Consider the following 56,186-nt stretch of genomic DNA (forward strand, 5'->3'; position numbering starts at 1 on the left):
TGCCTGTCGGTGCAGCGTGTCTTCGTCGCCGCGCGCATCGCCGCCCCGTTCCTCCGGCACGTGATCGCGGCCACCGGGAAGCTGCGGGTGGGCCGCAAGGCCGATCCCCGTACGGACATCGGCCCGCTCATCAGCGAACGCGAGGCGCGGCGCGTGGAGGAGTGGGTACGGGAGGCGCGCCAGCGCGGCGCCGTGGTGCACACCGGAGGCCGCCGGGACGGGGCTTTCCACTGGCCGACCGTGCTCACGGACGTCCCGGCGGACGCGAAGGTGATGACCGAGGAGATCTTCGGCCCGGTGCTGGTGGTCGAGCCGGTCGACACGGTGGACGAGGCCGTCGCCCGCGCCAACGACACCCGTTACGGCCTCCAGGCCGGTGTCTTCACCACCGCGCTGGACACCGCCCTGGACATCGCGGAACGGCTCCGGGTGGGCGCGGTGATGATCAACGACAGCAGCGACTTCCGGATCGACGCCATGCCCTTCGGCGGGCCCAAGCGGTCCGGCGTCGGCCGTGAGGGTGTGCGGTACGCCGTGGAGGCCATGACCGAGCCCAAGGTCGTCGCCGTACGCCGCGGCGCCTGAACGACCCTCCCGGGGGCTCAGTCGTGCGGCGGGGCCCCGGTGACCATGTGATCGGCGTGGTTGACGGCCTCGATGACCAGCCTGCGCAGATGGCCGTCGTGCAGTGAGTACACCGAGCGGCGCCCCTCCTTGCGCACCTGGACCAGCCCGGCGAGCCGCAGCTTGGCCAGATGCTGGCTCACCGCGGGGCGGGCAGCCCCGCTGGCCTCGGTGAGGGTGTTGACATCGGCCTCGCCCCGGGCGAGGGACCACACCAGGTGCAGCCGGGTCGGATCGGAGAGCAGCGAGAAGACATGGGCGGCGGTGGAGAACTGCGCCACGCCGCTGGGATGCGTATGCGACCTGGTCGGGGTCGCCTGCTCGTCATTCACTGGCATCCGCCGATTGATGCATGCGTGCGCTCATATGCACATAATGGTGCAGAGGCATGCGGTGTGTCCAATGTGGCACCCACCCGGAAGGGGGCCTCAGCTCGTCAGCTGCTGATGGTGCGAAGGAAGTGGTCGGCGTCCTCAGGTTCGCCCAGCCGCCCTACCTCCAGCCAGGAGCCGTCGGTGAAGCGGAGCTGGAAAGTGGCGAATCCGCGCGGCTGGCCCGCCTCGCCTTCGACACGGACCTGATCGAGGGGAAACTCCGCGACGGTCCGGAAGTCATCGGCCTTGGTGGGCGACAGCCGACGGCGAGGGGACGTGGCGATGCAGACACGCTCGTGGGCCAGCATGACCAGGCGTTTCGGGTTGGGGGAGTGCCCGTACCAGCGCAACAGCAACTGGCCCGCGGTCAGGTTCCAGTCGCCGTCGAAGATGCCGTTGGTCGGATCCTGTTGACGGTCGCGGGTGCGGTCGCGCGTACGGTCGCGGCGGGAGGCAGCGGGGCGGCCGAGTCCGTCACCCAGCTTGTCGATCAGCATCAGCGGGATGACGACGAAGAAGAACACCACGCCCCCGACGTACAGCAGCCAGTGATGGCCCGGCTTGAGCCGCTTCTTGCCCGCGGCGCGGTGCACGTCTTTCGGCGGTGTGGGGATGGGCTTGTGGATCTCGCACCAGACCACGGCCACGGGGTCCTCGCCCAGGATCTTCCGGGCCCGCCGATGTACCGCGCGCTTCGCCATGCCGAAGATCCTAGAACGAGCCTCGAACCGCCTGGCGGCGGCGTCGGCCAACCCTTGATAGACGTCAACGGTCGGGTTGCTGCACGATGACGCGGAGATTGTGCTCGGCATCGCTCTGTACTGACAGCCCCGCCGCCCCCTGGATACGGACCCGTCTTCGTCCGACTCGTCTCCGTCCGACGGGGTGGCCTCTGGAAGGGAGTGGCCCGTTGTCCTTCTCCGCCTTCCGCACCGTTCCGACCTCCGCCGATGTTGTGATCATCGGCGGCGGTGTGATGGGTGCGAGCACCGCGTTTCACCTCGCCGAGGCCGGGGTGCGGAATATCGTCGTCGTCGAGCGCGGCGACCTCTGCTGCGGCAGCTCGGGCAAGCCGATCGGAGGCGTACGCGCCCAGTTCTCCGATCCGCTCAATATCGAGCTCGGCAGCCGCAGCCTGCGTGCCTACCAGGAGTTTCCGCACCGCCCCGGCGCCGACATCGGGCTCGACACCGTCGGCTACCTCTTCCTGCTCGACAGCGAACAGCAGGTGAGCGACTTCGAGACCGGCGTCGAGCTCCAGAACAGCCTCGATGTGCCGAGCCGTATGATCAGCCCCTCCGAGGCCCGGCGCCTGTGTCCTTACATCCGTACCGACGGCCTCCTGGCCGCCGCGTACTCCCCGGCCGACGGGCACGCCCGCCCCGCACTGGTCGTCCAGGGGTACGCGCGGGCCGCGGGCCGGGCCGGTGTCGTCCTCGCCACCCACACCGCCGTCTCCGGTATCCGCACGGCGGGGGACCGCGTCACCGGGGTGCACACCAGCCACGGCAGCATCGCCTGCTCCACCGTCATCTGCACGGGGGGAGCCTGGTCGGCGCAGATCGGCGAGATGGCCGGGATCAGCCTCCCGATCCGGCCCGTGAGGCGGCAGTTGGCGTTCACCGCGCCACTCGCACCGCCCGCCCCGCGCATCCCGTTCACCATCGACTTCGCCTCGTCCGGCTACTTCCACAACAGCGACGACGGGCTGTTGTTCGGGCTGGCCGACCCCGACCAGGAAGACGGCTTCGACACCACCTGGACCCCGGAGTGGCTGGAGCTGTTCCGCACCGTCGCCCGCCGCCGCGCCCCGGCCCTGGCCGATATGGAGACCGTCGGCGGATGGGCCGGCCTGTACGAGAACACGCCGGACCACAACGCGCTGATCGGCCGCTCCGCCGAACTGCCCGATTTCCTCTACGCCGCCGGGTTCTCCGGCCACGGCTTCCTTCAGGCGCCCGCGATCGGCGAGGTCATGCGCGACCTGTACCTGGGGCGCGAGCCGTTCACCGACATCTCCCCGCTCAGCGCCGACCGGTTCCGTGACGGCGCCGATATCCGCCCCGAAGCGCACGTGGTGTGAACCCCGACCGAAAGGCCGAACCATGTCAACGATCACTCAGTGGCAGCTGCGGGCCGCATTCGCGGCGCGGCTGTCGGAGATGTACGGGCAGGAGGTTCCCGCCTACACCACGCTCGTGGACGTCTCGCGCGAGGTCAACGAGGACGTCCTGCGCGCGCGGGGAGCCGACGCCGAACGCCTGGGGTCCATCAGCCGGGTGACCGCCGAGCGGCACGGAGCCATCCGCGTCGGCACGCCGCGGGAACTGCGTCAGGTCGCCCGTATCTTCTCCGCCCTGGGCATGCATCCGGTCGGCTTCTACGATCTGCGGGAGGCCGCCGCCAGCGCCGTCCCCGTCATCTCCACCGCCTTCCGGCCGGTCGACGGCGAGGAACTGGCCCGTAACCCCTTCCGGGTGTTCACCTCCATGCTCACCCCGGCCGACCCCCGCTTCTTCGACGCCGATCTGCGCTCACGCCTGGAAGCCTTCCTCGCGGACCGCGAACTCTTCCCCGCCGAACTGCTCGCGCTGGCCGACCGCGCCACGGCGGAGCGGGAGCTGCCCGAGGCGGAGGCCGAGCGCTTTCTGCGACTCGCCGTGCACGCCTTCGAGCTGTCGCCCGAGCCGGTCGACCAGGCGTGGTACGAGACCCTGGGGCGGATCTCCGCCGTCGCCGCGGACATCGGCGGGGTCCGCAGCACCCACATCAACCACCTCACCCCGCGCGTCCTGGACATCGACGAGTTGTACCGGCGGATGACCGAGCGCGGCATCGAGATGATCGACACCATCCAGGGCCCGCCGAAGTGGCAGGGCCCCGACGTCCTGCTGCGGCAGACCTCCTTCCGGGCGCTGGCCGAACCCCGCGCGATGCGCACCCCGGACGGCAGCGTCGTCAGCGGCGCCCTACGAGTCCGCTTCGGTGAGGTCGAGGCCCGCGGCATCGCCCTCACCCGCAAGGGCCGCGCCCTCTACGACGAACTCCTGGGCCACATCGACGAGCAGGTGTCCCAGAAGCCGTCGGCAGCGCGCAGCGATATCGCGCGCGCCGTATGGGAGCGGCACCTGCCCGGCAGCGAACGGGAACTCGCCGCAGCGGGACTGGCCTACTTCACCTACCGGCTCGACCCGGACCGGCCACGCGACGGCAGCCGACCCCCCACCAGCGTCAGTGAACTGGTGCGGCAGGGCTGGGTGTGCGCCGAGCCCATCGTCTACGAGGACTTCCTGCCCCGCTCCGCCGCCGGCATCTTCCAGTCCAACCTCAGCGGCGAGGGCATCCGCAACAACGAGCACGAAGGCACCGCCTACGACGCCGCCTGGCTCTCCGGCGCGATCGGCCACGACGTGCTGGATCCGTTCGCCCTCTACGAGCAGCAGCGCAACCGCTCACTCGCACAGGTCGCCCGCGAGCTGGATCTCACGGGCGCCCTCGACTGACCCCCGACCCCTCACACCCCCAAGGACCATCATGACCAGCACAGCCCTGCCCACCACGGACGACCTGCGCGCCCGCGCCCGTACCAGCCTCCAGAACATCGGCGTCGACGTGCCCGAGGGCGCCGACTTCCACGCCCGCACCCCCATCACCGGCGAGAACCTTCTCGGGCTGACGGCCGCCACCGACGCCGACACCGAAGAGGCCGTCGCCGCCGCCCGTACGGCCTTCCTCACCTGGCGCACCACGCCCGCTCCGCGCCGCGGTGAACTTGTCCGCCGCCTCGGCGAGTTGCTGCGCGAGCACAAGAGCGACCTGGCCGACCTCGTCACCGTCGAGGCAGGCAAGATCCGCTCCGAGGCGCTTGGCGAGATCCAGGAAATGATCGACATCTGCGACTTCGCCGTCGGCCTGTCCCGCCAGCTCTACGGCCGTACGATCGCCTCCGAACGCCCCGGCCACCGCCTGGCCGAGACCTGGCATCCCCTCGGCGTGGTCGGTGTCATCTCCGCCTTCAACTTCCCCGCCGCCGTATGGTCCTGGAACACCGCCATCGCCCTCGTGTGCGGTGACACCGTGGTCTGGAAGCCCTCGGAACTCACCCCACTGATCTCCCTGGCCTGCGACCACCTGCTCGCCCGGGCCGCCGACGAGGTCGGCGCGCCCCGCGACGTACACCGCCTCGTGCTCGGCGACCGCGCCATCGGCGAGCAGCTGGTCGACGACCCGCGCGTGGCGCTCGTCAGCGCCACCGGCTCCACCCGTATGGGCCGCGAGGTCGGCCCCCGCGTCGCGGCCCGGTTCGGCCGCAGCCTGCTGGAACTCGGCGGCAACAACGCGGCGATCGTCGCCCCCTCCGCCGACCTGGACCTCACCCTCCAGGGCATCGTCTTCGCCGCGGTCGGCACCGCAGGCCAGCGCTGTACGACGCTGCGCCGCCTCATCGTTCACCGCGATATCGCCGGTACCCTCATCGAGCGGCTGACCGCCGCCTACCACAAGCTCCCCATCGGCAATCCGTTCGACGACACCACGCTCGTCGGCCCGCTCATCTCCACCGCGGCCCTCGACGCCATGCTGGGCGCCCTCACCCGCGTCCAGGCCCAGGGCGGCAAGATCCTCGTCGGCGGAAACCGGCGCCTGACCGAGGCCGCGCCCTCGGCGGCCTACACCGAGCCGGTCCTCGTCCGCGTCGCCGAACAGACCGATGTCGTGCGGGAGGAGACCTTCGCACCGATCCTGTACGTACTCACCTACGACACCCTCGACGAGGCGATCGCGCTGCACAACGACGTCCCCCAGGGCTTGTCGTCCAGCATCTTCACCCGCGACCAGCAGGAAGCCGAGATCTTCCTGTCCGCCGCCGGCTCCGACTGCGGCATCGCCAACGTCAACATCGGCACCTCAGGAGCCGAAATCGGCGGCGCCTTCGGCGGCGAAAAGGACACCGGCGGCGGCCGGGAGTCCGGGTCCGACGCCTGGAAGTCCTATATGCGCGCGGCCACCAACACCATCAACTACTCCAGTGAACTCGCCCTCGCCCAGGGCGTCAGCTTCCTCTGATCAGGCTGGGGCGGGATACCGATCGCCGGTATTCCGCCCCGCCCGGGACCGGGCACTTCAGCGCCGTGTGAGAACAGCCGTCCCCTTTTCATGGCCGATAAATTCGGAGGACCAATCCGGATACTCGCGGCACCAGCGCTCGACTATCTCCCGCTCGTCGGGACGACTCGCATCGTCCATGATTATCCTTGCCTCGTCGCTCACCTTCGCTTCCAGCAGGGGGAGTGCCGGGTACCTGGAAAGCGGATACATGAACCCCGGAGGCCCGTCGACCACCACCATGTCGCAGTTCTCGACATCGTCCAGCCGCTTCGGGTCGTACCAGTGCCGGCGCTCTCCCTTGATGTCCACCTCGACCAGTGGGGCGATACGCACCTGTGCATACGCGTCCAGCCCCTGCTGCCGCAACGTGGCGGCTGTCTCGGCGCCGAAGTTTTCGTCGTGGTCGATCGAGACGATCTTCCCGGGGATGTCGAAATGGCGAAGCGCGTTTGCCATCCAGACCGTTGTGGCGCCGCTTCCTATATCCAGGATGGAGACCGGACGCCGCTTCTGGATCTGCGAGATCAGGAACAGCAGGAGATCGGGCGAGGCCGTCCACTTTGTGGGTTGTGGCATCGCGTGCTTGACGGGAACGATCGCGTAGAGATTCGTCAGCGCCTCAACCTGCCTGAAACGGTTCGTCATAACCTCCCGAAGGTCGGTGATTTCCCTCAGGATGTCGTCCATCGACGTCATTGTTCAACTCTCGTTCATGGCCGTAATTGCGTGAATCTTATCTTCTGCCGCGCTGCGACGGGTTCGCAGCAGGATGACGGCCACCACGGCGGCGGCCACGAACGCGCCGGTCGCCATCGCGATGTAACCGTGGACCCCCGCGGCCGAGTTCACCGTTTCACCGTCGACGACCATGTTGGTGGACTTGAGCACGGCCGAACCCACGAACTTCAGAATCACCGCCCCGGTCGCGACCATGACCATCACCATGCTGGACACGACGCCCTGTCGCTCCGGGGGCGCGAGCGTCGCCGCCATGTTGAAGCCGGATGTCACCAGCGTTCCCGCGGTGAGGCTCAACAGAAAGGAGCACACGACCGCGAGAGGCAGCAGGGAGTCCCCGAGGAACATCCCGACGGTGCCCACCGCCCCGAGCGCCACGCCGCCGGCGAGGGTCACGGCCGGCCCGAAGCGTGTTCCCAGCGCCCCGGCCAGGGTGCCGCCGAGCACGATTCCGATCGCCGGTACGCCGTACAGCAGGCCCAGCGCTCCCGGGGCGGCGAGTCCGTACCCGAGGTGCTGATCCGCCGAGACCTTGGCGATGAGGCCGAAGAGCGTGAGCATGCTCTGGTACGCGCCGGTTCCGAAGACGACCACGAGGAGCGTGAGCACCAGTGGCCTGCCGAGGTTCCTGACGTCGATCACGGGCTCGGGAACCCGGCTCGCCACCAGGAACCACCTGGCCAGTGCCGCGGCACCGGCCACGAGCAGGGCGAGCGGCCCCACGGCGAACCAGCCGAAGTCCGACCCGAGACTGATATAGCTGAGCACCGCCGCCAGACCTCCGCCGAGCAGCAGGGCCCCTGCGATGTCGACCTTGCCCGGTGTCCTGAGCGTGGACGCGGGAAGGAGCCTGTGTACGAGAACGGCCGCGATGGCCGCGAACACCGCCGACGCGACGAACACACTCCGCCAGCCGAACTCCGCGGCCGTTATCTCGAAGAGAACGGGCATCCCGATGCTGAGAAGCGCGGAGCCCGAGGTCACGATGCCGGTGGCGATCATCGCCAGGTCGGGCGCGCATAGGTCCCGGATGAGGGCGACCGTGAGGAAGACGGCCCCCACGGCCGCTCCCTGCAGCAGGCGTCCGAGGATGAGCACCCAGAGGCTGGGCGCGACAAGGCACACCAGGGCGCCGGCCAAGGCGGTGAGCAACGTCATGACCAGCACTTTGCGCTTGCCGTGGATATCGGCGCTCTTTCCGAGCAGTGGCGCCCACATCGCTCCCGCGAGCAGCGAACTGGCGTCGATCCACGCCGACTGATCGGTGCCGAAGTGGTCGAGCATCTCGGGAAGGACGAGGAGCGGTGCCGTGACGACCGTGTCCACCATGGCGTTCACCAAAATCAGGATGGCCACCTGGCCGACGAGCCGCCTGTTCCAACTCGTGTGTTCGTGCATGAAGCGCTCTGCCTTCTCTCTGGACCCTTATGCGGTCGAGATCGTCTGAGCCTTCACAGTGATCCGCTGTTCTGGGACGGATCTGCACGAGTCTGGGTGTGGCATGCGAACCGGGAGTCACCTCCGGTGGAAAGCGGCAGGTCGCGGCAGTCGGTCAGCCGGTAGTTCACAGCAACTCACAGAGATGAGCGTGTCGGGACCGCGTCGAGTGAGGCGAGGTCACATAGTCGACTTCGCCAAGGGGCGTAAACAGCATGCTGCGACGACGCTCCGTTGCTACCCTCGGGCGCATGATCACGCTTTCGCCTCAGCATCGGATGATGCCCCCTCGACGGGGCTGCTGAGCACGGACGCGTACCGAATCCGAGGCCCCGGGACGGGGCCTCGGCTGTTGTGCGACCAGGCCTCGCTACCCGGTAGGAGGACCGATGACCGCACCACATCGCTACATCACCACGACCATTCCGTACGTCAACGCGCGCCCGCACCTGGGTTTCGCCCTGGAACTCGTCCAAGCGGACACGTTGGCCCGTCACCACCGCAGGCGAGGCGAGCAAGTCCGGCTGCTCAGCGGAACCGACGACAACTCTCTGAAGAACGTCCTGGCCGCTGAAGCGGCCGGCGTCGATGTGCAGTCGTTCGTCGACCGTAACGCCGACGCGTTCGCCGCACTGCGCGGTCCACTGGCGCTCTCCTTCGACGACTTCATCCGCACCAGCAGCGATCCGCGCCATCGCGTCGGAGTCGAACGGCTGTGGCGCCGGTGCGCCGCGTCGGGCGACCTCTATCGCAAGGAGTACGAGGGTCTGTACTGCGTGGGCTGCGAGCAGTTCTACACCCCTGACGAACTGGTCGATGGACGATGTGCCGAGCATGGCACCGAACCTCAGCTCGTCGCGGAGGAGAACTGGTTCTTCCGGCTGTCCCGCTACGCCGACCGCCTCCATCAGCTGATCTCCAGCGGCGACCTGCGCATCGAGCCCGTCGCCCGCCGCAACGAGGTCCTGGCCCTCATCGACGGCGGTCTGCACGACTTCTCCGTCTCCCGCTCCCACAGCCGCGCCCGGGGCTGGGGCATCCCCGTGCCCGAAGACCCGAGCCAGGTCGTCTATGTGTGGTGGGACGCCCTGGGCAACTACGTCACCAGCCTTGGATACGGCACCGATGACGCTGCCTACGACCAGTGGTGGGCCACCAGCGAGCGCCGCGTCCACCTGGTCGGCAAGGGGGTGGTGCGCTTCCACGCCGTGTTCTGGCCGGCCATGCTGCTGTCGGCCGGACTTCCGCTGCCCACCGACATCCTGGTCCACGACTACCTCACCGTAGACGGCCGCAAGATCAGCAAGTCCGCCGGAACCACCGTCGACCCGGCCGCACTGGCCGCGACCTATGGCACCGACGCGGTGCGCTGGTGGCTTCTGCGCGATGTGCCCCGGGTCGGGGACGCCGACTTCACTCCCGACCGTCTGACCGCCCGCGCGGACGCGGATTTCGCCGGGGGACTGGGCAACCTCGTCCATCGCATCGTGACCATGGTCCACCGCTTTCGCGGCGGAACCGTCCCCGTCTCCGCCCCCTCCAGCGGGTTGGCACTGGCGGACATCTGCCGGAAGGTGCCCGGTCTCGTCGACGCCGCCTTGGCCGACTTCGACTTCCGGCGCGCCACTCGCGCTGTCTGGAACATCGTGGAGGAAGTCAACCGATGTATCGATGCCACCCGGCCATGGGAACTGGCTCGGGCGGAGCGGCAGGGCGACGGTGAAGCTGCGAAGCGGCTCGACACCGTCCTCGTCACACTGGTCACCGCATGTCGCGTACTGGCCGATGAACTACGCCCCTTCATCCCCGATGCCGCCACGCGGATCACCGGACAGCTGACACCGGTCGAGGGGCGTCTGCCCGCCGCACAGCCGCTGTTCTCCCGCCTTCAGGAGGACACGCGGCCGGTGTGACGTCCGGTGTTCCATTGGCCGGGTCGGCTGCTCCGCGTGATCAGCGGCTCTCACTTCGAGCCGTAGAACAGCCGCAGGAACTCCTCCATCGCCGCGTCGACACCGGCGCGGTCACCGGTGGCGAGCAGATCGAGCAGCAGACCGCGGACGGTGGCGAGCCCCAGCCTGGCGCGGTTCCGGGCCACGTCAGGGTCCGCCCCCGCGCCGGTCTCGGCTGCCACAAGCGGTTCCAGCCAGTCCGTCACGAGCCCTTCGAGGACCGGGGCCGCCTCCGGGCGGCCCCGCAGGGCGTGCCCGCAGACCTCGAAGAAGAGCCGTTCCTGACCGGCCAGCCGAGGGTCGGTCAGCTGCCGCCACAGCCGCCGCGCGACATCGGCGGGCGAGAGACCGGGCTCCAGGCGCAGCTGGGACAGCAGATCGCGCTGGCGCCGCTCCGACGTCCGGACGATCTCGATGAGCAGCTGTTCCTTGGAGCCGAAGTAGTGGATCAGCATGCGGTGACTGACGCCGATCGCGGCGCCCAGGCGGCGCAGGCTCAGATCCGTGATGCCGTGCGCCGCGACGTGGTCGACCGCCGCCTCCACCAGTTGTGTACGCCGGTCCCGGTTCTGGTCCCCGTCCGTGCCCTGCCCGGCCTCGCCCTCGGAATGCGCGTCGTTCGTATTCACCACGTCGCGAGTGTACCAATCGGTACATGGGGCCTGTACCGTCTGGTACATGATCCCCGTCACCGTGTCGATCGACGTACCGCAGACGCCCGAGCAGGTCTACGACTTCCTCGATGTCATGGCTCATCACGAGCGATTCACCAACCACTACCTGACCGACTACCGCTACAGCGGCCCCGATCGCGGCATCGGATCATGCGCCACGGTCACCGCGGCGCTGGGCGGTACGAAGACCGATGTCACCATCGAGGTCGTCGAGGCCGAAGCGCCGCGGCGCATCGTCGAACGCAACGTCAGCGCGGCCGGCCGACGCGTGGCCCACGGCACCTACACCGTCGAACCGCTGCCAACCGGCGGCAGCCGCATCTCGTTCACGTACGCCTGGGAACGCGCCCCTCTCGCCGACCGGCTACTGTCCCCGGTCGTACGGCCCACGATGCGGCGCGCCAACCGCACGGTCATGCAACGCCTGGCCGACGAGTTGGCTCGCCATGTGTCCACTGCCGGCTCCTGACGGCCGTGCATGCCGCCGCGGATGTCGCTCCTCTCCGGTGGGGTGCCCCCTCCGCCACCGGCGCGTCGGCCGCGGTTGCTTCGGCGGCCTCGGCGCCGGGTGAGCCGGCGGAGGGTTCAGCTGGTGGCTGGGCGGCCGGGGTGGCTCAGACCGTGGAGCGCCCGAGTTCGGTGTCCCGCTGCTGCGTGTCCGCGATGACGGGCCGGCCCTCGATCAGCCGCTTGATACCGAAGGTGGCGACGGTGGCCACGGCCATCGCGGCGACCAGGAACCACAGACCGGTGACAGGGGACGAGGTGTGGTCCACGATCACACCGATCCCCATGGGACCGAATCCGCCGCCCAGGTTGCCCACGGCGTTGATCATGGCGATGCCCGAGGCGGCCTGAACGCCCGTGAGGAACCGGGACGGCAGCGACCAGAGCACCGGCTGTCCGGCGAAGATGCCCACCGCGGCCACGCTGATGAGCGCCATCTGCAGCACGTGGTTGTCCACCAGCGCGGTGGCGGCCAGGCCCAGGGCGCCCACGGCCGTGGTGGCGGCGATCCACGGGTAGCGGGAGCCGCTGCGGTCGGCGAGCTTCGGCACGACGTACAGGCCGAGGGCGACGAAGACATAGGGGATGGCGGTGATGAACCCGGTGGCCGTGGAGGACAGGCCACCGAAGCCGTCGACGATGGTCGGCAGCCAGAAGCTGAGGCCGTAGGCGCCGAGAGGGAAGCACAGGAAGTACAGCGCCATCCACACGACGCGCTTGTCGCGCAGTGCGCTCAGCGGGTTCTCGTGGGCCGCGCCCAGCGCGTCCGTCTCTCGGCCGAGTTCATCGGCGATCCAGCCCTTCTCGTCGGCGGTCAGCCAGCGCACCTCGTCCGGTCCGTCCGGGAGGATACGGAGAGTGACGACGGCGAGCAGTATGGCGGGCAACCCGGTGGCAACGAAGATCCACTGCCAGCCTTCCAGGCCGAGGGTGCCGTCCAGGTCGCCGAGCGCGCCCATGAGCGGATTGCCGATGATGAAGGCGAGCGGGGACGCCATCATGAACCAGCCGGTCATCCGCGCCCGGTAGCGGTACGGGTACCACTTGGTCAGGTAGTAGAGGACGCCGGGGTAGAACCCCGCCTCGGCCACGCCGAGCAGAAAACGGGCGGCGTAGAACTGCCAGGCGGTGGAGACCAGGGCCGTGAGGATGGTGACCAGGCCCCAGCTGACCATGATCCTGGTGAACCAGCGGCGCGCTCCGAACCGCTCGAGAAGGATGTTGCTGGGCACTTCGAAGATCGCGTACGCGACGAAGAACGCGACTTGGCCGAGGGTGAACGCGGCGCTGGACAGCCCCAGTTCGTCTTGGAGTGTCAGCTTGGCGAACCCGACGTTCGACCGGTCGACATAGGCGACCAAATAGAGCAGCACCAGGAACGGCATCAGCCGCCAGGTGACCGTTTTCATCACTTTCGCTTCCATGCGGCTCTCTCTCCCAGGAGTTTCGACGTTGATCCTCTGGACGGTCACGGAAGGTATCGTGATTTGATAGCACCATTGAAGAGGTGGATGGGACACAGCTTGGTCACGGCCACCTCAGCGCACCGAAAGGACATCGCGCATGGCCGCGCTCAACCCCTCGCCCACCGCCACCGCCACCGCCGACAGCGCCACCCCCCTCCGCAGCCGCGCCTGGTTCGGCGACGGAGGGAAGAACGGCTTCATCTCACGGCACCATCTGCGCGCCATGGGCCGCGGCGGTCATAACTTCGACGGCCGCCCCGTGATCGGCATCTGCAACACCTACTCCGAACTGACGCCGTGCAACGGCCACTTGCAGATCCTCGCCGACGCCGTGAAGCGCGGTGTGCTGCAGGCGGGCGGCTTCCCGCTGGAGTTTCCCGCGATGTCGCTGGGCGAGCCGTTCCTCCGCCCGAGCTCGATGCTCTACCGCAACCTCGCCGCCATGGAGATCGAGGAGCAGATCCGGGCCAATCCGCTGGACGCCGTCGTCCTCCTGACCGGCTGCGACAAGACCACCCCCGCCGCGCTGATGGGCGCCGCCAGCGCCGGGGTGCCGGCGATCGTCTTCACCGGTGGCCCGATGCTCAACGGGCGCTTTCGCGGCCGTAACGTCGGCTCGGGTACGGACATCTGGCGGATGACCGAGGAGCTGCGGGCGGGCACGATCACCCAGCAGGAGTTCACCGAGTTCGAGTCCTCGCTGAACCGCTCGGCGGGCCACTGCATGACCATGGGCACCGCTTCGACGATGGCCTGTCTCGCCGAGGCGCTGGGCATGATGCTGCCGGGCGCCTCCGGTCTGCCCGCCGTGGACGCCCGCCGCGGCACGCTCGCCGAGGCCACCGGCGCCCGCGCCGTCGAACTCGCGGGCAGCGCACTCACCCCAGGCCGGATCATGACCCGCGAGGCGTTCGAGAACGCCATTCGGGTCAATGCGGCGATCGGCGGCTCCACCAACGCCGTCGTACACCTCCTCGCCGTGGCCGGCCGGCTCGGCGTACCGCTCGCGCTCGACGACTTCGACCGGCTCGGCGCCGAACTGCCCCTGCTGGTGGACCTGATGCCGTCCGGCCGCTTCCTGATGGAGGAGTTCGCATACGCCGGCGGGCTGCCCGCGCTCATCAACGATCTGCGGGACCGGCTGCACCACGACACCGTCACCGTGACCGGCCGGAGCCTCGTCGACAACTGCGCGGGCGCCGAGGTGTACGACCGTGAGGTGATCCGCCCGCTCGACAATCCGGTGCAGCCCGCCGGCACCGGCACCGCCGTGATCCGCGGCAACCTCGCGCCCGACGGCGCGGTCGTCAAGCAGTCCGCCGCCGACCCAGCACTGCTCCGGCACACCGGCCCCGCCCTGGTCTTCGACTCCGTGGAGGAGTATCTGGCCGTCGCTGAGGACGACGACCTCGATGTCACCGCCGACACCGTCCTCGTCGTCCGCAACCTCGGCCCGCGCGGCTACCCCGGGATGCCGGAGGTGGGCAACTTGCCGCTGCCCAAGAAGCTCCTCGACGCCGGGGTCCGGGACATGGTGCGGATATCCGACGCGCGCATGTCCGGTACGGCCTTCGGCGCCTGTGTGCTGCACGTCGCCCCGGAGGCGGCGGTCGGCGGGCCGCTGGCGCTGATACGTACGGGGGACCGGGTCCGGCTCGACGTACCGGGGCGGCGCCTGGACATGCTGGTCGAGGACGCCGAATTGGACGAGCGGCGGGCCGAGTGGCAACCACCGAAGCCGCCCGCCGACCGCGGCTGGACGTACCTCTACACCCGGCATGTCACCCAGGCCGACACCGGCGCCGATCTCGACTTCCTGGTCGGCTCCACCGATTCCGCCCCGCCGCGGCAGGCGTTCTGATGAGCGCCGCACCCGGGCGGCCGGTGGCGCCCGAGGTCGTGACATGCGGCGAGGCGATGCTTCTGATGGTGGCGGAGCCCGGGGTGCCGCTGGAGCGGGCGACGGTGTTCCGGCGCTCCGTGGCGGGCGCGGAGTCCAACGTGGCGACCGGGCTCGCCAGGCTCGGACACCACGCGCGCTGGCTCGGCCGCGTCGGCGACGACCCGTCCGGCCGGTCCGTGCTGGCTCAGCTGCGCGCGGACGCCATCGACACGTCGTACGCCGTCGTGGATCCCTCCGCGCCCACCGGGCTGCTGCTGCGGGACAGCCATCCGGCGCGGGCGATCGATGTGCAGTACCACCGGGCCGGCTCGGCGGCGTCCCGGCTCACCGCCGACGAGCTGACCGCCGAGATGGTGGAGGGCGCCCGGCTGGTGCACATCACGGGGATCACCCCCATGCTCTCGGACACCGCCCACACGGCGACGCTGCGGCTGCTCGAGCTGGCCCGCGCGGCCGGCGCGACGGTTTCCTTCGACCCGAACGTACGGCTGAAACTGGGCACCCCCGAGCGCTGGCGCACGGTCGTGGGGCCGCTGCTGGAACAGGCGGACGTAACTCTGGCCGGCGAGGACGAGCTGGAGCTGCTGGGCACGACGGCCCACGGGCTGCTCACCGCGGGTGTCACCACGGCCGTGGTGAAGCACCGCGACAAGTCGGCCACCTGCAGTACGGCGGACGGCACATGGCGACAGGACGCATTCCGGGTACCGGCCGCCGACCCGGTGGGGGCAGGCGACGCGTTCGCCGCCGGGTTTCTCTCCGGGGTCCTGAGTGGCGCACCGTACGACCGTTGTCTGGCGGCGGCGGCCGCGGTCGCCGCGCTCGTGGTGCAGTGCACCACCGACACCGACGGCCTTCCCGATCGCCGGGGCCTGGACCGCGCGCTGTCGTCGTTCACGGGCGCCGCGGAGACCGTCCACCGCTGATGCCCGGCATTCACCCAACACACCGCACCACGCACCGCACCAGGAGCACTCATGTATCGATGGGACATCGTCCGGGCCGTCACCGCTCAGCGGGTGTTCGGGATCGTCCGGGCGGCCGGGCCGCGGGAGGCCCTGGCCGCGGCCGTGGCCGTGCTCGACGCCGGGCTGAACGCCGTGGAGGTGGCGCTGACCACGCCGCGCGCGCTGAGCGCCGTCGCGGAGTTGACCGCGGAACGGCCGGATGCCCTGATCGGCGCCGGCACGGTCATCGACGCCCCCGCCGCGCGGGCCGCGGTGGAGGCGGGCGCCCGGTTCCTGGTGTCGCCGAGCCTGCACCCGGAGGTGATCCGCACCGGACACCGCTACGGCGTGCCGGTCTTCCCCGGCGTCGCCACCCCGACCGAAATGGTCCGCGCCCTGGAGGAGGGCGCGGACGCGCTCAAGCTCTTCCCGGCCTCCGGCGCATCGCCGAGCTGGCTGCGCGACGTACGGGCCGCGCTACCCCAGGCCCCCGTGATCCCCACCGGTGGTGTGACAATGGACAACGCACCGGAGTGGATCGCGGCCGGGGCCGTCGCCTGCGGCATGGGCTCGGCGCTCACCTCGGGCGGCGCCCAAGCGGCGGGCGAGCGGGTGACCACGCTCCTCGGCCGCCTCGCACAGGCCCGCTGAAACCCCGGGACGGTCGAGGGCGGTAGAGCAGGACGGAAACGGGGAGCGCGTGGAACTGCAAGGGCTGCACGGACAGGTGGTGGACCAGATCGGCCTGTCCCTCGCCGCGGAGGAGACCCGCGCCGGCGAGGTGCTGCGCCTGGAGGACGTCCAGGAGCGCTATGGCGTCTCACGGACCGTCGCCCGGGAAGCGGTCCGCGTGCTGGAGTCCAAGCGAGTCGTCACCTCCCGCCCCCGCGTCGGCATCACCGTACGGCCGATGACCGAGTGGAACCTGTACGACCCCCAGGTCATCCGCTGGCGGCTGAACTCACCGCACCGCGGGGCCCAACTGCGCGAACTGGCGGAACTGCGCGCCGCCGTCGAGCCGTCCGCGGCCGCGCTCGCCGCGGCCTCGGGCGACGACGAAACCTGCAACGCGCTTTTGGCGCACGCCCGGGCGATGGCGACCGCGGCGGCCGAGGCGGACACGGCCGGGTTCGTGGCGGCGGACGCCGCGTTCCATCGGGCGCTGCTCACCGCGTCGGGCAACGGGATGTTCGCCCAGCTCGCCGAGGTCACGGAGGAGTTGCTGACCGCCCGCCGCGAGCTGAGCCTGATGCCGGAGCGGGTCGACGAGGCGGCGGTCCGGCGCCACCAGGAAGTCGCGCAGGCCGTCGCCGAGGGGCGCCCGGCGGATGCCGCTGCCTGCGTACGGTCCATCGTGGACACCGCCCACAGCGAGGTCGAGGGCCTGCTCAGCGACACCGCCACGCCACCGTCGGCCTCATGCGCGCTGGACGTCTGAGGAGAACACGGGAAGCTCGTACGTACCCGCGCGGACCTGCTCAGGTCACGGCGAGGAGGCTGACGGCGACGCGCCTCATACGTACCGCGCCTCATACGTACCGCGGCTCAGGTGTCGAAACCTGCCACCTGATCATGACGGTCCACCTGCCGCCAGGCCCCGCCGCCACAACCTGACCGGACGGCGTCGTACCCCGGCGTCATGCGTTCAGGCCGCGCATCAGCGCGGCCAGCCCACCGAAGAACTCCTGGTCGGCGCCGACGTTCCGGGCCTCGCGCGCGGTCTCGGCCATATGTGGAAACTCCGTCGGTCGCAGCGCGGAGATGGCGACCGTGCCGTCGCCGGACAGCGGCCCGAGGTGGGCCAGCTGGAGGGCCCCGATCACATAGGCGAGCAGGCTGCGCAGCGCGACAACCCGTCGTTCGCCTTCGAAGCCCGCCTCGATGAGGATGGCGAGCACCGTCTCCGACCAGCGGAGCACGCCCGGGGAACGGTGCCGATGGGCGACCGTCAGCGGGACGACCGCGGGATGGGCGCTCAAGGTGTCGCGCAGACGCCGCACCATGACCTCGATGCGCTCGTCCCAGGGTGCCTCCGGCGGTGGCGGTTCGGTGTCGACGGCGCCGAGCACGAACTCGACGACGAGCCGTTCGAGTTCGTCGCGCTCGTCCACATACCGGTAGAGCCCCATCGTGCTCATACCGAGTTCCGTGGCGACCGCGCGCATGGAGAGCCCGGCCAGCCCGTCGCGGTCGATGACGGCGAGGGCGGCCGAGGCCAACTGATCGTGTGTGAGTGAACGGGGACGTGGCATGGCGCTTGACAGCGTACGGCATACGCTTACGATCGTAGGCGTATGCCGTACGCTTATGAGGGGAACCCCGAATGCCCGTGAACAGAGAGCCGTTGGTGCCTGGCTCGGCCGTCAGCCCCCGTGTCCTCGCTTCCGTCGCCGGCCCGTCGGTCGCCGTCCCTGCCCCCGACCGGCTGGTCCATCTGCAGTTCCGGCGCTTCGCCGGCTGCCCGGTCTGCAATCTGCATCTGCGCTCCGTGGTGCGACGGCACGATGAGATCGAGGCGGCCGGCGTTCGCGAGGTCGTGGTCTTCCACTCGCCCGCCGAGGAACTGCTGGAGCACACGGCCGACCTGCCGTTCGCCGTCATCGCCGATCCCGACAAGCGGCTGTACGCCGAGTTCGGCGTGGAGTCGGCGCCCCGCTCGCTGCTGAGCCCCCGCGCCTGGGGGTCGATCCTCCGGGCGATCCTGCGCAGCGCGTGGGCGATAGTCCGCAGGCGGGAGCGCGGACCGGCGGGCAGGCCGCACGGCGGTCGGCTCGGCCTTCCCGCTGACTTCCTGATCGCGAGCGATGGCCGCGTCGTCGCCGCCAAGTACGGCGAGCACGTCTACGACCAGTGGTCGGTCGATGAGGTGCTTGAGCTGTCGGGGCGGGCGCCACGATCGGATCTCACGACGCGGTGAGCCGAGGCCGGGGCGGCGATAGCCTTGCGTCGACTTGTACGAGAGGGAGGCCCGTTGTGTCCACGTTTGTTGTGTTCGACCTTGAATTCACGACATGGCAGGGGGCGCTTGAGCAGGACTGGGGGGCGCCGGGACAGCTTCGTGAGATTGTGCAGATCGGTGCGTTGCGCCTGCGTGAGGACTTTTCCGTCGTCGAGGAGTACGAGGCGCTGGTACGACCTGTGGTCAATCCGCGGCTGTCGTCCTACTTCACCGAGTTGACCGGAATCGACCAGGGGACGGTGGACCGGGAAGGTGGATCCGCGGCGGAAGCACTTGGTGACTTCCTCGGATTCTGCCGGGGGCAGTCGGTGCTTTCCTACGGTAACGACATGGTCGTTCTCGGGGAGAACGTGGGCTGGGCGCGAGCCCGAGGGGAAGACGTCAAGAACGGGTTCCTCGGTGCGCATTTCCTGAATATCCGCCCCTGGCTGAACACCGTCGCACCGGAGACGGAAAAGGCCAACGTCGGCCGCCTGTGGCAGGTGCTCGACCTTCCCAAGCCCGCGGAAGGGAAGGAGCATTCAGCGCTCTTCGACTGCTATTCCTTCGCCGCGGCCCTCAAGCACCTGTGCGAGGCCCGGTCGGTGGCCGTGATGACCGTCCTCGGCACGGCCATCACCGCCTGAGGATCCCGGTCAGTCGAGCGCGGCGGCCATCCGCCGCACCGCCTCGGTGAGCAGTTCGGGTGAGGTGGCCAGGTTCAGCCGGACGAAGCCGGCGCCGCCGGTACCGAAGGGGATACCGGAGCTCAGGGCGACGCGGCCGCGCTCCAGGAACACGGCGGCCGGGTCGTCGCGCAGGCCCAGGCCGCGGCAGTCCAGCCAGGCCAGGTAGGTGGCCTGGCCCGGGGCGTAGCGTACGGCGGGCAGCTGGTCGGCCAGCAGGTCGGCCAGCAGTCGGCGGTTGTCGTCGACGCCGGCGAGCAGAGAGTCGAGCCAGTCGCCACCGTCCCGCAGCGCGGCGGTGTGAGCGATGATCCCGACATGGCTGGGGTGCCCGATCGCTTCGGGAAGGCGGTCGAGATCGTCGGCCGCATCGGGGCCTGCGATGGCCAGGGCGGCCTTGAGTCCGGCCAGGTTCCACGCCTTGGACGCCGACATCAGCGACAGCCCGCTCGCCGAGCCGGGCACGCTCAGGTACGGGACGAATGTCGTGCCCGCCGCCACGATCGGGGCGTGTATCTCGTCGACGACGACCCGCATACCACCCGTCCGCGCCAGCGCCGCCACGTCCGCCAACTCGTCGGCGGTGTGCACGGTGCCGGTCGGATTGTGCGGGCTGCAGAGCAGATACACGGGCCGGCCACCGCCCTCGCGGGCGTGGTCGAAGGCGCCCTCCAGGACGGCTGGGTCGAGCCGGTCGTCCGCACCGAGCGGAGCCTCGATGATGGGCCGGCCCAGGTTCTCGAGGAGCTGGTAGAACGGCGGGTACACCGGGGAGTTGACGATCACCGGATCACCCGGTCCGGAGACCAGTTTCAGCATCTCGACGATGCCCAGCATCACATCCGGCACGATGGCCGTACGCTCCAGCGCGAGCCCGTCCCAGTCCCACCGCTCGCCGGCGAACTTGGCCAGCGCCTCGGCGTACCCCCGCCCGGTCGGGTAGCCGGTATCGCCCAGCGCCACCGCGTCCAGGATCGCCTGGGCGACGGGCTCGGCCAGGGGAACATCCATTTCGGCGACCCACAGCGGCAGTACGTCCTCCGGGTACGTCCGCCATTTCAGGCTCGTCCGCCTCCGTAGCTGCTCCAAAGTCAGCTGACACAGTGGATTGGCAACACGAGGGGCAACGAGGTCGCGCGGCATGATCTCCATGGGCCAAAGATAGGCGAAGGGCCGCGCAAATCTTTCGTCTCTTTTACTTCCTCAAACCATCTTATGCCGCGCGGAGTTCAACAGAACCCAGTGATCTCGATTTAGGTGGACTGCGGGACTTGTTCCTGGCTTCGCCAGAAGTCGCGTTTGTGCTCGACAGTCGGTAGGTAATTGAGTGCGGAGTGCAGGCGCTCTTCGCTGTGCCGCGTAATCCACTGGAAGATTGCTTTCGTTTTCGGTACCCGCTTGCGCTCGCCGTGGTCTCATGCCGCGTCGTGGAAGACGAGCCCGAGGGTGTGCCGCAGGCCGGAGCGGACGGTGCTCACACCGTGCCGCATCGGTCCGTTGGCCCAGCCCCGCTTGGTGGCGACCGGCCGGTCGCGGGTGGTGAACACCAGCCCGTGTCCCTGGAGCAGGGTGGTGGACGAACCTCTCGACTGGGCGCGGGGCCGCTGCTCGGTCATCAGGAACTCCCCGCCGGTGAAATCCGCTCCGGGCGCGTCCAGGCCGATGACGACCTGGAGCGGGAAGACCATCTCGCCGAACACGTCCCGGTGCAGCGCGTTCCAGTCACCGGGGCCGTACCGCAGCAGGATCTGCGCGGACTTGGACTGCCCGGCCTCTTGGCACATGGCCACCCACTCCTGAAGCGTGTCCGGCCACGGGGCGGGACGGCCGAGCTTGGCCGCCCAGTCGCGGGCGACGGGGAGAAGACGGGGGTAGAACGCCTCGCGCAGCTCCCGTACGACCTTGGGCAGGTCGTGGGTGAAATAGCGGTACTGGCCGGAGCCGAAGCGGTGCCGCGCCATGTCGACGGTCGTACGGAAGTGGCCGGGCTCGTGGTACAGCGCGGCGATCTCGCGGCATTCGGCTGCAGTGAGCAGCCGGTCCGTCAGGGCGCTGCCGTACTCGCCCAACTCATCGGTCAGGGCTGCCCAGTCGCACCGGCCGATCCTGTCGACGACCGGGCCCGTAGGTCGGATGGTCTGGCTCATGGTGAGGTCCTTGCTGCGAGCGCGTGGCGTTCCGGCGTTCCGCTGCGGGCGGGGGTCAGCGGGCGTTGTGGAAGATGATGCCGAGGGTGTTGCGGTGTCCGGTCTCGACGGCGTTGGTGCCGTGGCGCATCGGGTGGCGGCGGAAGCCGTTCTTGCCGCGGACCGGGCGGTGCCGTACCGGGAAGATCATTCCCTGGCCGAGCCGGGGCTTGACGACGATCGCCCGCGACTGGAACCGGGGCCGTTGTTCGACGAAGACGTTCTCGCCGCCGGTGAAGTCCTCGCCGGGCTGGTCGAGCATGACGGCGATCTGCAGCGGGAAGACGATGTCGCCGTAGATGTCCTGGTGGAGGCAGGCGTAGTCGCCGGGGCCGTACCGCAGGAGCAGCGGGGTCGAGCGGTGCTGCCCCTTGTCCGCGCACTCGGCCAGCAGCTCTTCCAGCGCGGTGGGGAAGGTACGTTCGTTCAGCTGCGGCGCCCACCGGTTGGCCATCCACGCCATCGGCGGATACAGCCGCTCGCGCAGGGTCTGGATCAGCGGGACGGTGGCCGGGTCGGTGTAGTACTTGTAGACGCCGCGGCCGAACTGGTACCGCTGCATGACGACGGTGGAGCGGAACAGGCCGGGTTTGTCGAACGTGTCGATGATCTCCCGACACTGAGCGCGCGAGAGGAGTGGCGGGGTGACCGCCACGCCCTCCTCGTTCAGCTGCGCATACAGCTCCTCCCAGTTGAGCTTGGAGAGCGCCGCAAGCCCCGCGGTGGGAAGGATGCTCGGTGCCGCACCGTCCGCCTCGGCGGGGGAGAACAGGGTGGTGGTGTCGGCGGCGGGGGTGAGCTGGTTCATGAAGGGTCTTTCCTGGGACGGCGCGGGTGGACGTCGAACCCGGCAATCGCCTCGCTGGGGCCACCCCTGGTTCGTATCCGAGCATCGCGTCCGTCCCGGCCGGATGCTGGCGGCATTCGGACATCACGTTCCCGGGCCCGGCTTCGGCTCCGGTTCCGGCTCCGGTTCTGGTTCCGGCTCCGGAAAAGGGGCGGAGCGCACCCGTCGATGCCCTGGACGAACCTGGTCCGGGGCTCAGGAGTCCAGGTCGTCGGCGAAGTGCCGGAAACCGTTCCGCTCCTGGTGCAGGGTCCACAGGGTGTCCGCCAGAACGGCCGGGTCCTTCTTGGCGTGACCGGGGATGATCGCGCCCGGGATGATCAGCTGCGCCACGTGGATGCCCTCGTCCGCGAGCGTGTCGTGCAGCAGCCGGCCGTACGCGCTTTCCGCGGCGAACGCGATCGACGTGCCCGCGCGGTCGGGGTGGGGCACGACGGCGGTACCGCCGTTGACGAACAGGACGGTGCCGCGCCCCAGGGCGCGCATGCCCGGCAGCACGTTCCGAACGGCGGTGACGGGGCCGTAGACGGAGAACTCGACCGGGCCGACGACATCGTCGGCGGTCGTCTCGAGGACCGGACGCATGAAGTCCTTGTGCGGGACCGGGCTGTACTGCAGGACCTCGATGGGGCCGAGGGCCGTGGCCGCCGCGTCCAGGGCGGCGGTGAGGGCGTTCGAGTCGCGTACGTCGGCGGCGAAGCCCCGCGCGGTCACGCCCTCCTCGCCCTCCTCGCCCCCCTCGCCCTCCTCGCCGAGCTCGGCGGCCAGCGCGTCGAGCCGGTCCTGGTCGCGGGAGATGAGGGCGATGCCGTAGCCCTCGCGGCCGAAGCGGCGCGCGACGGCGGCGCCGAGTCCGGGGCCGGCGCCGATGATGGCAATGGTGCTCATGATGTCTCCGAAACCTTGGGGCCTCACGGACCGGAGTGTCGCCGTCCGTGCGTTCAAGGATGAGGCCGTTCACCCGGGGTTGGTACATCACCGCCGCCGAACCGCGTACTGCTGCGCCCTCTCGGGGAAGGTCAGGGACGCAGTAGAGCCTTGATGGCGCGGCGCTCGTCCATGGCCTTGTAGCCCTCGGCGGCCTCGCCCAGGGGCAGGGTGAGGTCGAAGACCTTGCCGGGATTGATACGACCCTCGAAGACCCGCTGGATCAGATCGGGCAGATAGCCGCGTACCGGGGCCGGGCCGCCGCGCAGGCCGACGTGGGAGTAGAAGAGCTGCTCGCCGTCGATCGCCACGCCGTGCGGGACGCCGACGAAGCCCACGTTGCCGCCTGGGCGGGTGGAGAGCAGCGCCTGCTGCATCGACTCCGGGGTGCCCACGCACTCCAGGACCGAGTCGGCGCCGATGCCGCCGGTCAGTTCCTTCACTCGGGCGATGCCTGCCTCGCCGCGCTCGGTGACGATGTCGGTCGCGCCGAACTCCAGGGCCAGCTTCTGCCGGGAGGCGTGTCGGCTCATGGCGATGATGCGCTCGGCACCGAGCTCCTTGGCGGCGATGACGCCGGACAGACCGACCGCGCCGTCGCCGACGACGACCGCGGTGGACCCGGGCCGGACCTCGGCCGCCTTGGCGGCGTACCAGCCGGTGCCCATCACGTCGGACAGGGCCAGCAGGCTCGGGATCAGGCCGTCCGCCGGCCGCTCGGGCGTGGCGACCAGGGTGCCGTCGGCCAGCGGGATGCGTACGTACTCGGCCTGGCAGCCGCCCACGAACTCCCGGTGGGGGCAGGAGGTGTGGTAGCCGGCCCGGCAGATCGGGCAGGTGTTGTCGGAGGCGAAGAAGGAGCCGATGACGAACTGGCCGGGCCTGACGGTCGATACGTCGCTGCCGACCTCCTCGACGATGCCGACGTACTCATGGCCGATCGGGTGCGGCTCGGTGACCGGGTTGATGCCGCGGTAGTCCCACAGGTCCGAGCCGCAGACGCAGGTCGCGACGGTGCGTATGACGGCGTCGGTGGAGTTGACGATCTCGGGGTCGGGAAGGTTCTCCACCCGGATGTCACCGGGTGCGTAGATCATGGTTGCGCGCATGTTGGCTTCTCAGTAGAGGGGTTCAGGGGGCGAGCGCGGGCGTGAACGCTGTCTTGCCTCCGGGCCGGGTCTGTTCGCCGACCACTTCATCGACCTTGCCACCGCCGCGCGGGCTCGCAAAGGGGAGACTCTCATCCTGGGAGGGATGCATCCAGGGAGAAAGTTCTCCCCCCTTCGGGAGTCGCGCGAGGTCGCGGCACCGTGAACCGGCGTGGTGGCCGCTTCGCGCCCTGGCGGCCACCGGCAGGAGCCGGGTGACGCTTGTTCGGCGTCCCCGGCAACCATCTCGGTCCGTTCCTGACCACCCTGCGGGCCGAGGGCGACATCGAGTGGGTCGGCACCCCCACCGAGGGCGGTGCGGGCCAGGCCGCCGACGCCTACGCCCGTATCCATGCTCACCTCACATCACCGGGCGCCGACGGCGGCCGGGACGGCGTCGAGGTCGGCGAGGTCGGCCGGAGACAGCTTGAGGTCGGCGGCGCCTGCGTTGTCGACGAGGTATTTCGGGGTCTTGGTGCCGGGGATGGGGACGATGTGCGGGCCCTGGGCGGTGAGCCAGGCGAGGGAGACCTGGGCAGGGGTGGCTTCGATCCGGTCGGCGACTTCGCGAACCTTGGTCGCGATGGCGAGGTTGGCCCGCAGGTTGTCCTGCTGGAAGCGCGGTAGACGTCGCCGGTGGTCGTTGCGCGGCAGTTGGTCGAAGGAGCCGAATCGGCCGGCGAGGAAGCCGCGGCCCAGAGGTGAGTACGGCAGGAGGCCGATACCGTGCTGCCGGCAGTACGGCAGGACCTCGGCCTGGACATCGCGGGTCCACAGGGAGAACTCGGACTGCACGGTGGTGACCGGGTGCACGGCCTGAGCGCGCTGGATCTGGTCGACGGTGACCTCGGACAGGCCCAGGTGGCGGGCCTTGCCCGCGGCGACGGCTTCGGCCATGGCACCCCAGGTTTCCTCGATGGGGACTTGGGGGTCGGCGCGGTGGAGCTGGTAGAGGTCGACATGGTCGGTGCCCAAGCGGCGCAGGCTGGCGTCGATGGAGGCACGGATGTGCTCGGGGCGGCCGTTGCCGGCGAGGACCGGGAGGTTGTCGGGGCCGCCGGTGGGGTCGACGACCACCCGGCCGACCTTCGTGGCCAGCACCGCACGGTCGCGCCGGCCGGTCAGGGCCCGGCCGACGAGTTCCTCGTTGGTGTAGGGACCGTAGACGTCAGCGGTGTCGATCAAAGTCACGCCCAGGTCGAGGGCTTGGTGTATGACGGAGATGGATGTTGCTTCGTCGCGTGGGGCGGCCATGTCGTAAAGAAAGCTCATGCCCATGGTGCCCAGGCCGATGACGCCGACCTGCGGTCCGTAGGTGCCCAGAGCGGTGTTACGCATACGGTGTTCTGCCTTCGTACCGGATCAGAGGGCTGCTGGGGCACAGCCCGTGAACGGGGAAAGGGGTGCCGGGCCCGGGTGGACGCATCGCCGCACCCGGAGCCGGATTTCGACCCTGCCCAAACCCAACGGCACCGTCCCCACGGTGTGTTGGTGCGTGAAGTGGCCCGGAGCAGAGATCGGCGACCGCGGTGCTAGCCGAGGCGGGAGACCTGGTAGTGGCTGATGAGCCAATCGGCGTCCGAGCGCTTCAGCAGTACGAGCAGGTTGATGCTGACCGTGGGCCGGTCGGTGAACGAGAAGTCGACGGTCAGATAGCCGAGCGCGGTGTCCTCGGACAGGCGCCTGCTCTCCAGGATGCGGTAGGCGGCTGACAAGCCCGGGGGCTGGGATGCGTAGTAGTCGGCGACGCCCCGCCTTCCCACGCTGTACGGACGCAGCCCCTGGAAGATCGCGTCCTCGGTGAAGAGGGATGCGACCCGCTCCGGCTCGTGGTTGTCGACACCTGCCTTCCACCGGTCGAGGACGTCATGCAGGATCGCTTCGGTGTCTGTCGTGTCGGGCATCGGTGTTCTCCTTCAGTGCCCCGCGCTCATGCCGCCGTCGACATGCAGAATTTCACCGGTGACGAACGGGGCGTTCTCCAAATAGATCACCGCGTCCACGATGTCGCTCTGCTCACCCATCCGGCCGACCGGGTGCAGGCCGGCAAGGACCTCATGGGTCTCCTCGGGGTGCATGGGCGTCTTGATGGTGCCGGGTGAGACGGCGTTGGTGCGGATGCCGCGGGTGGCGTATTCGATGGCGAGGGACTTCGTGGCGGACTGGAGGCCGCCCTTGGTCAGTGAGGCGAGTACGGAGGGGACGCGGGAGTCGGCGTTGTCGACCAGGCTGGTGGTGATGTTGACGATGTGCCCGCCGCCCTGGGTGAGCATCTGCTCGATGGCCAGTTGGGTGATGCGGAAGAAACCGGCGAGGTTCACACCGATCACGGCGGCGTAGTCGTCCTGGGTGTAGTCGGTGAAGGGCTTGGCGACGAAGATGCCCGCGTTGTTGACCAGGGTGTCGACGCGGCCGAAGCGCTCGATGGCGGCGGCGATGACACGTCCGGCGGTGGCGGGGTCGGCGATGTCGCCGGGGACGGTCAGGACGCCCGCGTCGGGGGAGGGGGCGATGGTGCGGGACGTGGCGACGACGGCGTAGCCGAGCTTGCGGTAGGCGTCGACGAGACCGGCGCCTATGCCCTGCGAACCGCCGGTGATGACCGCGACCTTCTGAGTGCTCATGATGACCTTCTCTGGGATGGAGCTGAATGCGAACTAGCCGACCGGTCGACTAACTGCGAACGTAGGCGGCTGAGCAGGGGAAGTCAAAGGTCAAGAGGGGTTGGGCCGGGACCTGCTTTCTCGTACCTGATAGGCACAGGCTCCCAGTGCAGGTCGGTGCGACGGTGGCCCTGATCGATGTGGTGCGGGGGAGCGGTGGAGGTTACCGGCGCCGATACGGGTCGCCGTCGGGCAGCCACACATCCGGGCCGTGGATCCCGAGGTCGCCGACACCGTCGCAGAGGGCTTCGACGACGGCGAGGACCGCGGTACGGACTTCGTCGCGGCGCCACACCAGGGACCAGGTCCAGTGGATCCGCGGCGTGACGACGGGGCGTTGGACGAGGTCGGGCGGGAGCGGGGTGGTCTGTCCCTTGGGCGAGTTGATGACCGGGCGGCCGCTGCGGCGGACGTGGTCGAAGAAGGCGGGGCCGGTGACGCCGCCGTCGGAGATGTGCAGCGCGCGGGCCCCGGTGTCCTTGGCCAGTTGTTCGGCGTAGACGTTCCAGGACGACCAGGAGGTGATGTCGTCGTCCAGGAGTACGACGGTGTCCTCGGCGGCCACCTCGCTGGTGTCGGTGCCGGCGGCGACGGCATGGAGCCGGTCCGCGCCGATGAGCCGGGCGCGCAGGTTGCGCTTCTCCAGGTCCTCGGTGCGTACCCAGCACACGGCGAGGTCCAGGCCCCCTTCGGCGACCCGGGCGGCCTGGCTGTGCGAGGGGGCGACCCACGCGTCGATGTGGACCTGGGCCACGGCGGATGTGCGGGCGATCAGGTCCGCGGGGAGCCAGTTGACGTAGCCGAGCCGAACCGGTTCGGAGCCCGACAGCCGACGCGCACGCCGCTGCAGGTCGTCGGCGCGTTCCAGCAGGGCGCGGGTGTGCGGGAGCAGGGCCGAGCCGGCCGGGGTGAGGGACACCGAACGGCGGTCGCGGTCGAACAGGCGCACCCCCAGGTCGCGTTCGAGCGCCTTGATCTGCTGGGACAGGGACGGCCCCGCGATCAGGAGCCGCTGGGCGGCCCGGCCGAAGTTCAGCTCCTCGGCTACGGCGACGAAGTAGCGAAGTTGACGCAGCTCCACGCCCGCCATGGTACGTCGCTGAGAGGCCATGCCTACCAGGAGGGAGACGGCCGGTCGTGGCGTCGCACCTGATGGCATACGGATGATGGCGGCATGGAGACCCGAGGTGAAATGCCGGCCGTAACGGGCAAGAGCGTACGACCGCCGCGTGCTCCCTCGACCCGAGCAAGCGCTCCGCGCTTCTCGCCCTGGGGCCATGTCGTCCAAGCCGCCGCGGCGCTTGCCGCGGGCATGGGGGTCGGCCGGTTCGTCTACACCCCGATCCTCCCCCTGATGCACGCCCAGGCGGGACTGTCCGCGGGCTCGGGAGCCGACCTGGCCACCGCCAACTACATCGGCTACCTCGTCGGCGCGCTCACCGGCATCCTGGCCCCCGCACTGGTCCGCTCGCCCGTCCTCCTGCGCGCTTCCCTGATCGCGCTGACCGGCAGCCTGGCAGCGATGCCCGCCACCCACAGCACGGCGGTGTGGATCGTGCTGCGGCTGCTGGCCGGTGTCGCCAGCGCCCTGATCTTCGTCATCGCCGTCAGCTCCCTCCACAGCCACCTGCGCGAGCACCCCGCCCACCTGCCCGGATGGGCCTTCGGCGGCGTGGGTGCCGGTATCGCCCTGTCCGGCCTTCTCGTCCTCGCCCTGCGTTCCATCGCCGACTGGCGGGCCGCCTGGTGGGCCTCGGCGGCCCTCGCCGCCGTCCTCACCCTCGCCTCATGGAACCTGCGCCCCGAGCCGGCTCCCGAGACCACCGCGGAACGGGGCAGGGCGGCGGTCGATCGGCCAAGGATCCGTACGCACCGCTGGTTCGGTGTGCTGTTCGCCTCCTACGGCCTGGAAGGCATCGGCTATATCGTCGCCGGAACCTTCCTCGTCGCCGCGATCGAGCAGAGCTCTCCGGGGTGGGTCGGCGGCGGCGCCTGGGTGCTGGTGGGGCTGGCGGCCGTACCGTCGTCGGCGCTGTGGGCATGGCTCGGACGCCGCTGGTCCCGCCCTGATCTGTTGCTCGTCGCGCTCGTCGTGCAGGCGGTCGGCATCGCGCTGCCGGCACTTGTCGGCGGTGTGGCGGCGGCTCTCGGCTCCGCGGTCCTGTTCGGCGCCACCTTCATCGGCGTCAGCAACCTCGCCCTGGCCGCGGGGGCCCATCTGCGGTTTCCCCGCTCGGTCGCACTGCTGACCGCCGGCTACTCCGTCGGTCAGATCCTCGGCCCGCTGGCCGTCGCGCCACTGCTCCGCCACGGCTATCACCAGGCGCTGATCCTGGCCGCCGTCGTGGTCCTGGCAGCCGCCGCGGCCGCCGCCGTGCTGCGGATCGGCTTTCCGCACCGCGTAAGCGAGGGTTAGACACCGGCCACGGTCTCCCGCGGCGCATGAGCGCCGAGCAGGGCAAGGCAGTTCGCCCACAAGGGGCCCAGCTGCTGGGTGCTGTTGTAGAGCTTGGCGAACAACACCTGACCCTCGAGCTGGGCAACCACCGCCCGCGCCGCTTCCCGGGTGTCGGCCACCTCGACCTCCTGCCGTTCAAGAGCCTCGGATATGACCGAGTCGACCATCTCGACCTGCGCCTCGAAGATCTCCTGCAGCCGGGTGCGGATGGCCTCGGTCTGGTTGCTCATCTCCAGGGTGAGGTTTCCGAACAGACACCCCGAGACGGTGCCGCAACTCTGCTGGGCGGTACGGAGGCCGACCTCCGTCTCCTCGAACAGCCGGCGCAGCCGCAGCAGCGGTTGGGCGTCACCGCGTTGGGCTTCGCCGCCGAGTGCGGTTGCCCAGGTGCGCTTCTGACCGGCCCAGTGCTCATCGATGACGGCCAGTGCCAGGGACTCCTTCGAATCGAAGAAGTAGTAGAAGCTCCCCTTGGGCACACCGGCCGTCCGGCAGATCTCGGCCACCCCCAGTGCCGAGTAACCGTGCGTCTCGATGAGCGACCGAGCGGCGCTCAGAATTCTCTCGCGAGCATCACTGGTCCGTCCCATGGAGTCAGTTTACGACCGGTCGTCTATTAGTCCACTGGGAAAAATCGTCGACAATCCTACTGTTGACAGTTGCGCGGCGAACTGGCCATGCTGCGACTACCCCCGGAAACCTGGAGTCCCCACACCCGCACAAGGAGTCGCCTCGCCATGACCAGCCTGTCCCCGCAGCTGCGCCAAGCCACCCCCGTCACCGCCGAACGCGGCGAAGGCGTCTATCTCTACGGCACCGACGGCCGCCGCTACCTCGACTTCACCGCCGGTATCGGCGTCACCAGCACCGGGCACTGCCACCCGCGCGTCGTCGCCGCGGCCCAGGAGCAGGTGGGCAAGCTCATCCACGGCCAGTACACGACCGTGATGCACCAGCCGCTGCAGCGGCTCGTCGAACGGCTCGGGGATGTGCTGCCCGCCGGCCTGGACAGCCTGTTCTTCTCCAACTCCGGCAGTGAGGCCGTCGAAGCGGCGCTGCGGCTGGCCCGGCAGGCCACCGGCCGCCCCAACATCGTGGTCTTCCACGGCGGTTTCCACGGACGCACCGTCGCGGCCGCCACCATGACCACGTCCGGCACCCGCTTCCGCACCGGGTTCTCCCCGCTGATGTCGGGCGTCGCCGTCGCCCCGTTCCCCACCGCCTTCCGCTACGGCTGGGACCAGGAGACCGCGACCCGCTTCGCGCTCACCGAGCTCGACTACCTGCTGCAGACCGTCACCGCGCCCCAGGACACGGCGGCCTTCGTGGTCGAGCCCGTGCTCGGCGAAGGCGGCTACATCCCCGCCGACCCGGCCTTCCTGCGCGGGCTGCGCGAGCGCGCCGACCGCCACGGCATCGTGCTCGTGGTGGACGAGATCCAGACCGGTTTCGGCCGCACCGGCCGCTACTGGGGCCACGATCACGCCGACGGCGTCCGCCCGGACATCATCACCATCGCCAAGGGGCTGGCCAGCGGATTCCCGCTGTCCGGCATCGCCGCCCCGCAGGAGCTGATGAGCAAGGCGTACCCCGGCTCGCAGGGCGGCACCTACGGCGGCAACGCCGTGGCGTGCGCGGCCGCGGTCGCCACCCTCGACGTGATCCGGGACGAGAAGCTGGTGGAGAACGCCGACGCCATGGGGCGGCGGCTGCGCGCCGGCCTGGAAGAGGTCGCCCGCACCACGCCGGGTATCGCCGACGTCCGCGGCCTTGGCCTGATGCTCGGCAGCGAGTTCGTCACCGCCGACGGATCCCCCGACCCGGACACCGCCGCCCGGGTACAGCAGGCCGCCGCAGCCGAGGGGTTGCTGCTGTTGCTGTGCGGCCCCTGGAACAGCGTCGTACGCATGATCCCGGCGCTGGTCATCGACGAGACCGCCGTCGACGAGGGACTGCGCGCCTGGCGGGCCGCCGTCGAGACGGGTACGGCCGCCACGTCATGACCGGCACCACCCCCTCTCCGGCCACCACGGCGGACGACCTGGCGGAGGCCCTGCGCCGGGAGGTGCCGTCCCTGCGGGTCGACACCTCCGGCGGCAGGCGCGCACAGTACGCGTACGACGCGTCGAACTACCGGGTGCCGCCCCTGGCCGTGGCGTTCCCCGCCGACGCCGACGAGGTCGTCGGTGTGCACAAGGTCTGCCACCGGCTCGGCGTGCCGGTCACCTCCCGCGGCGCGGGCACCAGCATGGCGGGCAACGCCGTCGGCGCCGGCCTCGTCATGGACCTGTCCCGCCATCTGCGGCGCGTCCTGGAGATCGACACGGACGGGCGGACCGCGCGTGTCGAGGCCGGAATCGTCCTCGACGACCTCCAGGACGCCGCCGCCCCGTACGGGCTGGTCTTCGGCCCCGATCCGTCCTCGCACAGCCGCTGCACCATCGGCGGCATGATCGGCAATGACGCGTGCGGCAACCACTCCGTGCGCTACGGCCGCACCGGCGAGCACCTGGTCGCCCTCGACCTGGTCCTGGCCGACGGCACCCGCGCCATCGCCGACCGGGACGGACTGCGCGCCGTGGACGAGGCGGGCCGGGAGCGGGTGGCGGAGCTGACGGCCCGACTGCGCGCCATCGTCGAGGCCAACCTGGCGGCGATCCGGCTGACGCTCGGCCTACTTCCGCGCCAGGTCTCCGGCTATCAGCTGCAGCATCTGCTGCCGGAGCACGGCTTCGACGTCGTACGTGTCCTCGCCGGCACCGAGGGGACCTGCGCCACGGTGGTGTCCGCCACCGTACGGCTGATGCCGAAGCCACCGGCCGCGCTGCTGGTGGCGCTCGGCTACGACGATGTCGTCGACGCGGCCGAGGATGTGCCGGTGATCCTGAAGTTCTCCCCGGCCGCCGTCGAGGGTCTGGACGAGGCGATCGTGGCCACCATGCGCCACCGCCGGGGCGCCGCCTCGGTGACGGGACTGCCCGAAGGCCGGGCATGGCTGTACGTCGACCTCGACGGGGAGGACCCACAGCAGGTCGCCGCGGAGGCCGAACACCTCCTGGACGAGCTGAAGGCGGCGGGCCGGATGGTGTCCGGCCGCTCCGAGCGGGCCTCGCTGTGGCGGGTGCGTGAGGACGGCGCGGGGCTGGCCGCCCGGCTGACCGACGGCAGTGCGTCGTGGCCCGGTTGGGAGGACGCGGCCGTCGCCCCCGACCGGCTGGCCGGCTATCTGCGCGACTTCCGCGCGCTGATGGCCGAACACCGGCTCACCGGTGTGCTGTACGGACACTTCGGCGCGGGCTGCGTCCACGTACGGATCGACTTCCGCCCCGACACCGGCGACGGCCGGGCCGCCATGCGCGGCTTCCTCACCGACGCCGCCCGGCTCGTGGTCCGGCACGGAGGAACGCTCTCGGGTGAACACGGCGACGGCCGGGCCCGCGGCGAGCTGCTGTCGGTGATGTACGACCGGCCGATGCTGGACGCCTTCGCGGCGTTCAAACACGCCTGGGACCCCCAGGGACTGCTCAATCCGGGCATCCTCGTCGACCCCCGCCCACTGGACGCGGACCTCGCCCTCGACACCGGCCGCACCACCACCCCCTCGACGGTGTTCGCTCTGCTGGAAGACCCGGACGGCATCGCGGGAGCCGTGGGCCGCTGTGTCGGAGTGGGCCGCTGCCGCAGCCACAGCGGCGGTGTCATGTGCCCCAGCTACCGGGCCACCGGCGACGAACAGCACTCCACCCGCGGACGGGCGCGTACCCTCCAGGAGATGCTGCGCGGCGCACTGCCCGGCGGGTGGCGCTCCCGCGAGACGCGCGAAGCGCTCGATCTGTGTCTGTCGTGCAAGGCGTGCTCCAGCGACTGCCCGGTCGGCGTCGACATGGCGACCTACAAGTCGGAGTTTCTGCACCATCACTACCGGTGGCGCCCGCGCCCCCGCTCGCACTACTCGCTCGGCTGGCTGCCGCTGTGGACGGCGCTCGCCGGACGTATGCCCAAGCTGGTCAACGCGGTGCTGGGCAGCCGCCTCGGCCCCTGGATCGCCCGACTGGGCGGGGTCACCACCAAGCGGAGCCTGCCCGACTTCCACGGGCGGCGCGCATGGCGGCGCGGCCTGGCCGCCGGGCCGGCCGAAGCCACGGCCGCGGTGCTCGTGGTCGACTCCTTCACCCGGGCATTCCGCCCCGAGCTGGCGGGAGCCGCGTCCCGGGTCCTCGCCGAGGCCGGGCTGCCCACCCGGGCACGCGGCGACATCTGCTGCGGCCTGACCTGGATCACCACCGGCCAGCTCGGCATCGCCCGCCGCGTACTGGCACGCACCGCCGCCGCGCTCGACACACCAGAGGGTGGACCCATCGTGGTCACCGAACCCAGCTGCGCCGCCACCCTCGCCAAGGACCTGCCGGAACTGGTGGACAGCGACGCGGCACGCCGTGTCGCCGCCCGGGTGCGCACCTTCACCGGGGCGCTCGCCGAGCGCGTGGCCGCGGGGTGGCGCCCTGAGTGCGTACCCGACGAGGTGGTTCTGCAGACCCACTGCCACCAGTACGCGGTGTTCGGCGCAGGACAGCAACGCGATCTGCTGCGCGACCTGGGCATCGAGAAGATCACCGAGGCCACCGGCTGCTGTGGGGTGGCCGGCAACTTCGGCTTTGAACACGATCACTACGACGTGTCGCTCGCCGTGGCCGACCAGGCGCTGCGCCCGCGGCTGGAAGCCGCCGACCCCGGCACACCGGTCCTGGCCGACGGATTCAGCTGCCAGATGCAGATCGAGCACCTGGCCGGAGACGACCGCCCCGGCGCCACACATCTGGCGCAACTCCTGGACGACGCCCAATCCCCTTCGCGTTCCTGAGGTTTGGAGACACGACATGGCCGACATCAAGACGGACGTCATCGGACACGTTCCGCGGCAGCTGTTCATCGCGGGCCAGTGGGTACCGGCGGCCGACGGCCGTACCTTCGGTGTGGAGAACCCCGCCACCGAGACACAGCTGTGCGAGGTCGCCGACGGTGGCGCCGCCGACAGCGCCCGCGCCGTCGAGGCCGCGGTGGCCGCCCAGGCATCCTGGGGCCGCACCGCGCCGCGGGCGCGCAGCGAGATCCTGCGCCGCGCCTACGAGCTGCTCATGGAGCGCACCGACGAGCTGGCGATGCTGATGACCCTGGAGATGGGCAAGCCGCTCGCCGAGGCGCGCGGTGAGGTGGCGTACGCCGCCGAGTTCTTCCGCTGGTTCTCCGAAGAGGCCGTGCGTATCGACGGCGGCATGACGACCACACCCGACGGCCGCAACCGCGTCCTGGTCATGCGGCAGCCGGTCGGCCCCTGCATGCTGATCACGCCGTGGAACTTCCCCCTGGCGATGGGCACCCGCAAGATCGGGCCCGCGGTGGCCGCCGGCTGCACGATGGTCCTCAAGCCGGCGCCCCAGACCCCGCTGTCCAGCCTCGCGCTGGCCGGGATCCTCCAGGAAGCCGGGCTGCCCGATGGTGTGCTCAACGTCGTCACCACCACCTGCGCCCAGGAAGTGGTCGAACCGGCCCTGCGCGGCGGCCGCATCCGCAAGCTGTCCTTCACCGGCTCCACCGCCGTGGGCCGGCTGCTGCTCGCCCAGTGCGCGGACACGGTGATCCGGACCTCCATGGAGCTGGGCGGCAACGCCCCCTTCATCGTCTTCGAGGACGCCGACATCGACGTGGCCGTCGAAGGCGCCATGGTGGCGAAGATGCGCAACATGGGTGAGGCGTGTACGGCGGCCAACCGCCTGTTCGTCCACCGCAGCGTCGCGGACGAGTTCGCCAAGCGCCTCGCCACGCGTATGGCCGCCCTCAGCGTGGGCCCGGGCACCCGTGACGGCGTCCAGGTCGGCCCTCTCATCGACGCCGCAAGCAAGCAGAAGGTCACCTCGCTCGTCGAGGACGCGGTCGCCAAGGGCGCCAAGGTCGTCGCCGCCGGCGTGGCGCCGCAGGACGCCGGCCACTTCTACCCGCCGACCGTACTGGCCCAGGTCAGCACGGACAGCGACATGCTGACCACCGAGATCTTCGGACCCGTGGCCCCGGTCATCGCCTTCGACGACGAGGGCGAGGCCGTACGCCTGGCCAACGACACCGAGTGGGGGCTCGTCGGCTATATCTTCACCCAGGACGTCGACCGCGCCCTGGACATCAGCGAGCGGCTGGAGGTGGGTATGGTCGGCCTCAACACGGGCCTGGTCTCCAACCCGGCCGCGCCCTTCGGCGGGGTCAAGCAGTCGGGCCTGGGCCGGGAAGGCGGGCGTGTGGGCATCGAGGAGTTCTTGGAGTACAAGTACATCGCCACACCCGTGCGGGACCGGTCCGTGTCATGAGTACCGCCATGCCGGTCAGAGGTGGCGGGACGCCGCAGCCAGCACAGCCGCGAAAGGGATCAGGGAACGTGTCGCAGCCGGGACTCGAGGAGCTCACCCCCGTCAACCCGCGGACCACTTCCGAGATCATCGCCGACCGGCTGCGGGGTCAGATCGTCTCCGGCGCGTTCGCGCCGGGCAGCAGGATGATCGAGCCGCAGCTGGCCACCCGGCTGGGCGTCAGCCGCGGGCCCGTACGGGAAGCGCTTCAGCGCCTGGTGCAGGAAGGACTGCTGACCAACATCCCCAACCGGGGCGTGTTCGTCGTCGAGCTGGACGCCGCCGACATCAGGGACATCTACACCGCCCGGCGCGCGATCGAGCGGGAAGCGGCCACCCAGCTGCACCGGAGCAAGTCCCAGGCCCACCTGGACCGGCTCGCGGCCGTCGTCGACGAGATGCGCTCCCTGGCCGGCCAGGGGGACAGCCGCCTCGTCGCCGAGCAGGACCTGGCCTTCCACAGCGCTCTCGTCGACGCCGCCGAGAGCCCCAGACTCAGCAGGATGTTCACCACCCTCCTCGCCGAGACCCGGATCTGTCTGGGCAGCCTGATGGACTTCTACCCGGAGCAGGACCTGCTCGTCGCCGAACACCAGCAGCTGGTGGTCCTGCTCCAGGGCGAGGACGAACAGGCCCTGCTGGACGCCGTCAACGCGCATCTGGACTCGGCGGTGCGTGACCTGACACGTGCCGACGAGAGCTGACGACACCGCCCTTTCCCGTCCCACGCCGTGGACGGTGCGCCGCCCCTGGTGCGCCCTCCACGGTGCGCCGTCCATGGTGCGCCCGCCGACCTCTTGGGAGAGCCGCATGCCCGATCAGTCCGCCACCGCCCTCAGGGCCGCCCAGCTGCAGGCAGCCGCCCGCGACCATCTGCTCCTGCACTTCGGCCGGCACGCGAGCCTGCGCAACGGGCAGGGAGTGTTCCTGCCCGACCGGGCCGAAGGCGTCTACGTCCACGACGCGGCCGGGAAACGCTATATCGACGGCCTGTCCGCCCTGTTCTGCGCCCAGCTCGGCTACTCCTACGGACCCGAGTTCGCCAAGGCGGCCGAAGAGCAGCTGAACCGCCTGCCGTTCAGCACCCTGTGGAACATGGCGCACCCCGCCGCCATCGAGCTGTCCGAACGACTCGCCGCGCTGGCCCCCGACGGCATCAACCGCGTGTTCTTCACCTCCGGCGGTTCGGAGTCCGTGGAGTCCGCGTGGAAGCTCGCCCGCATGTACCACGTGGCGCAGGGCCAACCGCAGCGCACCAAGGCCATCGCCCGTCGCACCGCCTACCACGGCCAGACCATGGGCGCCCTCGCGCTGACGGGCATTCCGGCGCTCAAGGAACCCTTCGGCGCACCGGCCTTCGAGGTCACCCATGTGCCCAACACCAACCGCTACCGCACCACCGACGCCGACGAGGAGGCCTTCACCCGGCGGCTGCTGGCCGAAACCGAGGCGGCGGTGCTGGAGGCCGGCCCGGAGAACGTGGCCATGCTGATCGCCGAACCCGTGCAGAACGCCGGTGGCTGCTTCACACCCCCGGCGGGCTACTGGGCAGGGCTGCGGGCGATGGCGGACCGGTACGGATTCCTCCTGGTCGCCGACGAGGTCATCACCGGCTTCGGCCGTATCGGCGAGTACTTCGCGGTGTCCAAGTACGGCGCCGTCCCCGACATGATCACCACGGCCAAGGGGCTCACCTCGTCCTACGCCACGCTCGGCGCCGTCCTGGTGTCCGACAAGGTGTCCGAGCCCTTCTACGACGACGGCGTGACACTCCTGCACGGCCTGACCTTCGCCGGCCATCCGGTCGCCGCCGCCACCGCCCTGACCAACCTCGACATCTTCGAACGAGACGGCGTCCTCGCCAACGTCCGGTCCCTGACCGGGCACCTCCACAAGCGGCTCACCGAACTGACCGAGCTGAGCATCGTCGGCGACGTCCGCGGTGACGGCTTCTTCTGGGCCCTCGAACTCGTCGCCGGACCGGACGGCGAGCGCTTCGACGCCGATCGCAAGGACGAACTGATCAAGCAGTTCCTCCCCGCCCGCATGCGCGACCTCGGACTCCTGGCCCGCGCGGACGACCGCGGCGACCCGGTCGTACAGATCGCTCCGCCACTGATCGCCACCCAGGACGAACTCGACCACATCGTCGACCTGCTGGGCCAGGCCCTGACCGACGCGGACCGCCACTTCCGCCACGGCCGCTGAGCCGCCGCTTGTCAGTTCGATCTGGTAGACACGTGCCACGCCCCCATCCGCCTCATCGGAGGCTGGGGCGTCGGCCCAGGGGCGGGCTACAACGATACGGGGAGACGGCGTGTACAGCTTCTACGTGTTCGAAGGATCATTTCACCAGGGCGGCGGTGGATGGGAGGACATCGAGGTCAGCCACAGCCTTCCCGCGATCCAGCAGGCCGCGGTCGAGTACCTCCGGCTCGGTAACTGGGCCGGGGCCAGGGACAACTTCCTCGTCAGAGTTTACCAGGCAGGGCAGTTGGCGATGGAGGTGGACCTCTACCCATTCCTCCAGGTCAAGGTCCCCGAACTCACCATGATCAGCTTCGGGAGCGGCGGGCGGCCGCACGGGGGAGAGCCCGAACCCGGAAGCGAGTACGAGGAGGAGATGGACGATTTCGAGGCCGGTGAGTGGATTGAGTATTTCCTCGCGAACGTCTACCAAGCGATCGCGGAGGAGGAAGCCGACGACATCGAGGTGACGATCGACTGGGCACGCCTTGCGCTCCCCGAGTTGAAGCAGCCGGCACTTCCTGACGGGAAAGGCGTCTATGTTCGGCAGATCCAGGGGAACAAATCGACATGGCGAGAGGCCATTACGGTCGATGACGATGTCGACCCGGATGACGACCTCGAGGAACGGTTCGGGTACGGCCGCTACCTCACCTGCGGCTACAACTCCATCGATCTCTGACCAGGATTGACCTGGACTTCGCCGGCGTCGTTGCCGTGCCGCCCCCGGCCGCGTAACCCCGCCGCCCGCCCCGGCGGAGCCGGACCCGTGAGTCGGGGCCGGGCCGGGGCGGGCGGCGGGGTGGCGTGCGGTGTCAGGGGGCGCCGGAATCAGCTGCCGGGCGTGAGCTCGAGCGTGTCGAGCACCCCGTACACCCCGAGGAACAGGATCGCCGCGCTGCTCATGACGAGGGCGGCGGTCAGCCACGGGTTGGCGCGGAAGCGGGGCGGGACGCCGGTGTAGCGCAGACGCCAGACCGCGACCACGACCGCGAGCAGGAAGATGCCTCCGCCGATGCCGCCGATCTGCACCATCAGGACCGGGGACTGGACCCACAGGAAGATGCACATCCACACCGGGGGCAGACAGCAGGTGAGGATGCGGATGGTGCGCGTGCGTACGCGCATGTCCTTCCAGTCGATCACTCCGAGCAGACCGAGGGTGTTGGTCCACAGGCGCGGGACACTGGCCGACGAGGCGACGGTGACCGAGAAGAGGACGGCGATCGCACCGGCCAGGAACAGATACTCGGCCCAGGGTCCGAGCGTGTCGGTGTAGATGTGCGACAGCGTGGTGATCATGCCGTTGCCCTCGGGCACCAGGCCCTGTGGGTGGAGCACCGAGGCGCCGATCACATAGAAGGACAGGGTGCAGATGGTGCAGATGACCCAGGAGACCGCCACGTCGAGCCGCATGACCTTGAGCCAGCCCTCGGCCCGCTGGGCGCGCTCCTCGGTGCCGTCGTCGGGGCCGGTCCAGCGGGCGTAGCCCTTCTCCATGCACCAGTACGTGTACGTCGTCATCTCGTCGGCGCCGACGCCGGTGATGCCGAACATGGCGAGTGCGATGCCGACCGTGCCCGCGGGGATCTGGAAGCTCAGTCCGTCGGCGAACTGCTCGGGACCGTATCCGAAGGCGGTGAACGGCAGGGCGAGCGCCAGGCCGAAGGTGATGATGGTCTTGAGCGTGATGCCGATGACCTCGACCCGCTCGACGACGGGGTACTTGCCTGTCTGCAGGATGAGGATGGCCGCACCGGTGACGATGATGGCCCAGATCGTCAGGGAGGACGTGCTCAGCGCCGCCCCGTTTATCGGCAGCAGGATCGAACAGGCCGCCGCGGTGCCGCCGATGATGCCGCCGCGCTGGAACATCTTGGCGAAGTCCATACCGATCCAGAGCCAGTTGATCCAGCTCAGCCGGCCGATCCGGGGGCCGACGTCACGGAAGCCGTCGAGCGCCGGGCGGCCGTTGAGGATGGTCCAGCGGGCCAGCTCCATCTGCACCCAGACCTTGACCGCCGTGGAGACGATCACCAGCCACAGCAGCGCGAACCCGGCCTTGGCGCCGAGCGAGGTGGTGGTGATCAGTTCACCGGAGCCGACGACGGCGGCGGACAGCACGAGACCGGGGCCGAGGTGGCGTACTCGGCCACCGAAGGTCACGGGGGCCGGGCGGGCGTCTTCGGCGCGCAGCGCGTACGGGTCGGCCTGCGCGGGTGGTGGCGCCGCGGTGGTGCCGTCGGTCGTGGTGGCCATATCAGGTCCTTAGGGGATCTGCCGGCGCCGTCGCCGGTATCCGGAATGGGGACAGCGGGGGGTGGTGTGGGGCCTTGTGCGTGCGTGTCGCGGAGTCTCAGTGGCGTGGTGTCTGCGTGCTGTGGTGTCTGAGCGCGCAGTGTCCGCGTGCCGTGGTGTCTCAGCGCGCCTGGTGGTGCGGCTCCTCGCCCGCCAGTACGCGGATGACGTCCTCGGCCACCATCGCGCCCATGGCCTGGTTGGCCTCGGGTGTGCAGGCGGCCATATGGGAGGTGAGGAGGGTGCGCGGGGCCGCGCGCAGCGGGTGGTCGGCGGGCAGCGGTTCGGTGCTGAACGCGTCGAGGGCCGCGGCCCCGAGGTGTCCGGAGCCGAGCAGGTCGGCGAGCGCGCGTTCGTCGACGAGCCCGCCGCGTGCGGCGTTGACCAGGATCGCGCCCGGCTTCATCGCCGCCAGGCGGTCGCGGTCGAGCAGCGGGGTGCCGGACGGGTCGGGCGGGGTGTGCAGGCTGACGGCATCGGCGCGCACCAACAGGGCGTCGAGCGCGACCGGTTCGGCGCCGTGCGCGCGGACGTCGGCCTCGGGGACGTACGGGTCGTGGGCCAGCAACTCCATCCCGAAGGCACGGGCGTAGCCGGCCAGCAGGCGGCCGATGCGGCCGAAGCCGACGATGCCCAGCGTCTTGCCGTGCAGCTCGGGGCCGAACAGCTTCGGCCAGCCGCCCGCCGCCACCGCGGTGTGCGAGGCGGCGAGGGAGCGGGTCGCGGACAGCAGCAGGCCGAAGGTGTACTCCGCCACCGCACGTGAGTTGCTGCCCGGCGCGCACACCACCGGTATCGCACGCGCGTGGGCGGCGGCCACGTCGATGGTGTCGACGCCGACGCCGTGCTTGGCGATCACCTTGAGACGGGGCGCGGCGTCCATCACCTCGGCGGTGATCGGGTCCATGCCAACGATCAACGCGTCCGCACCGGCCGCGTACTCGAGGAGTTCGGCGGCGGGCAGCGCCACGTCCTCGTACGGGCGCAGGGGACCCGCCCCGGCGTCCTCCAGGATCTTCCAGGGGCGCGCCGAGTGCCGGGCGAAGGTGGGCGTCGTGATGAGCGTGGTCGGCATCAGCGCGCCTCGCCCCGTGCCGCCTGGAGGTGGGACGTCGCGATCTGCTGCAGATGCACGACGTCGGCCGAGACGGTCGCGAACGTGAAGCCCTCGGCGAGGCGGTGGGCGGCGCTCGCACCGTCGGCGTTGTGGATCCCGGCCGCGATGCCCGCCGCCTCGGCCGCCTTGCGGACGCGGGTGAGAGCCTGCTCGAACTCATCCTGCACGGCGGGGTCGGTGGAGGTCGCGCCGCCGATGGCCAGACGCAGATCGGACGGGCCGACGTAGATGCCGTCCAGGCCGGGGGTCGCGCAGATCTCCTCGACATTGGCCAGGCCGTCGGCCGTCTCGATCATCGCGAGCACGGCGGTCTGATCGTGCGTATCGGCCGGGTTCGGGCCGATACGCAGCTGGGCGCGCATCGGGCCGTACGAGCGGCGGCCCAGCGGCGGATAGCGGACGGCGGCGACGGCGTCGGCGGCGTCCTGGGCGTTGTCGATCAGTGGGACGATCACGGCGCTCGCCCCCGCGTCGAGCGCCTTGCCGATGTACGTGAGGTCGTTGGCCTCGACGCGCACCATGCCGACGGCGGTGCTGCCCTTGGTGTCGGTGGCGAGGAGGTTGTTCAGCATGCCCTGGTAGCCGAAGAGACCGTGCTGGGCGTCGAAGGCCAGGTAGTCGTAGCCGATACGGGCGAGGCGCTCGGCAGCGATCGGCGAGTCGAGCAGCGACCAGTAACCGATCAGCTGCTCGCGATTGCGCAGCGCGGCGGTGAACTCGGCGGACGTGCGGCCGGTGGCCATGTGTGTCTCCATTGCGAGGTGGGCGGCGAGGTGCAGCAGTGGGCTGCGAGGTGTGGCGGTGGTGTGCGAGGTGCGGCGGTGGGCCGCGAGGTCAGCGGTTGTAGGCGGGCATCGGGCCGCGCAGCCGGGCGCCGACCTCGTCGCAAGCGGCCAGCACGGCCGCGGGCAGCGGGCCCGCGGCCGCGGCGGCGATATTGGCCTTCAGGTGCTCGACCTTGGAGCCGCCGAGCAGCAGCGCGTCGGTGGAGGGCCGCGACAGCAGCCAGCGCAGGGCCAGGTCGGTCAGCGGCAGGCCCGCGTCGGAGGCGATACGGGTCAGGTCGGTGACCGCGCGGAACAGCTCCTCGTTCCAATACCGCTCGCGGTACATCGCGGCCAGCTTGGAGTCGCCGAAGCGCCCGCCCGCCGGGGCCTGCTCGAAACTGTGGCGGCCGGTGAGCAGGCCGCCACCGAGCGGGTTGTAGACCATCGTGTGCAGTCCGGTGACGGCGGCGAACTCCGTGTACTCCTCCTCGATACGGCGCGCGAGGAGATTGTGGAGTTGCTGGGCGACGACGGGGCGGGGGGAGCCGACCACGTCGGCCACGCGGTTCAGCTCGGCGATCTGCCAGGCGGCGAAGTTGGAGACGCCGAGGGCGAGGACCTTGCCCGCCCGTACGAAATCGGCGACGGTCGCCAGGGTGTCGGCGATGGGTGTCCTGCGGTCCGGCTGGTGCAGATAGAAGAGGTCGACGTGGTCGGTGCCCAGGCGCTTGAGGCTCCCGTCGAGCGCGGCGCGCAGGCCCTCGGGGGAGAGCGGCGCATGTTCGCCCTGGTCGGGGTGCGGGATGCCGGCCTTCGTGGCGAGAACCACCCGGTCGCGGCGGCCGGGCAGCAGCTCGGCGAGGATGCGCTCGCTCTCGCCGCCCGCGTAGCCGTTGGCGGTGTCCACACCGGTGATGCCCGCATCGAGCGCGGCGTCCACCATCGCGGCGGCCGTCGCGCGGTCGGCGGTATCGCCGAACGTCATCGTGCCGAGCACGAGACGGGACAGCGGGACGGGGACGTGCGGGAGTTCAAGGCCGACGGTCACGGCGGGTCCTTCCGAAGCGGGTGGTGCGGGTGGTGCGGTCTCGTGCTGCTGATGCGCGATCCCATGCGGGATCCCATGCGCGAATTCATACGAATTCATACGCGATCCCATGCGTGATGTGCGCATCGCGGATGGTGCCGTGCGGCTACGCGGCCTCGACCGGTCGCCGCGCTGGTTCCCGGCCATGCGCTGCTGCGGCCCAGTGCGGCGCGATGAGCTGTGTAAGCCGGTACGCGCCACGTCCACGAGGGCGACGAGGTCCGCGGGTGACGGCCGTCGGCGCCACGGGAACGCTCGCACGACTGCGTAATTCGCGCAAGAGGTCTCGCGCGCTTCACGCAAATTGTGTCATGATCCTAACCGGGCCGCCCACGCCGGACGTGCCCAAGGAGGTTCGATCCCGTGGGCGCCGCCGAGCCCGGCGCGGTTGCGCACATCGCGCACCTGCCACCGCCCGCCTCCCGCCTAGGAGTTGCTCTTATGCCCACCCCCCTGCCCCTCATCGCCGTGACCATGGGCGACGGTGCCGGTATCGGCCCCGAGGTCGTCGTCGCGGCCCTCCTCGACGGCGCCGTTCTGACCCGCTGCCGCCCCGTCGTCATCGGCGACGGACAGCGGCTGCGCGAGGCTGCCCGCATCCTGGGCCTGGACTGCGAGATCGCCGCCATCGATCACCCGCGCGACGCCGAGTTCACCCCCGGCCGCGTCAACGTCGTCGACCTCGGCCTGCTCCCCGCCGACCTGCCCTGGGGCGAGCTGTCGCCGGTCGCGGGCGGCGCCGCGTACGCGTACATCGAGCGGGCCGCCGCACTCGCCGTGGCGGGCGAGGTGCACGCCATCTGCACGGCGCCGCTCAATAAGGAGGCCCTGCACGCCGCGGGCCACATCTACCCCGGCCACACCGAACTCCTCGCCCACCTGACCGGGACCGAAGAGGTCTCGATGATGCTCTCCACCGAGAAGGTGAAGGTCATCCACGTCACCACGCATATCGGTCTGATCGACGCGGTCAACCGCATCGAGCCGGGCCTCGTCGAGCGCACCGTACGCCGCGGCCACGAGGCGATGGTCCGCGCCGGGACCCCGAACCCCGTCATCGGCGTCTGCGGTATCAACCCGCACGCGGGCGAGAACGGGCTGTTCGGCTACGGCGAGGAAGAGGAGAAGATCGTCCCGGCCCTGGAGGTGCTGCGCGCCGAGGGCATCGACGCTCGGGGCCCGCTCCCCGCCGACACCGCGTTCTTCCTGGCCGGGCGCGGCGACTACGACCTGATCGTGGCCATGTACCACGACCAGGGCCACGGCCCCGTCAAGGTCCTGGGCATCGAGGCGGGCGTCAACCTCACCGTGGGCCTGCCCGTCATCCGTACGTCGGTCGACCACGGCACCGCGTTCGACATCGCCGGAACGGGCACGGCGGAGGCCGGCAGCATGGTCGAGGCGCTGCGCCAGGCGGCCGAGATGGCCACGGTGCCGGTCACCCCGGCGGCCTGAAACAAGCGGCCTGAAACAAGAGGGGGCAAGGCACCCGCGGAAGCCGTCCGAAGATGCGCTGCCCCGGTCTTCGCCGGTCCTCGATGATGCCGTCCTCGTCGCGCCGGTCGAAGACGTCCGGTGCGGCGAGTACGCGACTCCCGGCGGCGCAGCACCTGTCCTCGTCCGCCGTGCCCTTCACGGTCGCTCCCTTCCTGTGGGTCGGCCTGCGTTGCCGGTCCGTACGGTCGGTACGGAGGCTTCGGCGGGGCGGGTCACCATCGCACCGGCACCTCGCGCAGGCCACCGACGGTGAGCCCTTCGATCTGCCGCAGCCGCGTGACCGGTACGGCCAGGTCGAGGCTCGGCGGCTTGTGCGGCAGGGTTGGGGCTGCGGGTGAGGCCCATCGCGTCCGGGTCGGCGGAGGTCCGCTCGTCGCGGTTGGCGGCGGACAGACCCCAGAAGGCGGTGGTGCCTCCCGGCAGCACCGCCCCGTCCACCTCGTAGTCCTCGGTCAGCCCCTCGCCCTCCGCAGGCAGAGATCGCGCCACGGTCGCGCCCGTGGGAGAGGCTGGACGGGAAGGTGGCCTGAATCGGTCGGGTCATTGCGTACGCTTTCGTCGTTTGACCTCGCCGACCTGGTCGAGGATCCGCGGCGGCTTGGGGGACGGGCCTTCGCGGACTGGCGTGATGTCCCGAGGCGGTGGTGGCGATGGCCGACAGGACGAGACGGGACGAGCAGGTCAGTGCGACGCGGGTGGCACTCCTGGACGCGGCGGAGCGGCTGTTTGCCGAGCGCGGGGTGCATGCGGTCGCCAACCGTCAGATCAGCGAGGCCGCCGGGCAGGGCAACAATGCCGCGGTCAGCTATCACTTCGGCACGAAGGTCGATCTGGTGCGCGCCATCGCCCGTCGGCATGCGGAGCGGGTGGAGGTCGGCCGTGTGCGCATGCTGGACGCGATCGGGGAGTCCGCTGATCTGCGGGACTGGGTGGCCTGTGCGGTCCGTCCGGTGACCGAGCACTTGGCGGCTCTCGGCGCGCCCAGCTGGTATGCGCGGTTCATCGCCCAGGTGTCGGCGGATCCGGCGCTGCGTGCCGTCACGGTGGAGGAGTTCGCGGCCGGGTCGCCGTCGATGCGGCGGTTGCAGGAGGGGCTGGAGGGCTGTCTGCCCGATCTGCCGGCCGAGGTGCATGCCGAGCGTGCGGCCATGACGCGTCACTTGATCGCGCAGATGTCCGCGGAGCGGGAGCGTGCCCTTGCGGACAACGCGCCGACTGCCCGGGCCAGTTGGCAGGGGGCGGCGAATGGTCTGATCGATGCCATCGTCGCCCTGTGGCGGGCGCCGTTCACGCGCGAGGGCTGACCGGCCGAACCGTTCGGCGCGCCTCCGTTCGTGGGGCGGGCCGGATCCGGCCATAAGTTAAGTCAACGGGTTGACTTAATCATCTCGACTGGTGTTGCCTGGTCTTCGGCGATGTCGAGTTCGATCTCTCGCTGGAGCATCTCCGAGCCCCCGAGCGCCCCCCACGATCGAGGAGAAGCAGTGACCGGTGCGGCAGGCAACACGACGAGTGGAACCCCGCTGGACACCCCGGAGTACGACATCGTCAGGTCCGCACGGTGTCCGCTCGATCCGGCCCCCGCGATGCGGGCACGGCAGGCGGAGGGCCCGCTGGTGCGGATCCGGCTGTGGGACGGGACCCTCGCCTGGCTGGTCACCGGTTGGGAGGAACACCGGTCGCTGATGTCCGACCCGAGGGTCAGCGTGGACCCTTTCCGGCCCGGTGCGCCGAAGCTCTCCCCCGGGGAGGTGAAAGTGATCGACGCCCTGAAGAAGGAGGGCAAGCGGTCGACCGGCACCAGCTTCATCTTGATGGACGATCCCGAACACGCCCGGCTGCGGCGGATGGTGACGTCCGCGTTCACCATCAAGCGGGTGGAGGCGCTGCGGCCACCCACCCAGAAGATCACGGACGATCTGATCGACACGATGCTCGCCGGTCCCAAGCCGGTCGATCTGGTCGAGGCGCTGGCGTTGCCGGTGCCGTCGCTGGTGATCTCCAATCTGCTCGGCGTGCCCTACGACGACCATGAGTTCTTCCAGGCCAACAGCAAAACCATCATCAACCGGGAAACGACCGCTGAGGAGCGTGCGGCGGCCCGCGGGCGGCTGTCCGAGTACCTGGACGGACTGCTGGGGGAGAAGCTGGCCCACCCCCGCGAGGACCTGCTCTCCGGGCTCGCCGAGCGGATCAAGGCCGGTGAGCTGGACCGGGAGGACGCGACCGAGATGGGGGTGCTGATGCTGTTCGCGGGGCACGAGACCACCGCGAACATGATCACGCTCGGCACGCTGGCCCTGCTCCAACACCCCGACCAGTTGGCCCTCCTCCGGGACACCGAGGACCCGAAGCTGATCGCCTCGGCGGTCGACGAGCTGCTGCGCTACCTCACCATCACCCACGGCGGGCAGCGCCGGGCGGCGCTGGCGGACATCGAGATCGCCGGTCAGGTCATCCGCGCCGGCGAGGGCATCATCCCGGTCAACGAGATCGCCAACCGGGACCCGTCCGTCTTCCCGGACCCCGACCGGCTGGACATCCGGCGGGACGCCCGCCGCCATGTGGCCTTCGGATTCGGGATCCACCAGTGTCTGGGCCAGCCGTTGGCCCGGATGGAACTCCAGGTCGTCTACCCCACCCTCCTGCGGCGGATCCCGACCCTGGCCCTGGCCGCGGACCTGGCGGAGATCCCCTTCAAACACGACGGTTTCGTCTACGGGGCCTACCGGCTTCCGGTGACCTGGTGACGCGGGCGATGGCGCCGATGCTCAGGAATGTGGTGATCGTAGGAGCCTCGGCCGCCGGACTGGCCACGGCTGAGGCCCTGCGCAACAAGGGATACGACGGGAGCCTCACCCTCGTCGGCGACGAGCCGCATCTGCCGTACGACCGGCCGCCGCTGTCCAAACAGGTCCTGTCCGGCGACTGGCAGCCGGAGCGGGTGCGGCTGCGTGACGATCAGGCCATCGGCAGGCTGGACGCGGACTTCCGACTCGGGCGTCGTGCAACCGGGTTGGACATCGTCAGGCGGAGGGTCCTGCTGGACGGCGGCGACCGCCTCGCGTACGACGCCCTGGTCGTCGCCACCGGCGTCACCCCGCGCCGACTGCCCGGCGACGATCTGGCGGGCGTGCATGTCCTGCGTACGCTCGACGACGCCCTCACGCTCCGCACTCACCTGCTGGCCCGGCCGAAGGTCGTGGTGGTCGGCGCCGGGTTCCTCGGGGCCGAAGTGGCGGCGGTGGCCCGCACCATGGGGCTGGACGTCACACTGGTCGACCCGCTCCCGGTGCCCATGCACCGGCAGTTCGGCGACCGGATCGGGGCACTCGTCGGACAGCTGCACAGCGATCACTCGGTCGCACTGCGCCTGGGCGTCGGCGTGGCCCGGTTCCTGGACTCCGCCGGCCGCGTGGTCGCCGTCGAACTCGCCGACGGTACGAAACTCGACGCGGACTTGGTCGTGGTCGCCGTGGGATCCACACCCGCGACCGGCTGGCTGTCCGACTCCGGACTGCCCCTGGGCAACGGCGTGGAATGCGGCGCCCGCTGCCAGGCCGCGCCCGGTATCTACGCCGCCGGGGACGTCGCGTCCTGGCACAACCCGCACTTCGGTGTGCGGATGCGCATCGAACACCGCCTCAACGCCACCGAGCAGGGCATGGCCGTGGCCGCGGACCTCCTTGGCGAACAGCGCCCCTTCGCCCCCGTTCCCTACTTCTGGAGCGACCAGTACGACGCCCGTATCCAGGCCTACGGCATCTTCCCCGGCGACGCGGACGTGACGATCGTGCACGGCAGCCCGGACGACCGCAGCTTCGTCGCCGCGTACGGCCACGAGGGCAAGGTCGTCGGAGTGCTCGGCTGGAACAGCCACCGTGAACTGCGCAAACACCGGCAACTCGTCGTCGACCACGCTCCCCACCCCGCCACGCGCACACCGGAGGGAGAGCAGTAGCAGTCGCGTAGGACCACCCGTCGACGACCTGGAGCCCGCCCGATGAGCACCGCCGCAGTGAACGAGTCCGCGGCCCTCGGAAGTCTCGCCGTCGGCACGGCCATGCTGGCGGCCGTCCTGCTGAAGCCGGTGACGCTGCGGACCAGCCTCGACTCGTCCGAACCGGCCGATCCGAAGCAGCGAGGCTCAGGTAGAAGGCCACGCACTCCGGAACTGAAACGGTCGGCGGGGCGGGAGCGGTGTCACAGCCGGTCGGGGTGGGGGGTGCCCGCGCCGCGGAGCAGGGTGTCCACGACGAGCGTCGCGAGGGTGGCGGTGTCCTGCTCGTTCCTGTTCTGCGCGGCCTCGTGGATGAGGGCGTAATAGACGCGGCGGGTCCACGGGATGTCGATGTCGGCGCGCAGGACACCCGCCTCCTGGGCCCGGCGGAACAACCGCTCGCAGGTGTCCCGTACATCGCTGTGGACGCGCGCCACCTCCGGGTTGACCGAGGATGCCTGGCTCATTGCGAATCCCCAACTGACCTTGACGCCAAGGACGTTCGCGGTCGTCTGGTAGAGAGCGACCAGCGGCGGAGCCGTGTCCGGGTGGGCGGCGTCCACCGCTGCGGCGAACCGCTCGGTGGCCCACCCGGCCAGGGCGTCGATCAGCGCCTCCCGGGTGGCGAAGCGCCGGTGCACGGTGGTGCGGGCGACGCCGGCGGCTTCGGCGATCTGCTCCATCGTGGCCGCGGGGTCGCGGCTGAGGGTGCGCTCGGCCGCCTCCAGGATCGCCGTCATCGTCCGCTCGGCGTCCGCGCGCAGCGGTCGGCTGCGGGCGGGGGGCGACTCCCTCTGCGTCTTCATGGGGGAAGCATACGGCAGTGTCACGGTTCACTGGATACTTGCGTCATCGGTGTTGCAAGTCGTACCTTCATCGCATCCTGCTTGACGCGAATACGGCGCGACTAGTGACATCTCCTGAAAGGTTGGAGCACGTGGAGTACACCCGCCTGGGCCGCAGTGGCCTCTCGGTGTCCCGGCTCGTCCTCGGCACCATGAACTTCGGGTCGCGAACGTCCGAAGAGGACAGCGGCGCGATCATGGACCATGCGCATGAGTACGGCATCAACTTCTTCGACACGGCCAACTCGTACGGCGCGCAGCAAGGTGAAGGCCTCACCGAGCAGATCCTCGGCCGGTGGTTCGCCCAGGGTGGTAGCCGGCGCGAGAAGACCGTCCTCGCCACCAAGGCCTACCTGCCGATGGGGGACCGGCCCAACGAAAGAGGGCTGTCCGCGCTGCACATCCGGCGCGCGGTCGACGCGTCACTGAAGCGGCTGCAGACCGACTACATCGACCTGTACCAGATGCACCACATCGACCGGGACACCCCGTGGGAAGAGATCTGGGAGGCGTTCAGCGTCCTTCGCCAGCAGGGAAAGGTGCTCTACTTCGGCTCGTCCAACTTCGCCGGCTGGCATATCGCGCAGGCGCAGGAGGCCGCCCGGTCGCGGCACTTCCTCGGGCTGGTCAGCGAGCAGTCCATCTACAACCTGATGAGCCGCTGGGCCGAGCTGGAGGTGCTGCCCGCCGCGCGCCACTACGGGCTGGGCGTGATCCCGTGGTCGCCGCTGCACGGCGGTGTACTCAGCGGTGTGCTGCGCAAGCAACGTGAGGGGCTGACCGGCCGCAGCGGCTCGGGGCTGTGGGCCGCCGCGTTCGCCGAGCAGCGGGAAGCGGTCGAGGCATACGAGAAGTTGTGCGCCGACCTCGGCGAGGACCCGGCCCACGTCGGCCTGGCGTGGCTGCTCGCGCAGGACGGAGTGACCGGGCCGATCGTCGGACCGCGGACGGTCGAACAGCTCGACGGCACCCTGCGCGCACTGGAGATCACCCTCGACCACGACACCCTCGCCAAGCTGGACGAGACCTTCCCGCCGCCCGCACCGAACGGGGCGAAGCCCGCGCCCGAGGCGTATGCCTGGTGAGCGGTGGCGGACGCGTACTGGGCCCGCGTCCGTCGTCACGTGGGCAGGGCGCCGGTCCGTCCCCCGTGCGAGCTACGCGCAAGTGTCCACCGTGTGGTGACGATTCCGGGCCCGCCGATCCGTAGCGTTCGGTGCCGCCGCGGCGCTCCGGCCGCGGATCTGGCGAAGGAGTCTTCATGAGGCTGGTTTGGCAACTGGTGGCCGTCGCGGCGGTCGCCTTCCTCGGCGGCCAGGGCCTTGCCGCGGTGGAGGGGAACCCGTGGCTCAAGCTGGCCATCGGCGTCCCGACAGCCGTGCTCGCGGTGTTCGTCTACGGGTGGGTGGTGCGGCGGACCGAGCGCCGCCCGTCCACGGAAGTGGCCCGGGAGGGTGCCGGGGCCGCGATCGGCCGGGGGGTGCTGATCGGCTTCGTGATGTCCGGGTTCGTCATCGCGAATATCGCCTTCCTCGGCTACTACAAGGTCAACGGCCTGGGCTCGCCGACGGGCGCGGTGGGGCTGTTCGGCTTCATGGCCGCCGCCGCGGTGACGGAGGAACTGATGTTCCGCGGTGTCCTGTTCAGGATCGTCGAGGAGCGCATCGGCACCTGGATCGCGCTGGCGCTGACCGGTGTGCTGTTCGGGCTGTCGCATCTGCTCAACCCGCACGCCAGCCTGTGGGGCGCCATTGCCATCGCGATCGAGGCCGGTGGCATGCTCGGCGCCGCGTACGCCGCCACGCGCAACCTGTGGGTGCCGATAGGACTGCACTTCGGCTGGAACTTCGCCATCTCCGCCATCTTCAGCACCGAGGTGTCGGGCAACGGCACCCCGAAGGGACTGCTGGACTCCGCGACATCGGGCCCGGCGCCGATCACCGGTGGCGACTTCGGCCCGGAGGGAAGTCTGTACACGGTGCTGTTCGGTGTGCTGGTGACGATCGTGTTCATGTGGCTGGCCCGCCGCCGCGGCCATCTGATGCCCCGCCGTCGGCGCGCCGTCGAGGTTGCCGCCACCGCTACACTCGCCCGGTGATCAGTTCTCGGCGGATCCCGGAGACGTGGCACCGGTTGGATGTCACGGTCCGGGATCTCCCGCTCGGCCTGCTGATCCTCGCCGCGTCGCTCCTGCCGGCGTCCCAGAACCACGGGACGCAGCTCGGCGGCCTCGCGGCCCGCCCCTTCGACGCGCCGGCCATCTTGGCAGTCGCCCTCCAATGCCTGCCGCTCGCCATGCGCCGGCGGTGGCCGGTCGTCTGTCTCTCCCTGGTGTCGCTCGGCTTCGCCGTCGACCAGCTCCGTGGCTACCACTCGCTCGCGGGGACCGCGATGCCCATCGCGCTGGTGACCGCCGGGTCCCATCTGGAGCGGCACCGGCGCGCCACCGTGCTGCTCTTCTCCGTGGCGTACGTGCCACTGGCGGTCGCCCTCTACCAGCTCGGATCGGGCGAGCCGCCGAGCGAGTTCGTGACGTATTACCTGGCCCTGGCCCTCGCGTGGGGCATCGGGGGGTGGCTGCGCTCCACCCGGGCCGCGGAGGCCGAACGCCGCCGCCGCGTCGCAGAGGACACCCGCGCCGCCGAACGCGCCCGTATCGCCCGCGAGTTGCACGACGTCGTCACCCACCATGTGACGGCGATGGTCGTACAGGCCGAGGCGGCACGGTATCTGACCGCCGCGCCCGACCGCCTCGACCAGGCCCTGACCGCGGTCACCGATGCCGGCCGGCGGGCCACCGCCGATCTGCGGCATCTGCTCGACCTGATCAATCCCGACCACGGCTCCGGACCGGCCAGGACACCGCCCGTCGGCAGGCTGCTCACGCTCGTGGAGCAGACGCGCCGGGCCGGGCAGCCGGTGGAGTTCACCGAGGAGGGCACGCCCGCGGAGTCGACCGGCAGCGCCGACCTCGTGGCCTACCGGGTCGTTCAGGAGGCCCTGACGAACGCCCTCAAGTACGCCCACGGCAACCGCACCTCGGTCAAGGTGTGCCATGGCGAGAAGGACATCACCGTGGAGGTCGGCACGGACGGCTCCGGCTCGCCGGCCGGCTCGTCAGCCGGCTCGCGGACCGGCTCCCTCGGCGGGAGTGGTCGGGGCCTGGCCGGTCTGCGCGAACGGGTCGACGTCCTGGGCGGCGACTTCAGCGCGGGCGCCGCCCCGACGGGCGGCGGCTTCGTCGTCCGGGCCCGGATACCCGCGGGGGGCCCGTCGTGACCGCACCGATCCGGGTCCTGGTCTGCGATGATCAGGTGCTGGTCCGCACCGGGCTGGTGACGATCATCGACGCCCAGCCCGACCTCGAGGTGGTGGGCGCATGCGCGGACGGGCAGGCCGCGGTCGACCTCGCCGGCCGGCTGCGCCCGGAGGTCGTGGTGATGGATGTACGCATGCCGGTGCTCGACGGTATCGAGGCCACCCGTCTGCTGGCCGGCGCCGGGGTGCCGCATCCCGTCAAGGTGCTCGTGGTGACGACGTTCAACCTGGACAAGTACGTGTACGAGGCGCTGCGTGCGGGGGCGAGCGGATTCCTGCTCAAGGAAGCCCCGCCGTCCCAACTGCTGCACGGGATCCGGACCGTGGCCACCGGCGCGGCGCTGCTGGACCCCGAGGTGACGCGCCGGCTCGTGGGCACGTACGCCGCCCGGATCCGGCCCGCCGAGGACACTTCGCGCGATATCCCGCTGACCCCGCGCGAGCTTGAGGTCCTGCGCCTCATCGCGGACGGCTTCTCCAACAGTGAGATCGCCGCGGTCCTTCAGATAAGCCACGAGACCGTGAAAACCTTCGTGTCGCGCATCCTCACCAAACTCGATCTCCGCGACCGCGTCCAAGCGGTGGTCTATGCCTACCGCCAAGGCCTGGTGACCTGACGCGCCACGTGGGCGGTGACCGCGCCATGTGGGCGGCGGAAACTCGTGTGACTGTGGTCCACCTGCTTCTGAAGAGCTGCCCCGTAATTCTCCGAGTGCCCGTAACCCGGACAGCTGAGCATCGTTGAACTGGACAGAGGGTGCCGTGTTCGCGGATGAGTTGCGGGCTCGTACCGCCCGGCCCTGGACGTCCGGCCCGCTGGCGGAGCGGGCCCGGGGCGCGCTGGCCGCACACCATGCCGAGGTCAAGCGCTGGACCAGCCGCTATCTGGAACTGGCGGACATCGCGGACACCCGCCGGGATGTCTGGGTGCCGACCCATGGCGAGCCGCACAACGACAATCAGGTCGTGGTTGCCGGGCGGTCTCAAGCTTGTCGACTGGGAGTCGCTGGCTCTCGCGCCGCGCGAGCGGGACTACGCCGATCTGCTCGATACGGACGAGAGCGGCGGTTTGGCCGCCGACCCCGCGATGGCCGAACTGTTCGCGCTCGACTGGCGGCTTGCCGAGATCGTCGACTACGCACGCTGGTTCAGCGCGCCACACACAGGTACGGACGACGACCGCATCGCGCTGGAAGGGCTGTACGAGGAACTGTCGGACGCCGCCGGCTGACCCCGCCACCGAGTGCGGGGAGGCGGAGCGCGGCGCTTGCCGCGCTCCGCCGACCGAAACTTCGGTGATGTAGGGCGTCAGGATTTCATGCCGGGTGAGTCGCCCGGCCTCATGAACCGGTGACCGTGAGTGCCCCGGACACGCTGACGGGGTCACCCTGACCGTCCGCCGGAGTGGCGGTGAGGGTCCAGGTGTAGGCGCCTTCGGGGGTGGTGGCGCCGTCGGTGGTGGTGCCGTCCCAGGAGGCGTTGACGGTGCTCGCGGTCGACTCGCCGCTCCAGGTGTGCACCTCGGTGTCGGTGTCGTCGTTGTGCAGCGTCAGCTTCCAGGACGCGGCCGGCTTGGACAGCCACCACTGGGCGTTCCAGGCGGCGGTCTCCTCGCCGCGGTCCCAGGTGGCGGGGACGCTGCGGTCCGGGACGGAAAGCGCGGAGACGCCGTGCTGGGGCGCGAAGATGTGCACGGTTTCCGCCCGGTCGACATAGGCGAGCTTGCCCGCGCGGCGGTCCACCGCCCAGGTGATGCCTCGGCTGTCGGCGGCGGAGGTGGGCTTCAGCGCGAGGACGGAGCCCAGATCGGTGGTGGTGCCGTCCTCGTTGAGGCCGGTCAGGGTGAGTGCGCCGTCGACAGAGTTGTGGCCGGCGAGGAAGCCGTCGCCGAGGAGGACTTCGTCGGCCGGGGCGGGGTAGGTCAGCCCGGAGGCCGGGTCCTGGACACCTGCCTCGCCCTGTTCGGGGCAACTCCAGTAGAGAAGCGTGCCGTTGCTCTGCAGCTCCTCGGGTGTGCAGGAGGCGCCGAGCGTCACGGTGTCGGTCTGCTTCCCGGTACGCAGATCGGTGGCGATCACGGTGCCGGGCCGGTCCGGGGACGGCGTCCAGAGGGTGGCGTAGTCCAGGGCCGCGGCCTGCGGGGCCTGTTCCTTGACGATCCGGTCGCGGACGATGTCGATGACGTACTGCCGCTTGTACGGGCCCTGCGACTCGTAGAGGACGTACTCGGGGGAGACGTCCAGGATGCGGCCGTCCGCGGCGGGCAGCGGGAGCCGGTCGACCGGCTGGTCCGGGTCGTCACCCGTCACCAGTACGTCCGTGCCGCCGTTGTCCGGGTCCGCCACCAGCCGGGCCAGGCCCTCGTCGCCGCCGTCGGCGAACCGCCCCGGTGCGGAGTCGCCGTGGACGGGCAGATCGTCCCCGGCGGACGGGTCCAGCGAGGCGCCGATGTCCTTGCCGTGCAGCCGCTGTGTCTGCTGCAGTGCGTTGACGTAGCGGACGGTGCCCCGGTCCAGGCCGAGCGCCTGGATCGAGCCGTACGCCACCGTGACCGGCGCCACCACGCGCAACTGCTGATCGAATACGAGCCCGCTGCCGTCCACCGTGAACCGGTGGATGGCCCGCGTGCCGTCCGCGTCGCGGCCCAGGGCGGTGAGCGTGCTGTTGGCCCCCTGCAGACCTTGTTCGACATCGGCGAGCAGGACGCGCGAGGTCTCCGCCCCGTCGATCGGCGTCAGCCGCAGCGGTCCGCGGTCACCCTCGTGCCACAGCACGTTCCGGCCCACCGTGTAGGCGGTGATCTCGCTGTCGGCGGACCGCGGTGTGAGCGGGACGACCCGCGGCGTCGTCGTGCTGCCGTCGCGCGGCAGCACACGCACCCCCTGCTCGTCCTGGCGGCTGAACCATGTCACCGTGTCGCGCGTGAGGCGGAAGCTGCTCGCCTCACCGGTGACCGGCAGCGGCGCGACCGCGCCGGTGATGCCGTTGAGGATGCCGTAGCCGTGGGTGGAGCCGGTGCGGTAGCGGATGAGGA

At 70.3% G+C, this 56,186-nt stretch carries 52 protein-coding genes and 3 pseudogenes (2 of these 55 cut by a window edge); 30 read left to right on the forward strand and 25 right to left on the reverse strand.

Annotation, left to right across the window (positions count from 1 at the left end; translation table 11 throughout):
- Positions 1–585 carry the end of an aldehyde dehydrogenase family protein gene (locus ACWDSL_RS01055; RefSeq protein ID WP_450480382.1) on the forward strand. It extends 885 nt beyond the left edge of the window, so only the last 585 of its 1,470 coding nucleotides appear in the window; its start codon lies beyond the left edge, outside the window; it ends in the stop codon at positions 583–585.
- A gap of 17 nt (positions 586–602) precedes the next feature.
- On the opposite strand, the gene ACWDSL_RS01060 is transcribed toward ACWDSL_RS01055, so the two are convergent.
- Both ACWDSL_RS01060 and ACWDSL_RS01065 read right to left on the reverse strand, forming a co-directional pair.
- Positions 603–962 (reverse strand): ArsR/SmtB family transcription factor, encoded by a 360-nt coding sequence (locus ACWDSL_RS01060; RefSeq protein ID WP_450480384.1) that lies wholly within the window; start codon positions 960–962, stop codon positions 603–605.
- Positions 963–1,060: 98 nt separating this feature from the next.
- Positions 1,061–1,699, reverse strand: a complete 639-nt coding sequence (locus ACWDSL_RS01065; protein WP_450480386.1) for a hypothetical protein — start codon at positions 1,697–1,699, stop codon at positions 1,061–1,063.
- A gap of 209 nt (positions 1,700–1,908) precedes the next feature.
- Here ACWDSL_RS01065 and ACWDSL_RS01070 point away from each other — a divergent pair, with 209 nt between their 5' ends.
- From ACWDSL_RS01070 to amaB, 3 genes are read left to right on the forward strand one after another with little or no spacing between them, the layout of a single operon-like run.
- Complete coding sequence (locus ACWDSL_RS01070) at positions 1,909–3,081, forward strand: NAD(P)/FAD-dependent oxidoreductase (protein ID WP_450480388.1); 1,173 nt, start codon at positions 1,909–1,911, stop codon at positions 3,079–3,081.
- A gap of 22 nt (positions 3,082–3,103) precedes the next feature.
- A complete protein-coding gene (gene hglS, locus ACWDSL_RS01075; RefSeq protein WP_450480390.1) occupies positions 3,104–4,501 on the forward strand; it encodes a 2-oxoadipate dioxygenase/decarboxylase in 1,398 nt (465 codons plus the stop codon).
- 31 nt (positions 4,502–4,532) lie between these two features.
- Positions 4,533–6,062 carry an L-piperidine-6-carboxylate dehydrogenase gene (gene amaB, locus ACWDSL_RS01080; RefSeq protein WP_450480392.1) on the forward strand — a complete coding sequence of 510 codons (1,530 nt, stop codon included), beginning with the start codon at positions 4,533–4,535 and terminating at the stop codon, positions 6,060–6,062.
- A gap of 57 nt (positions 6,063–6,119) precedes the next feature.
- Here amaB and ACWDSL_RS01085 read toward each other — a convergent pair whose 3' ends face one another.
- A complete protein-coding gene (locus ACWDSL_RS01085) occupies positions 6,120–6,791 on the reverse strand; it encodes a class I SAM-dependent methyltransferase (RefSeq protein ID WP_450480394.1) in 672 nt (223 codons plus the stop codon).
- A gap of 12 nt (positions 6,792–6,803) precedes the next feature.
- Complete coding sequence (locus ACWDSL_RS01090) at positions 6,804–8,240, reverse strand: MFS transporter (protein ID WP_450480395.1); 1,437 nt, start codon at positions 8,238–8,240, stop codon at positions 6,804–6,806.
- A 428-nt stretch (positions 8,241–8,668) separates the two neighbouring features.
- Here ACWDSL_RS01090 and ACWDSL_RS01095 point away from each other — a divergent pair, with 428 nt between their 5' ends.
- The gene (locus ACWDSL_RS01095) at positions 8,669–10,192 is read left to right on the forward strand and encodes a methionine--tRNA ligase (protein ID WP_450480397.1); all 1,524 of its coding nucleotides are present in this window, start codon (positions 8,669–8,671) and stop codon (positions 10,190–10,192) included.
- A gap of 50 nt (positions 10,193–10,242) precedes the next feature.
- Here ACWDSL_RS01095 and ACWDSL_RS01100 read toward each other — a convergent pair whose 3' ends face one another.
- A complete protein-coding gene (locus ACWDSL_RS01100; protein ID WP_450480399.1) occupies positions 10,243–10,863 on the reverse strand; it encodes a TetR/AcrR family transcriptional regulator in 621 nt (206 codons plus the stop codon).
- Positions 10,864–10,909: 46 nt separating this feature from the next.
- Between ACWDSL_RS01100 and ACWDSL_RS01105 the strand changes: the two genes are divergently transcribed.
- Positions 10,910–11,374 carry an SRPBCC family protein gene (locus ACWDSL_RS01105; RefSeq protein ID WP_450480401.1) on the forward strand — a complete coding sequence of 155 codons (465 nt, stop codon included), beginning with the start codon at positions 10,910–10,912 and terminating at the stop codon, positions 11,372–11,374.
- A 145-nt stretch (positions 11,375–11,519) separates the two neighbouring features.
- On the opposite strand, the gene ACWDSL_RS01110 is transcribed toward ACWDSL_RS01105, so the two are convergent.
- Positions 11,520–12,836, reverse strand: a complete 1,317-nt coding sequence (locus ACWDSL_RS01110; RefSeq protein ID WP_450480403.1) for an MFS transporter — start codon at positions 12,834–12,836, stop codon at positions 11,520–11,522.
- Between the two features lie 139 nt (positions 12,837–12,975).
- Between ACWDSL_RS01110 and ACWDSL_RS01115 the strand changes: the two genes are divergently transcribed.
- The 5 genes and pseudogenes from ACWDSL_RS01115 to ACWDSL_RS01135 form a co-directional block, all read left to right on the forward strand.
- Positions 12,976–14,739 carry an IlvD/Edd family dehydratase gene (locus ACWDSL_RS01115; protein WP_450480405.1) on the forward strand — a complete coding sequence of 588 codons (1,764 nt, stop codon included), beginning with the start codon at positions 12,976–12,978 and terminating at the stop codon, positions 14,737–14,739.
- Entirely contained in the window at positions 14,739–15,707 is a 969-nt protein-coding gene (locus ACWDSL_RS01120; RefSeq protein ID WP_450480407.1) for a sugar kinase, read from the forward strand. The genes ACWDSL_RS01115 and ACWDSL_RS01120 overlap by 1 nt, the downstream gene beginning before the upstream one ends.
- A gap of 51 nt (positions 15,708–15,758) precedes the next feature.
- Positions 15,759–16,379, forward strand: a complete 621-nt coding sequence (locus ACWDSL_RS01125; protein ID WP_450480409.1) for a bifunctional 4-hydroxy-2-oxoglutarate aldolase/2-dehydro-3-deoxy-phosphogluconate aldolase — start codon at positions 15,759–15,761, stop codon at positions 16,377–16,379.
- Between the two features lie 49 nt (positions 16,380–16,428).
- Positions 16,429–17,166, forward strand: coding sequence for a FadR/GntR family transcriptional regulator (locus ACWDSL_RS01130; RefSeq protein ID WP_450480411.1), 738 nt, complete (start codon positions 16,429–16,431; stop codon positions 17,164–17,166).
- Between the two features lie 92 nt (positions 17,167–17,258).
- Positions 17,259–17,342: pseudogene (locus ACWDSL_RS01135) on the forward strand (XRE family transcriptional regulator); the annotation flags it as partial.
- 23 nt (positions 17,343–17,365) lie between these two features.
- Here the strand turns inward: ACWDSL_RS01135 and ACWDSL_RS01140 are convergent.
- Entirely contained in the window at positions 17,366–17,980 is a 615-nt protein-coding gene (locus ACWDSL_RS01140; RefSeq protein ID WP_450480413.1) for a TetR/AcrR family transcriptional regulator, read from the reverse strand.
- Positions 17,981–18,051: 71 nt separating this feature from the next.
- On the opposite strand from ACWDSL_RS01140, the gene ACWDSL_RS01145 reads away from it, so the two are divergent.
- Positions 18,052–18,645, forward strand: a complete 594-nt coding sequence (locus ACWDSL_RS01145) for a peroxiredoxin-like family protein (RefSeq protein ID WP_450480415.1) — start codon at positions 18,052–18,054, stop codon at positions 18,643–18,645.
- Between the two features lie 56 nt (positions 18,646–18,701).
- Positions 18,702–19,313 (forward strand): exonuclease domain-containing protein, encoded by a 612-nt coding sequence (locus ACWDSL_RS01150; protein WP_450480417.1) that lies wholly within the window; start codon positions 18,702–18,704, stop codon positions 19,311–19,313.
- A 9-nt stretch (positions 19,314–19,322) separates the two neighbouring features.
- Here ACWDSL_RS01150 and ACWDSL_RS01155 read toward each other — a convergent pair whose 3' ends face one another.
- From ACWDSL_RS01155 to ACWDSL_RS01175, 5 genes are all read right to left on the reverse strand, one after another.
- The gene (locus ACWDSL_RS01155; RefSeq protein ID WP_450480560.1) at positions 19,323–20,495 is read right to left on the reverse strand and encodes a MalY/PatB family protein; all 1,173 of its coding nucleotides are present in this window, start codon (positions 20,493–20,495) and stop codon (positions 19,323–19,325) included.
- Between the two features lie 272 nt (positions 20,496–20,767).
- Positions 20,768–21,499, reverse strand: coding sequence for a 2OG-Fe(II) oxygenase (locus ACWDSL_RS01160; RefSeq protein ID WP_450480419.1), 732 nt, complete (start codon positions 21,497–21,499; stop codon positions 20,768–20,770).
- 55 nt (positions 21,500–21,554) lie between these two features.
- Positions 21,555–22,346 carry a 2OG-Fe(II) oxygenase gene (locus ACWDSL_RS01165; protein ID WP_450480420.1) on the reverse strand — a complete coding sequence of 264 codons (792 nt, stop codon included), beginning with the start codon at positions 22,344–22,346 and terminating at the stop codon, positions 21,555–21,557.
- 234 nt (positions 22,347–22,580) lie between these two features.
- Positions 22,581–23,273 carry an SDR family NAD(P)-dependent oxidoreductase gene (locus tag ACWDSL_RS01170; RefSeq protein ID WP_450480422.1) on the reverse strand — a complete coding sequence of 231 codons (693 nt, stop codon included), beginning with the start codon at positions 23,271–23,273 and terminating at the stop codon, positions 22,581–22,583.
- A 131-nt stretch (positions 23,274–23,404) separates the two neighbouring features.
- The gene (locus tag ACWDSL_RS01175; protein WP_450480424.1) at positions 23,405–24,421 is read right to left on the reverse strand and encodes a zinc-dependent alcohol dehydrogenase family protein; all 1,017 of its coding nucleotides are present in this window, start codon (positions 24,419–24,421) and stop codon (positions 23,405–23,407) included.
- A 261-nt stretch (positions 24,422–24,682) separates the two neighbouring features.
- Here ACWDSL_RS01175 and ACWDSL_RS01180 point away from each other — a divergent pair.
- Positions 24,683–24,814, forward strand: a pseudogene (locus ACWDSL_RS01180) (thiamine pyrophosphate-binding protein); the annotation flags it as partial.
- 12 nt (positions 24,815–24,826) lie between these two features.
- Here the strand turns inward: ACWDSL_RS01180 and ACWDSL_RS01185 are convergent.
- The 4 genes from ACWDSL_RS01185 to ACWDSL_RS01200 form a co-directional block, all read right to left on the reverse strand.
- A complete protein-coding gene (locus tag ACWDSL_RS01185) occupies positions 24,827–25,798 on the reverse strand; it encodes an aldo/keto reductase (protein WP_450480426.1) in 972 nt (323 codons plus the stop codon).
- Positions 25,799–25,992: 194 nt separating this feature from the next.
- Positions 25,993–26,364 (reverse strand): YybH family protein, encoded by a 372-nt coding sequence (locus ACWDSL_RS01190; RefSeq protein ID WP_450480428.1) that lies wholly within the window; start codon positions 26,362–26,364, stop codon positions 25,993–25,995.
- 12 nt (positions 26,365–26,376) lie between these two features.
- Positions 26,377–27,084, reverse strand: a complete 708-nt coding sequence (locus ACWDSL_RS01195) for an SDR family NAD(P)-dependent oxidoreductase (protein WP_450480430.1) — start codon at positions 27,082–27,084, stop codon at positions 26,377–26,379.
- Positions 27,085–27,286: 202 nt separating this feature from the next.
- Positions 27,287–28,213: a LysR family transcriptional regulator gene (locus ACWDSL_RS01200; RefSeq protein ID WP_450480562.1), complete on the reverse strand. Its 927-nt coding sequence runs from the start codon at positions 28,211–28,213 to the stop codon at positions 27,287–27,289.
- 222 nt (positions 28,214–28,435) lie between these two features.
- On the opposite strand from ACWDSL_RS01200, the gene ACWDSL_RS01205 reads away from it, so the two are divergent.
- Complete coding sequence (locus tag ACWDSL_RS01205; protein ID WP_450480564.1) at positions 28,436–29,539, forward strand: YbfB/YjiJ family MFS transporter; 1,104 nt, start codon at positions 28,436–28,438, stop codon at positions 29,537–29,539.
- Here the strand turns inward: ACWDSL_RS01205 and ACWDSL_RS01210 are convergent.
- Positions 29,536–30,171 carry a TetR/AcrR family transcriptional regulator gene (locus ACWDSL_RS01210; protein ID WP_450480432.1) on the reverse strand — a complete coding sequence of 212 codons (636 nt, stop codon included), beginning with the start codon at positions 30,169–30,171 and terminating at the stop codon, positions 29,536–29,538. The two genes, ACWDSL_RS01205 and ACWDSL_RS01210, sit on opposite strands and share 4 nt — an antisense overlap.
- Before the next feature lie 147 nt (positions 30,172–30,318).
- Between ACWDSL_RS01210 and ACWDSL_RS01215 the strand changes: the two genes are divergently transcribed.
- The 6 genes from ACWDSL_RS01215 to ACWDSL_RS01240 all read left to right on the forward strand — a co-directional run bounded on the left by ACWDSL_RS01215 (position 30,319) and on the right by ACWDSL_RS01240 (position 38,905).
- A complete protein-coding gene (locus ACWDSL_RS01215; protein ID WP_450480434.1) occupies positions 30,319–31,584 on the forward strand; it encodes an aspartate aminotransferase family protein in 1,266 nt (421 codons plus the stop codon).
- Entirely contained in the window at positions 31,581–34,442 is a 2,862-nt protein-coding gene (locus ACWDSL_RS01220) for an FAD-binding and (Fe-S)-binding domain-containing protein (RefSeq protein WP_450480436.1), read from the forward strand. Before ACWDSL_RS01215 ends, ACWDSL_RS01220 begins: the two co-directional genes overlap by 4 nt.
- A gap of 16 nt (positions 34,443–34,458) precedes the next feature.
- A complete protein-coding gene (locus tag ACWDSL_RS01225; protein ID WP_450480438.1) occupies positions 34,459–35,937 on the forward strand; it encodes an NAD-dependent succinate-semialdehyde dehydrogenase in 1,479 nt (492 codons plus the stop codon).
- Positions 35,938–36,005: 68 nt separating this feature from the next.
- On the forward strand, positions 36,006–36,680 hold the full coding sequence (locus ACWDSL_RS01230; RefSeq protein ID WP_450480440.1) for a GntR family transcriptional regulator: 675 nt from the start codon (positions 36,006–36,008) through the stop codon (positions 36,678–36,680).
- Between the two features lie 106 nt (positions 36,681–36,786).
- On the forward strand, positions 36,787–38,184 hold the full coding sequence (locus ACWDSL_RS01235; RefSeq protein WP_450480441.1) for an aspartate aminotransferase family protein: 1,398 nt from the start codon (positions 36,787–36,789) through the stop codon (positions 38,182–38,184).
- 109 nt (positions 38,185–38,293) lie between these two features.
- The gene (locus ACWDSL_RS01240) at positions 38,294–38,905 is read left to right on the forward strand and encodes a hypothetical protein (RefSeq protein WP_450480443.1); all 612 of its coding nucleotides are present in this window, start codon (positions 38,294–38,296) and stop codon (positions 38,903–38,905) included.
- A 149-nt stretch (positions 38,906–39,054) separates the two neighbouring features.
- On the opposite strand, the gene ACWDSL_RS01245 is transcribed toward ACWDSL_RS01240, so the two are convergent.
- The 4 genes from ACWDSL_RS01245 to ACWDSL_RS01260 form a co-directional block, all read right to left on the reverse strand.
- A complete protein-coding gene (locus ACWDSL_RS01245) occupies positions 39,055–40,482 on the reverse strand; it encodes an Nramp family divalent metal transporter (protein ID WP_450480445.1) in 1,428 nt (475 codons plus the stop codon).
- A gap of 160 nt (positions 40,483–40,642) precedes the next feature.
- Positions 40,643–41,596 carry a phosphoglycerate dehydrogenase gene (locus ACWDSL_RS01250; protein ID WP_450480447.1) on the reverse strand — a complete coding sequence of 318 codons (954 nt, stop codon included), beginning with the start codon at positions 41,594–41,596 and terminating at the stop codon, positions 40,643–40,645.
- Complete coding sequence (locus ACWDSL_RS01255) at positions 41,596–42,381, reverse strand: HpcH/HpaI aldolase family protein (protein ID WP_450480449.1); 786 nt, start codon at positions 42,379–42,381, stop codon at positions 41,596–41,598. Before ACWDSL_RS01255 ends, ACWDSL_RS01250 begins: the two co-directional genes overlap by 1 nt.
- A 91-nt stretch (positions 42,382–42,472) precedes the next feature.
- A complete protein-coding gene (locus ACWDSL_RS01260) occupies positions 42,473–43,453 on the reverse strand; it encodes an aldo/keto reductase (RefSeq protein ID WP_450480451.1) in 981 nt (326 codons plus the stop codon).
- 480 nt (positions 43,454–43,933) lie between these two features.
- On the opposite strand from ACWDSL_RS01260, the gene pdxA reads away from it, so the two are divergent.
- Positions 43,934–44,947: a 4-hydroxythreonine-4-phosphate dehydrogenase PdxA gene (gene pdxA, locus ACWDSL_RS01265; protein WP_450480452.1), complete on the forward strand. Its 1,014-nt coding sequence runs from the start codon at positions 43,934–43,936 to the stop codon at positions 44,945–44,947.
- A gap of 82 nt (positions 44,948–45,029) precedes the next feature.
- Here the strand turns inward: pdxA and ACWDSL_RS01270 are convergent.
- A pseudogene (locus ACWDSL_RS01270) lies at positions 45,030–45,128 on the reverse strand (ferredoxin); the annotation flags it as partial.
- Positions 45,125–45,478, reverse strand: coding sequence for a hypothetical protein (locus tag ACWDSL_RS01275; RefSeq protein WP_450480454.1), 354 nt, complete (start codon positions 45,476–45,478; stop codon positions 45,125–45,127). The pseudogene ACWDSL_RS01270 and the gene ACWDSL_RS01275, both read right to left, overlap by 4 nt.
- A gap of 161 nt (positions 45,479–45,639) precedes the next feature.
- Here ACWDSL_RS01275 and ACWDSL_RS01280 point away from each other — a divergent pair, with 161 nt between their 5' ends.
- From ACWDSL_RS01280 to ACWDSL_RS01290, 3 genes are all read left to right on the forward strand, one after another.
- Positions 45,640–46,293 carry a TetR/AcrR family transcriptional regulator gene (locus ACWDSL_RS01280; protein ID WP_450480458.1) on the forward strand — a complete coding sequence of 218 codons (654 nt, stop codon included), beginning with the start codon at positions 45,640–45,642 and terminating at the stop codon, positions 46,291–46,293.
- A 180-nt stretch (positions 46,294–46,473) separates the two neighbouring features.
- Positions 46,474–47,739: a cytochrome P450 gene (locus ACWDSL_RS01285; RefSeq protein ID WP_450480460.1), complete on the forward strand. Its 1,266-nt coding sequence runs from the start codon at positions 46,474–46,476 to the stop codon at positions 47,737–47,739.
- A gap of 17 nt (positions 47,740–47,756) precedes the next feature.
- On the forward strand, positions 47,757–48,950 hold the full coding sequence (locus tag ACWDSL_RS01290) for an NAD(P)/FAD-dependent oxidoreductase (protein WP_450480566.1): 1,194 nt from the start codon (positions 47,757–47,759) through the stop codon (positions 48,948–48,950).
- 242 nt (positions 48,951–49,192) lie between these two features.
- Here the strand turns inward: ACWDSL_RS01290 and ACWDSL_RS01295 are convergent, their stop codons facing one another.
- Positions 49,193–49,795 carry a TetR/AcrR family transcriptional regulator gene (locus ACWDSL_RS01295; RefSeq protein ID WP_450480462.1) on the reverse strand — a complete coding sequence of 201 codons (603 nt, stop codon included), beginning with the start codon at positions 49,793–49,795 and terminating at the stop codon, positions 49,193–49,195.
- Between the two features lie 131 nt (positions 49,796–49,926).
- Between ACWDSL_RS01295 and ACWDSL_RS01300 the strand changes: the two genes are divergently transcribed.
- The 5 genes from ACWDSL_RS01300 (at position 49,927) to ACWDSL_RS01320 (ending at position 54,383) form a co-directional block, all read left to right on the forward strand.
- Positions 49,927–50,919 carry an aldo/keto reductase gene (locus tag ACWDSL_RS01300; RefSeq protein WP_450480464.1) on the forward strand — a complete coding sequence of 331 codons (993 nt, stop codon included), beginning with the start codon at positions 49,927–49,929 and terminating at the stop codon, positions 50,917–50,919.
- Between the two features lie 176 nt (positions 50,920–51,095).
- Entirely contained in the window at positions 51,096–51,932 is an 837-nt protein-coding gene (locus ACWDSL_RS01305; protein WP_450480466.1) for a CPBP family glutamic-type intramembrane protease, read from the forward strand.
- The gene (locus tag ACWDSL_RS01310; protein ID WP_450480468.1) at positions 51,929–53,113 is read left to right on the forward strand and encodes a sensor histidine kinase; all 1,185 of its coding nucleotides are present in this window, start codon (positions 51,929–51,931) and stop codon (positions 53,111–53,113) included. Before ACWDSL_RS01305 ends, ACWDSL_RS01310 begins: the two co-directional genes overlap by 4 nt.
- Positions 53,110–53,769 (forward strand): response regulator, encoded by a 660-nt coding sequence (locus ACWDSL_RS01315; protein ID WP_450480470.1) that lies wholly within the window; start codon positions 53,110–53,112, stop codon positions 53,767–53,769. The genes ACWDSL_RS01310 and ACWDSL_RS01315 overlap by 4 nt, the downstream gene beginning before the upstream one ends.
- Positions 53,770–54,089: 320 nt before the next feature.
- Positions 54,090–54,383, forward strand: coding sequence for a hypothetical protein (locus tag ACWDSL_RS01320; RefSeq protein ID WP_450480472.1), 294 nt, complete (start codon positions 54,090–54,092; stop codon positions 54,381–54,383).
- 109 nt (positions 54,384–54,492) lie between these two features.
- Here the strand turns inward: ACWDSL_RS01320 and ACWDSL_RS01325 are convergent, their stop codons facing one another.
- On the reverse strand, positions 54,493–56,186 hold the 3' portion of the coding sequence (locus ACWDSL_RS01325) for a FlgD immunoglobulin-like domain containing protein (protein ID WP_450480474.1). Its footprint extends 613 nt past the window's final position; 1,694 of the gene's 2,307 nt are visible here — the last part of the coding sequence; its start codon lies beyond the right edge, outside the window; the stop codon is at positions 54,493–54,495.

Source organism: Streptomyces sp. NPDC000941, assembly GCF_053599555.1.

Coding starts and splice junctions, on each gene's coding strand:
- ACWDSL_RS01250 (WP_450480447.1), bottom strand. CDS start 41,596: ATGCCGACCACGCTCATCACGACGCCCACCTTCGCCCGGCACTCGGCG.
- ACWDSL_RS01065 (WP_450480386.1), bottom strand. CDS start 1,699: ATGGCGAAGCGCGCGGTACATCGGCGGGCCCGGAAGATCCTGGGCGAG.
- ACWDSL_RS01295 (WP_450480462.1), bottom strand. CDS start 49,795: ATGAAGACGCAGAGGGAGTCGCCCCCCGCCCGCAGCCGACCGCTGCGC.
- ACWDSL_RS01115 (WP_450480405.1), top strand. CDS start 12,976: ATGGCCGCGCTCAACCCCTCGCCCACCGCCACCGCCACCGCCGACAGC.
- ACWDSL_RS01190 (WP_450480428.1), bottom strand. CDS start 26,364: ATGCCCGACACGACAGACACCGAAGCGATCCTGCATGACGTCCTCGAC.
- ACWDSL_RS01095 (WP_450480397.1), top strand. CDS start 8,669: ATGACCGCACCACATCGCTACATCACCACGACCATTCCGTACGTCAAC.
- ACWDSL_RS01105 (WP_450480401.1), top strand. CDS start 10,910: ATGATCCCCGTCACCGTGTCGATCGACGTACCGCAGACGCCCGAGCAG.
- ACWDSL_RS01290 (WP_450480566.1), top strand. CDS start 47,757: ATGCTCAGGAATGTGGTGATCGTAGGAGCCTCGGCCGCCGGACTGGCC.
- ACWDSL_RS01200 (WP_450480562.1), bottom strand. CDS start 28,213: ATGGCGGGCGTGGAGCTGCGTCAACTTCGCTACTTCGTCGCCGTAGCC.
- ACWDSL_RS01090 (WP_450480395.1), bottom strand. CDS start 8,240: ATGCACGAACACACGAGTTGGAACAGGCGGCTCGTCGGCCAGGTGGCC.
- ACWDSL_RS01305 (WP_450480466.1), top strand. CDS start 51,096: ATGAGGCTGGTTTGGCAACTGGTGGCCGTCGCGGCGGTCGCCTTCCTC.
- ACWDSL_RS01185 (WP_450480426.1), bottom strand. CDS start 25,798: ATGCGTAACACCGCTCTGGGCACCTACGGACCGCAGGTCGGCGTCATC.
- ACWDSL_RS01110 (WP_450480403.1), bottom strand. CDS start 12,836: ATGGAAGCGAAAGTGATGAAAACGGTCACCTGGCGGCTGATGCCGTTC.
- ACWDSL_RS01255 (WP_450480449.1), bottom strand. CDS start 42,381: ATGGCCACCGGCCGCACGTCCGCCGAGTTCACCGCCGCGCTGCGCAAT.
- ACWDSL_RS01145 (WP_450480415.1), top strand. CDS start 18,052: ATGCCCGTGAACAGAGAGCCGTTGGTGCCTGGCTCGGCCGTCAGCCCC.
- ACWDSL_RS01175 (WP_450480424.1), bottom strand. CDS start 24,421: ATGCGCGCAACCATGATCTACGCACCCGGTGACATCCGGGTGGAGAAC.
- ACWDSL_RS01245 (WP_450480445.1), bottom strand. CDS start 40,482: ATGGCCACCACGACCGACGGCACCACCGCGGCGCCACCACCCGCGCAG.
- ACWDSL_RS01320 (WP_450480472.1), top strand. CDS start 54,090: ATGGCGAGCCGCACAACGACAATCAGGTCGTGGTTGCCGGGCGGTCTC.
- ACWDSL_RS01235 (WP_450480441.1), top strand. CDS start 36,787: ATGCCCGATCAGTCCGCCACCGCCCTCAGGGCCGCCCAGCTGCAGGCA.
- ACWDSL_RS01205 (WP_450480564.1), top strand. CDS start 28,436: ATGGGGGTCGGCCGGTTCGTCTACACCCCGATCCTCCCCCTGATGCAC.
- ACWDSL_RS01140 (WP_450480413.1), bottom strand. CDS start 17,980: ATGCCACGTCCCCGTTCACTCACACACGATCAGTTGGCCTCGGCCGCC.
- ACWDSL_RS01125 (WP_450480409.1), top strand. CDS start 15,759: ATGTATCGATGGGACATCGTCCGGGCCGTCACCGCTCAGCGGGTGTTC.
- ACWDSL_RS01280 (WP_450480458.1), top strand. CDS start 45,640: ATGGCCGACAGGACGAGACGGGACGAGCAGGTCAGTGCGACGCGGGTG.
- ACWDSL_RS01225 (WP_450480438.1), top strand. CDS start 34,459: ATGGCCGACATCAAGACGGACGTCATCGGACACGTTCCGCGGCAGCTG.
- ACWDSL_RS01060 (WP_450480384.1), bottom strand. CDS start 962: ATGCCAGTGAATGACGAGCAGGCGACCCCGACCAGGTCGCATACGCAT.
- ACWDSL_RS01160 (WP_450480419.1), bottom strand. CDS start 21,499: ATGAGCCAGACCATCCGACCTACGGGCCCGGTCGTCGACAGGATCGGC.
- ACWDSL_RS01155 (WP_450480560.1), bottom strand. CDS start 20,495: ATGCCGCGCGACCTCGTTGCCCCTCGTGTTGCCAATCCACTGTGTCAG.
- ACWDSL_RS01215 (WP_450480434.1), top strand. CDS start 30,319: ATGACCAGCCTGTCCCCGCAGCTGCGCCAAGCCACCCCCGTCACCGCC.
- ACWDSL_RS01195 (WP_450480430.1), bottom strand. CDS start 27,084: ATGAGCACTCAGAAGGTCGCGGTCATCACCGGCGGTTCGCAGGGCATA.
- ACWDSL_RS01165 (WP_450480420.1), bottom strand. CDS start 22,346: ATGAACCAGCTCACCCCCGCCGCCGACACCACCACCCTGTTCTCCCCC.
- ACWDSL_RS01220 (WP_450480436.1), top strand. CDS start 31,581: ATGACCGGCACCACCCCCTCTCCGGCCACCACGGCGGACGACCTGGCG.
- pdxA (WP_450480452.1), top strand. CDS start 43,934: ATGCCCACCCCCCTGCCCCTCATCGCCGTGACCATGGGCGACGGTGCC.
- ACWDSL_RS01120 (WP_450480407.1), top strand. CDS start 14,739: ATGAGCGCCGCACCCGGGCGGCCGGTGGCGCCCGAGGTCGTGACATGC.
- amaB (WP_450480392.1), top strand. CDS start 4,533: ATGACCAGCACAGCCCTGCCCACCACGGACGACCTGCGCGCCCGCGCC.
- ACWDSL_RS01170 (WP_450480422.1), bottom strand. CDS start 23,273: ATGAGCACCATTGCCATCATCGGCGCCGGCCCCGGACTCGGCGCCGCC.
- hglS (WP_450480390.1), top strand. CDS start 3,104: ATGTCAACGATCACTCAGTGGCAGCTGCGGGCCGCATTCGCGGCGCGG.
- ACWDSL_RS01085 (WP_450480394.1), bottom strand. CDS start 6,791: ATGGACGACATCCTGAGGGAAATCACCGACCTTCGGGAGGTTATGACG.
- ACWDSL_RS01210 (WP_450480432.1), bottom strand. CDS start 30,171: ATGGGACGGACCAGTGATGCTCGCGAGAGAATTCTGAGCGCCGCTCGG.